General features: G+C 45.1%; 39 protein-coding genes, 1 tRNA gene and 1 pseudogene. 17 read left to right on the plus strand and 24 right to left on the minus strand.

All coding sequences use genetic code 11. The annotated features are described in order from the left end of the window. Positions 1-300: 300 nt before the first annotated feature. Positions 301-391 (plus strand) — tRNA-Ser (locus JMX92_RS00780). An 81-nt stretch (positions 392-472) separates the two neighbouring features. On the opposite strand, the gene JMX92_RS00785 is transcribed toward JMX92_RS00780, so the two are convergent. The 7 genes from JMX92_RS00785 to JMX92_RS00815 form a co-directional block, all read right to left on the minus strand. Beyond that, entirely contained in the window at positions 473-1,702 is a 1,230-nt protein-coding gene (locus JMX92_RS00785; protein WP_227675220.1) for a type I glyceraldehyde-3-phosphate dehydrogenase, read from the minus strand. Positions 1,703-1,808: 106 nt separating this feature from the next. Further along, positions 1,809-3,788 (minus strand): ATP-dependent DNA helicase Pif1, encoded by a 1,980-nt coding sequence (gene pif1 / locus JMX92_RS00790; RefSeq protein ID WP_201543336.1) that lies wholly within the window; start codon positions 3,786-3,788, stop codon positions 1,809-1,811. A gap of 122 nt (positions 3,789-3,910) precedes the next feature. After that, complete coding sequence (locus JMX92_RS00795) at positions 3,911-4,540, minus strand: hypothetical protein (RefSeq protein WP_201543338.1); 630 nt, start codon at positions 4,538-4,540, stop codon at positions 3,911-3,913. A gap of 217 nt (positions 4,541-4,757) precedes the next feature. After that, the gene (locus tag JMX92_RS00800; RefSeq protein ID WP_201543340.1) at positions 4,758-5,516 is read right to left on the minus strand and encodes an MBL fold metallo-hydrolase; all 759 of its coding nucleotides are present in this window, start codon (positions 5,514-5,516) and stop codon (positions 4,758-4,760) included. 253 nt (positions 5,517-5,769) lie between these two features. Next, the gene (locus JMX92_RS00805; protein WP_110816724.1) at positions 5,770-6,459 is read right to left on the minus strand and encodes a 1-pyrroline-5-carboxylate dehydrogenase; all 690 of its coding nucleotides are present in this window, start codon (positions 6,457-6,459) and stop codon (positions 5,770-5,772) included. A 75-nt stretch (positions 6,460-6,534) separates the two neighbouring features. After that, positions 6,535-9,750: a bifunctional proline dehydrogenase/L-glutamate gamma-semialdehyde dehydrogenase PutA gene (putA, locus tag JMX92_RS00810; RefSeq protein WP_201543342.1), complete on the minus strand. Its 3,216-nt coding sequence runs from the start codon at positions 9,748-9,750 to the stop codon at positions 6,535-6,537. A gap of 430 nt (positions 9,751-10,180) precedes the next feature. Beyond that, positions 10,181-11,476: an NCS2 family permease gene (locus JMX92_RS00815; protein WP_011960787.1), complete on the minus strand. Its 1,296-nt coding sequence runs from the start codon at positions 11,474-11,476 to the stop codon at positions 10,181-10,183. 716 nt (positions 11,477-12,192) lie between these two features. Here JMX92_RS00815 and tolQ point away from each other — a divergent pair. The 4 genes from tolQ to JMX92_RS00835 all read left to right on the plus strand — a co-directional run bounded on the left by tolQ (position 12,193) and on the right by JMX92_RS00835 (position 15,813). Next, the gene (gene tolQ, locus JMX92_RS00820) at positions 12,193-12,933 is read left to right on the plus strand and encodes a protein TolQ (RefSeq protein ID WP_041773711.1); all 741 of its coding nucleotides are present in this window, start codon (positions 12,193-12,195) and stop codon (positions 12,931-12,933) included. Between the two features lie 12 nt (positions 12,934-12,945). Beyond that, entirely contained in the window at positions 12,946-13,395 is a 450-nt protein-coding gene (tolR, locus tag JMX92_RS00825; RefSeq protein ID WP_011960789.1) for a protein TolR, read from the plus strand. Between the two features lie 77 nt (positions 13,396-13,472). Continuing rightward, positions 13,473-14,363: a TonB C-terminal domain-containing protein gene (locus tag JMX92_RS00830; protein WP_201543344.1), complete on the plus strand. Its 891-nt coding sequence runs from the start codon at positions 13,473-13,475 to the stop codon at positions 14,361-14,363. 100 nt (positions 14,364-14,463) lie between these two features. After that, complete coding sequence (locus JMX92_RS00835) at positions 14,464-15,813, plus strand: PD40 domain-containing protein (protein ID WP_201543346.1); 1,350 nt, start codon at positions 14,464-14,466, stop codon at positions 15,811-15,813. A 373-nt stretch (positions 15,814-16,186) separates the two neighbouring features. Here JMX92_RS00835 and JMX92_RS00840 read toward each other — a convergent pair whose 3' ends face one another. From JMX92_RS00840 to JMX92_RS00850, 3 genes are all read right to left on the minus strand, one after another. Next, positions 16,187-16,828: a flavodoxin family protein gene (locus JMX92_RS00840; protein WP_110816729.1), complete on the minus strand. Its 642-nt coding sequence runs from the start codon at positions 16,826-16,828 to the stop codon at positions 16,187-16,189. A gap of 94 nt (positions 16,829-16,922) precedes the next feature. Then, entirely contained in the window at positions 16,923-18,014 is a 1,092-nt protein-coding gene (locus tag JMX92_RS00845) for a polyphenol oxidase family protein (RefSeq protein WP_201543348.1), read from the minus strand. Positions 18,015-18,173: 159 nt separating this feature from the next. Then, a complete protein-coding gene (locus JMX92_RS00850; protein WP_201543350.1) occupies positions 18,174-19,436 on the minus strand; it encodes an RluA family pseudouridine synthase in 1,263 nt (420 codons plus the stop codon). A 284-nt stretch (positions 19,437-19,720) separates the two neighbouring features. On the opposite strand from JMX92_RS00850, the gene JMX92_RS00855 reads away from it, so the two are divergent. The 8 genes from JMX92_RS00855 (at position 19,721) to yfaE (ending at position 32,240) form a co-directional block, all read left to right on the plus strand. After that, positions 19,721-20,902: an outer membrane protein assembly factor BamD gene (locus tag JMX92_RS00855; RefSeq protein WP_201543352.1), complete on the plus strand. Its 1,182-nt coding sequence runs from the start codon at positions 19,721-19,723 to the stop codon at positions 20,900-20,902. Between the two features lie 209 nt (positions 20,903-21,111). Beyond that, positions 21,112-23,229, plus strand: a complete 2,118-nt coding sequence (locus JMX92_RS00860; RefSeq protein ID WP_201543353.1) for a DNA primase — start codon at positions 21,112-21,114, stop codon at positions 23,227-23,229. Positions 23,230-23,655: 426 nt separating this feature from the next. After that, a complete protein-coding gene (gene rpoD / locus JMX92_RS00865) occupies positions 23,656-25,527 on the plus strand; it encodes an RNA polymerase sigma factor RpoD (RefSeq protein WP_011960797.1) in 1,872 nt (623 codons plus the stop codon). A gap of 182 nt (positions 25,528-25,709) precedes the next feature. Continuing rightward, on the plus strand, positions 25,710-26,051 hold the full coding sequence (locus JMX92_RS00870) for a DUF493 domain-containing protein (RefSeq protein WP_011960798.1): 342 nt from the start codon (positions 25,710-25,712) through the stop codon (positions 26,049-26,051). 564 nt (positions 26,052-26,615) lie between these two features. Next, on the plus strand, positions 26,616-28,892 hold the full coding sequence (nrdA, locus tag JMX92_RS00875; RefSeq protein ID WP_201543356.1) for a class 1a ribonucleoside-diphosphate reductase subunit alpha: 2,277 nt from the start codon (positions 26,616-26,618) through the stop codon (positions 28,890-28,892). Positions 28,893-29,263: 371 nt separating this feature from the next. Beyond that, complete coding sequence (locus JMX92_RS00880; RefSeq protein ID WP_201543358.1) at positions 29,264-30,328, plus strand: DUF2971 domain-containing protein; 1,065 nt, start codon at positions 29,264-29,266, stop codon at positions 30,326-30,328. Between the two features lie 409 nt (positions 30,329-30,737). Further along, positions 30,738-31,871, plus strand: a complete 1,134-nt coding sequence (nrdB, locus tag JMX92_RS00885; protein WP_110816735.1) for a class Ia ribonucleoside-diphosphate reductase subunit beta — start codon at positions 30,738-30,740, stop codon at positions 31,869-31,871. 111 nt (positions 31,872-31,982) lie between these two features. After that, on the plus strand, positions 31,983-32,240 hold the full coding sequence (gene yfaE, locus JMX92_RS00890; protein ID WP_011960801.1) for a class I ribonucleotide reductase maintenance protein YfaE: 258 nt from the start codon (positions 31,983-31,985) through the stop codon (positions 32,238-32,240). A gap of 119 nt (positions 32,241-32,359) precedes the next feature. Here yfaE and JMX92_RS00895 read toward each other — a convergent pair whose 3' ends face one another. Continuing rightward, positions 32,360-33,691 carry a S1C family serine protease gene (locus JMX92_RS00895; RefSeq protein ID WP_011960802.1) on the minus strand — a complete coding sequence of 444 codons (1,332 nt, stop codon included), beginning with the start codon at positions 33,689-33,691 and terminating at the stop codon, positions 32,360-32,362. A 363-nt stretch (positions 33,692-34,054) separates the two neighbouring features. On the opposite strand from JMX92_RS00895, the gene JMX92_RS00900 reads away from it, so the two are divergent. Together JMX92_RS00900 and JMX92_RS00905 are read left to right on the plus strand one after the other, a co-directional pair. Beyond that, positions 34,055-34,807 (plus strand): Nif3-like dinuclear metal center hexameric protein, encoded by a 753-nt coding sequence (locus tag JMX92_RS00900; RefSeq protein ID WP_201543483.1) that lies wholly within the window; start codon positions 34,055-34,057, stop codon positions 34,805-34,807. A 1,149-nt stretch (positions 34,808-35,956) separates the two neighbouring features. Further along, positions 35,957-37,189 (plus strand): transglycosylase SLT domain-containing protein, encoded by a 1,233-nt coding sequence (locus JMX92_RS00905; protein ID WP_201543368.1) that lies wholly within the window; start codon positions 35,957-35,959, stop codon positions 37,187-37,189. Positions 37,190-37,279: 90 nt separating this feature from the next. Here JMX92_RS00905 and JMX92_RS00910 read toward each other — a convergent pair whose 3' ends face one another. The 11 genes and pseudogenes from JMX92_RS00910 to mdlC all read right to left on the minus strand — a co-directional run. Then, positions 37,280-40,519, minus strand: coding sequence for a lytic transglycosylase (locus JMX92_RS00910; protein ID WP_201543370.1), 3,240 nt, complete (start codon positions 40,517-40,519; stop codon positions 37,280-37,282). Between the two features lie 135 nt (positions 40,520-40,654). Beyond that, positions 40,655-41,146, minus strand: a complete 492-nt coding sequence (locus tag JMX92_RS00915) for a hypothetical protein (RefSeq protein WP_011960806.1) — start codon at positions 41,144-41,146, stop codon at positions 40,655-40,657. A gap of 292 nt (positions 41,147-41,438) precedes the next feature. Continuing rightward, complete coding sequence (locus JMX92_RS00920; protein WP_227675222.1) at positions 41,439-42,656, minus strand: CNNM domain-containing protein; 1,218 nt, start codon at positions 42,654-42,656, stop codon at positions 41,439-41,441. An 81-nt stretch (positions 42,657-42,737) separates the two neighbouring features. Further along, positions 42,738-43,037: an integration host factor subunit beta gene (locus JMX92_RS00925; protein WP_011960808.1), complete on the minus strand. Its 300-nt coding sequence runs from the start codon at positions 43,035-43,037 to the stop codon at positions 42,738-42,740. 383 nt (positions 43,038-43,420) lie between these two features. Continuing rightward, positions 43,421-45,100 (minus strand): 30S ribosomal protein S1, encoded by a 1,680-nt coding sequence (gene rpsA / locus JMX92_RS00930; RefSeq protein WP_011960809.1) that lies wholly within the window; start codon positions 45,098-45,100, stop codon positions 43,421-43,423. A 249-nt stretch (positions 45,101-45,349) separates the two neighbouring features. Continuing rightward, positions 45,350-46,048 (minus strand): (d)CMP kinase, encoded by a 699-nt coding sequence (cmk, locus tag JMX92_RS00935; RefSeq protein WP_201543372.1) that lies wholly within the window; start codon positions 46,046-46,048, stop codon positions 45,350-45,352. A gap of 390 nt (positions 46,049-46,438) precedes the next feature. Beyond that, entirely contained in the window at positions 46,439-46,996 is a 558-nt protein-coding gene (gene tadA / locus JMX92_RS00940; RefSeq protein WP_413786849.1) for a tRNA adenosine(34) deaminase TadA, read from the minus strand. 130 nt (positions 46,997-47,126) lie between these two features. Next, positions 47,127-47,867 carry a uracil-DNA glycosylase gene (locus JMX92_RS00945; RefSeq protein WP_110816741.1) on the minus strand — a complete coding sequence of 247 codons (741 nt, stop codon included), beginning with the start codon at positions 47,865-47,867 and terminating at the stop codon, positions 47,127-47,129. A 240-nt stretch (positions 47,868-48,107) separates the two neighbouring features. Next, a complete protein-coding gene (locus JMX92_RS00950) occupies positions 48,108-50,672 on the minus strand; it encodes an AAA family ATPase (RefSeq protein ID WP_201543376.1) in 2,565 nt (854 codons plus the stop codon). A gap of 421 nt (positions 50,673-51,093) precedes the next feature. Beyond that, positions 51,094-52,038, minus strand: a complete 945-nt coding sequence (locus tag JMX92_RS00955) for an AEC family transporter (protein WP_110816744.1) — start codon at positions 52,036-52,038, stop codon at positions 51,094-51,096. A 21-nt stretch (positions 52,039-52,059) separates the two neighbouring features. Beyond that, a pseudogene (gene mdlC, locus JMX92_RS00960) lies at positions 52,060-53,634 on the minus strand (benzoylformate decarboxylase); the annotation flags it as partial. 520 nt (positions 53,635-54,154) lie between these two features. Here mdlC and JMX92_RS13645 point away from each other — a divergent pair. Both JMX92_RS13645 and JMX92_RS13650 read left to right on the plus strand, forming a co-directional pair. Beyond that, the gene (locus tag JMX92_RS13645; protein WP_201543378.1) at positions 54,155-55,243 is read left to right on the plus strand and encodes a thiamine pyrophosphate-binding protein; all 1,089 of its coding nucleotides are present in this window, start codon (positions 54,155-54,157) and stop codon (positions 55,241-55,243) included. A gap of 78 nt (positions 55,244-55,321) precedes the next feature. Beyond that, positions 55,322-55,966: a thiamine pyrophosphate-dependent enzyme gene (locus JMX92_RS13650; RefSeq protein ID WP_201543379.1), complete on the plus strand. Its 645-nt coding sequence runs from the start codon at positions 55,322-55,324 to the stop codon at positions 55,964-55,966. Between the two features lie 166 nt (positions 55,967-56,132). On the opposite strand, the gene clpS is transcribed toward JMX92_RS13650, so the two are convergent. Then, positions 56,133-56,555 (minus strand): ATP-dependent Clp protease adapter ClpS, encoded by a 423-nt coding sequence (clpS, locus tag JMX92_RS00975; protein WP_011960818.1) that lies wholly within the window; start codon positions 56,553-56,555, stop codon positions 56,133-56,135. A 38-nt stretch (positions 56,556-56,593) separates the two neighbouring features. Further along, positions 56,594-57,400 carry a hypothetical protein gene (locus tag JMX92_RS00980; RefSeq protein WP_110816748.1) on the minus strand — a complete coding sequence of 269 codons (807 nt, stop codon included), beginning with the start codon at positions 57,398-57,400 and terminating at the stop codon, positions 56,594-56,596. Positions 57,401-57,671 lie beyond the last annotated feature (271 nt).

The following is a 57,671-nucleotide window of genomic DNA, read 5'->3' on the forward strand; positions in this document are numbered from 1 at the left end:
GTCTGGAATCCTTTTATGCGTCTCATTAATAGCGTTTTGTAGTCTCATAGTAAAATAGCCCATCTACTTATTAGATGGGCTATTTTATTACTTTTATTGAGTTTTTGCCTTAACTGACTGGCATTACACTTAATTAAGTGGGCTTTTTTTATGGCCATAACTTATACCTAAAATACGATGCCCAAAATAAGAAAGCAAACTGTATAGACGCCCCATACAAAAATAATTGCTCAATAAATCAATAATCTGCCATTACACCCTTGCATTCAAAAAAAAATTCATTATAATAGGCGACCTACTGGAGTCGTGGCAGAGCGGTTGAATGCACCGGTCTTGAAAACCGGCAAGGGTTCATAGCCCTTCGAGAGTTCGAATCTCTCCGACTCCGCCAGATATCAAAAAGCCCACTTAATTAAGTGGGCTTTTTTTATGTGTTGTATCCTCTACTCTTCTTGCTTATGTCATTTATCGTTTACGGGCGTGCTTGCTGCAAATGCAAACACATGTCTAACAAGCGATTGGCATAACCCCACTCATTGTCGTACCAGGCAAAGACCTTGACCTGACTCCCCACTTGCATTAGCTGCTGGCCATCTATGATCAGTGACTCAGCCTGATGTATAAAGTCGCTGGAGACTAAGGGTAGGTCAGTATAGCCCATAATGCCATATAAGCTACTGCCTGGCTCACACGCAGCTTTTAGCACCGCTCTCACCTCCTCTAAGCTGACACTTGTATCAAAGACTAAATTGACATCAATAGCGGCGACATCAATGGTTGGTACCCGTATCGAATGACCATTAATTTTGCCCAACATATGCGGTAAAGTGCGCTCGGTGGCAGCAATGCTGCTTGAGGTAGTAGGAATAATATTGTGCCCTGAAGCGCGCGCCCTACGCTTGTCTCGATGTGGCTGATCTAGTACGTTTTGATCGGCCGTGACCGCATGGATTTCAGTCATCATTACCGACTGCGTACCAAAGGCTTTATCTAGCACATAAATTAGCGGTACCAACGCCTGGGTGGTGCAAGAGACACTGGAGATAATGGGCAAATCACGCGTCAGCTCAGCATCATTGACACCCATCACGATACTGGCATCGACCTTATCAAAAGGTGCAGCGCCCACAATGACCTGCTTGGCGCCAGCAGTTAAATGGCGACTGGCATCTTCATACGAACGAAAATGACCGGTACACTCTAATACCACATCCACACTCAGTGCGCTCCACGGCAAGTGCTCCGGCTGTTCGGTACTTAAGAGGTCAATACAATACGTGGTGTTGTTTTTGGATAAACACAACTGATTGGCTAAATGGGCGCTATTGATATTAGTGGCGTGATGATTGGCCTCAGCGCTCAGCGCCTCACCGCTTACATCAATATTTTTATCAATTGATTTGATACTGGCACTCACCCCCAATCGGCTTAATCGGCCATGGGTGCTGTCAAATTGTAATAAATGCAGCAATGTATCGACATCGGCCACATCATTGATGGCCACAATGTGTACCAATTTGCCCAGTACCTCAAAGCGCTCAAGTAAAGCGCGCAGTACATTACGGCCAATACGACCAAACCCATTAATCGCAACACGCAGCGGCCGATACTCGCCGGTATCATCCTGCGATGGCTGGGTAAGAGGATACAAAGAAGCGCTTGAAGCGGACAGCTCTAAGCTTGGTGCGGCAAAAGAAGACATAACAACCACTTAATATTAAATATACAATAAGGAGGGGATCACGCCAAGCTCAGACCCATCAGAGCAGACAGGACTTGATGAATAAATACGCTGATCCCTCCATGAATCAATCAATAAAGACAAGCGCTAAGCGGATGGTATTATAATCTATTTGCTGTTTTAAATACTCATAGATAGGACGCAGTTTGATACGCTGTTTATCAAAGTCATCCCCGCCCTTCACGCTTTGAGTGCTGTCATCAGCCGCATTAAAATCATTAGGATCGCCAGCAGCAACAATGGCATCCACCGCTTTACTGACTTTATTTAAGAGGGCCTCATCTGGGCGCAAATGCTCACAGTTTAAGCTTGGATCTTGGCGTCGAAGACGCGCCACATGCCCCATAATGGTCGACTGAGCCAGCCCTCGACTTTGAGCAATCTCAGCAATGCTTAAGCTCTCCTCTAGCAAGATACGAGTGGCCATTAAGGTACTCTCAGAGTGATCGCTTAATTGATTGCTTAGCTTGTCTTTTTGAGCCAGCTTTTGCGCCTGCTTTTTTTTGCGGTTTTTATACTCTTTTTCAAAGGCGGCAATATTGGCCTTATTTAACGTGCCGCCCGAGGCAATCACAAATCTTTCATGCGACTCTTGTAGTACCTCACGCTCGATATCTTCAAAGGATTGCTGCGCCTCTAAAGATAGATCCTTAAAGCGTGAATCCGCCCCACGTGCTAAGGGGTCTAAGCGTAAACTTAAATCATTCATACCCAATAGCTTTAGACCCTCAAGCGATTTTAAGCGAGATAAGGCCACATAGCCTTGACCCAGCTCAAAAGTCTTGGATAAATCGATTTCGGCAGCATCTAGTGTCATGCCTTGTGATTTATGAATGGTAATGGCCCAAGCCAGCGTCAGGGGGATCTGAGTATAACTGGCTAAAATCTCGCCGCTCTCATCTTCAACTATCCACTCCTCGCCCTCAGCGATCACCTGCCGGCCACTATTAAGTCGGACAATAGGATAGCGATCAGTAGAGACTAAGGGCTTATCAGATTCATTGTGCGCCAACGCCTCAGCATCCTCTAACGTTTCTAGAGCCTCATCTACGGCTTCTGCCGAGCCATCCTCATCTGCGCTGCCATCATCAATGGTCGCTATGCTCGACTTGAGCGGTTTGATGGTGGTAAATCCAATCAATTCGCCCATGGTGCCGTTTGACACCCCAAGCTCGCTATTATTTTTGATGAACATCACTTTAGCACCCGTCTTTAGGGTCAGCTCATCACTGGTACGCACTGATTTCTTTAGGGTTTCTACCAGTTTATTATCACCATGAGCAATGGCATTGTAGGTGACGGTTTCGCCCTCTAACAATGCCAGCTCATGCTCATTGATTTTATTAACGTTGACGTTATGAGTATATAGCCGAGTACGATTGACATCGACATCTTGGTAAAAGGTGTTTTGCAAGGCTGCAATGGCCGCAGCGGATACCCCGTTTTCACCTCGAATTTGATTGAGAATATTATCCAGTGTGATTTGAGCATCTTCTCCTTCACCGCTTTGTTGACGATGCTGTTCGCTCAGATAACAAATCTTAAAGCCGGCATCCAGCCAAGCTTGCGACATAAATGCAAACTTATCGCGGTTACTCTCACCTCGGCTGCCCACAGGCGGCAGCTGAAAAAAGTCACCGGCCACCACCACCTGAATTCCCCCAAAGGGCTTATCGTTTTGGCGCATGTGCTTTAGGACTTGGTTGACTAAGTTCAACTGCTTGGCATGCAGCATAGAGATTTCATCAATAATCAGTACTGCTGTTTCTTGCAGTCTGTCTTTGAGCACTTTTTTGCGAGATAAATTCACCAAATCACGCTCAGTTAGCTCATCTTTGATGCCAATCCCTGACCAGCTATGGATGGTGATACCGTTCATATGGGTCGCAGCAATGCCGGTACTGGCTGTGGTGGCTACTGGCACACGGCGCGCCCGTAGATAATGGATATACTCATTTAGCGTATAGGTCTTTCCTGAGCCTGCAGAGCCGGTCAAAAATACATTCTTGCCCGTTTTTAAAATATCCAGTGCGGTCGCTTGTTTCATGTATGCTGTCTTTTATGTATCAATTAAATAAGAAAAAATAGTCAAAGGCTAAATATAACAAAGCCACAACAAGGGTGTGTGGCTTTTTATCATAGCATCTGATGACCTAAATAACAGCCCAATTAAGGCCGTAATTGGTGAAAAGTCATAAAGCAGTTGTCGCCGTCTTTGTCGATACACCAACGCATCTTGCTTTGCTCAGGCTGATAATCGACAAACGCAATAATCGCCTCACCTTTTTGATCCACTTGTCTGCCAGAGCAGTCTGGCTCATTGTTGTCATAAGTGGTGGTAATGGCAATAATTGGTAGCCCCTCTTCTTGATGCTGATACACATACTTGCCATATGTCCACTCAGCCCCACTGGTGGTGATTAGAGCACTATCAGCGCCAAAGTTATAGCGCTCTCGGCAGCTGTCTTTAGCCAATAAATCCTGACGGGCTTGTACATCGCCGGCGGCTGCCGCTTGGCTTTGAGCCTTTGCTAAGGCATCATCGGCCGCTTGGCTGGCGCGGCTAGATTCCTTAATGGCAGCAAGTAAGTCTTGCATCTCTTTGCTTTGTCCTGCTTTTGCCGCACTGTCTTTTGTGTCAGCAAAGTCAGGGGTAGCTTGCAAATCAAGCTCCCATAAGCCTGCAATCTCAGGACTGGTATGGGTACTAATTACGGCTTCTTCTACAGTTCCGTTGGTTCCAGTAAATGATGACAAAACCGAAGCCACAGTTAACGGTATGAAAGATAGTGATTCCATATTTGAGTTATATCCTTTTTAATATGTGCCTTCAGATTAAGCAATTTTTAAGCGCATAACAAGGCAACAATCGTTAACTTTGGTTTTTATACGTCAGTTAATGTCGTTTTTGATGTCGAGATGATTGATATTTGAGGGGTTAATTGAGCGGTCAAGGTACTCATTGAATGATTTTGTAAATGTTGCATCAAGCAGCTTTGATTTATTTTTGCTTAGGCTATTTTTTATTAGACCACCAAGATAGCTTATGCTTTATGGTGCGCTTGACAGTGAATGGCTGCTTGGGAGCTTTTACAATTAATTGATCAAACAGCTCCGGCTCGATATATCTTGCACCACCATGGGCCATCATCACTTGCTTTGGTCGAAGTTGTTTAATCATCTCGAGCGACTGCCGGTAACGCTTCGGCCAATAAACGGGCATCGGTGCGACGAATTTATGACGCAGCTTGACAATTAAATCTGCGGTATATACCACTTCAAGCTCAGGATGATAAAGGGATAAGTCGCGGTCGGTATGTCCTGGGGTAGACATCACTTGCCAATCCTCAAAGCCTGGTAGCCTATCGCCCTGTTTTACCTGAATGTCTGGGTTCAAATATGCCGGATACCACAAGTATTTAAGCGGCTTACCTAAGCGTCTGGCCACATAATAAGCCAGGCCGATATCAATCACATGCATCGCACGCCCATGAATACCCTGATACCACTGCGTATTATTGTCTGAGGAGACAATAACGCAGCCGGTCTTTTGCTTAAAGCTTAATGCCCCACCTGCATGATCCACATGCATGTGGGTAACCACCACCATCTTTAAATCAGTAATAGGCCGCTTGAGTTCATTTGTTATATAACTTAATACCAAAGACACATCACAGCGGCAGCCACCATCTAACAGCAGCAACTTGTCCGGATAGACGGCCAAATACAAGGTTTGAATGTGCCCATCTAGCTGAATAATATTCGGCAAACTCATAAAACATCCTTATTCATCATCACATACACGCCATCGCTTATGGCCAGCTTCTCATAGTAACACAAACACTTTTTTGGCTTTACGGCTCAGTTTGACTGCCTTGACCAAATTAGATAATGCCTGACGCGATGCCTTAAAAAAATAAGGCCGTGCAATACTCAAATAGGTATTGCACGGCCTTAGCGTTAAGCTCAATCACAGCGTATTAACGCATAATTTATCGACTTAACCTTGCTAAATCACCACCAGCAAACTAGCCCATACCGAGCTCAATTAAGCTGGCATTACCACCGATGGCGGTGGTGTTTACTGTCTTCACACGCTCACTGCAAAAGCGCTCCAGATAATCTGGCGCAAACATTTGGCTAAGCCCCTCAAGATCAGTGACCGGCACCAACTGGGTTAGTATGCCATCCGTTTCGGCAAGGTTTTGGCCAATTTGCGCCAGCTGTGGTAGCGACCCTGCAGCAGCAATTACCGCCAGACGGCTAATGTGTAGCAACGTGGTCAGCTCTGAGTCATTGGCAATACTCATTACCCCAGGATAGACACCGGCCTCTTGCAAGGCAGCAATTGCTTGCTCGCATACCTGCTGCTGATGAAAACGTAAAATCACCTCGTTACCCGTCAGCAATACAGCCACAAGCTGTCCCAAGACGGCAGTGGCTGAGGCTGATTCGGTGCCAAGCACCATAGATTTGCCACGTGGAGCCAAATACAGATCATTCGACTCACCAGTAGCACCGCTTAAGCGATTTACCGTATCAAGCGATGCCGCTTGCGCTAATAGATGATTAAATAAATAAGTGGCCTTAACACTATCTTCACTAAGCGCGGCTAATTTGTCACAGGCAGCGGCCAGAATTTGACTGCGTTTGACCGCACCAAGCTGTGCCCAAGCTTCACACTGCTTGGCTTGATCTTGTTTAAATACTTTACTCATGAGCGTTCCTTAATATCCTTATTGAGGGAGCGTAAGCTCCCCTGTATTGAGTGAGATTGAGTACAATAATGGCGCTTATAGCGTCTGCCACTGGGTCAATCTGGCCACATAGCGAGGGCCACCAGCTTTGGGACCGGTACCCGACAAGCCACTACCACCAAACGGCTGCTCATCTACCACCGCACCAATCTGGTTGCGGTTAATGTAGGTATTACCCACTTTGGTACGGCGCTCAATGTGATTGGCCACAGTCTCAATACGGCTGTGAATACCCAAGGTTAGGCCATAACCGGTGGCATTAATTTCATCAATCAGCTCATCTAACTTGCCCGCTTTGTAACGTAGCACATGCAAAATAGGACCGAAGTGCTCACCACCAATCACATCAATGCTGGCCACTTCAACGGCTGTCGGCAATACAAAGGTACTGTTACTGAGGTTATGAGCGGCATCTGCACTGATCGGTGTCTGGGCAATAATGCGTGCTCGGTCATCTTTACGCATTTGCTCTATATGGGCACGCAGACCTTTTTGAGCGTCTTGGTCGATAACTGGGCCCACATCAGTCGATACTTGGGTTGGGTTACCCACGATAAGCTGAGCCATATTACCTTTTAGCAGCTCAATGACACTATCGGCCACATCTTCTTGCAAGCACAAGATACGGCATGCCGAGCAGCGCTGGCCGGCAGAACCAAAGGCTGACATTACTGCATCTTTTACCACCTGTTCAGGCAAGGCTGTCGAGTCGACAATCATGGCGTTCTGACCACCAGTTTCTGCAATCAAAATAGGCAGTGGTTTTTTATCACCAAACAGCTCAGCCACTTGCTGCAAGCGCTCCTCAGAGTGTAGCGCACGGTTAATCAGCTGCGCGGTCTGAGTTGATCCGGTAAATACCACCCCATCAATGTGCGCTGATGAGGTCAAGGCACCGCCCACTTCACCGGCACCGGTCACCAATTGTAGCGCATACTCAGGTACGCCGGCTTGATACATCAATTGCGCCGCAAAGTAAGCAATTAAGCTGGTTTGCTCAGCTGGTTTGGCCACCACAGTGTTGCCAGCTGCCAAGGCGCCCATGATCTGACCGGTATAAATGGCCAGTGGGAAGTTCCAAGGACTGATACACACCATGGTGCCGCGAGGCGCTCTTTTTTGGGTGACTTGCTTACCATTGATATCAGTAAAGCTGTGAGTCTGTTGCTCTAAACGCTCAGCTTCTTCGGCATAATAACGACAAAAATCAACCGCCTCTCGCACCTCATCAATGCTGTCTTGTAAGGTCTTGCCAGCCTCTTTGTGACACATGGCCACAAGCTGAGCATAGTTGTCTTCATACAAGTCAGCGGTACGCTTCAATATGGCCGCACGCTCGCTGGCAGAGACTTGCTGCCACTTATCTTGGCCTTGATGCGCCGCTTCAATGGCCTGTGCAGCCAACTCAGCATCAGCAAACACCACCTCACCAACAGCCACTTGATGGTTCCAAGGCGCCACCACGTTATTAAGCGTTAAATGTTGATGGCTGTCTTGAGTGATTTGTTGACCACTGATAATCGGATTGGCTTGCCAAGTCTGCGCTAGGTGCGCATCAACGGCCGCTTTAAAGGGCTGCCACTGCGATTCAACGAAGATATTAGGCCCAAAGCTTGCCAAGCGGCCACCATAGATATCAAGCGGCATCGGAATACGAGGGTTATGCAGGGTTTCATGTGCCGTTAATTTATCGTAAGGATGTACGGTCAGCTTCTCAACAGGATGACTCTTATCGAGTAGCTGATGCACAAATGAGCTGTTGGCACCGTTTTCTAATAAGCGGCGCACCAAATACGGCAGCAAATCTTTGTGGGCACCCACAGGCGCATAGATACGGACCGGAATATTGTACGCTTGCAAAATATGATCATACAGCGCATCGCCCATACCGTGTAGACGCTGAAACTCAAAGTCTCTATGATCACTCATGGTCATCACAGACGATAAAGTGTGGGCATTATGTGTGGCGAACTGTGGCCACAACACACCACGAATTTGCTCTGTTAATAAGAAGCGGGCACACGCCAGATATGCCACGTCGGTACCCTCTTTGCGGGTCCAGACCGGATAGCCGGTAATGCCTTTTTGCTGAGCCAGTTTAATTTCATAATCCCAATATGCGCCTTTTACCAAGCGTACAGGGATACGATCACCCACCTCTTTTGATAAGCTTGCCAGCCACGCCAGCACCGCCAAAGCACGTTTCGAGTAGCCTTGTACCACCAGCCCCAAACCATCCCAGTCTTGAGTCATGTTGTCTCGGTATAAAGACTCAAATAATTTTAACGACACCTCTAAGCGGTCGGCCTCTTCTGCATCAATACTGATATCGACATCTACCTCACGCGCCGCTTCAATCAGTAAGATACAACGCTGACGCAGCAAGCCTAGCACCTGATCAATTTGGGTCGCTTCATAACGTGGATGCAGCGCAGATAACTTAATAGAAACCGAAGGCTTAGGCATACCCTCTTTGACTTGCACATGCGCCGCTGAGCGAATGGCATGCAGATAATCACTGAAGTACTTTTCGGCATCTTTATGAGTAACCGCCGCCTCACCAAGCATATCAAAGGAGTAAGTATATCCTTTATTACGATAAGGCTGACTGTTGCGATTGGCATCCTCAATGGTCTCACCCAGCACAAACTGATGGCCCATAATCTTCATCGCACGCTGCATGGCGCTACGAATCACAGGCTCACCCATCTTCTTGGTCATGCGATCTAAGAAGCCTGCTGCCGTGGTTGAAGAATCCACGCTGACCACACGGCCAGTCATCATCAGCCCCCAAGTTGAGGCATTAACGATAAAGCCATTGTCATCTTTTAAGTGTTTTTTCCAATCGGCAACGCTCATTTTGTCACGGATAAGCGCATCGGCTGTGGCATTGTCTGGCACTCGAATCAAAGCTTCGGCCAAGCTCATGAGCAAAATACCCTCTTGGGTATCTAGGCTGTACTCTAATAACAGCGAGTCCACCATTTTGACCGCTTTGTCATTGCTACGCACATGCTCCACTAAGCTTTTGGTCTGATCGCTAATGGCCAAACGCTCGTCAACGCCTTCTTTAAGCCTAGGCTCAGCTAGGGGTAATAAAGCCCCAAGCCATTGGTCCTCATCGGCACTATATAAGGGCGAGATTAGCTTAAATAGCTCGCTTGGTGGCCTATTAATAAAAGCGGGGTCCAGCACCTGTTCTGGCGAAAAAGAGATGGGGTTTTGCGGATAAAACGGATTGGGGAAATTCATATCAACTCCATTGATACTCAGGTGACACTAAAATGGTCTAAAAATAGGATAAAAGAATAAAAACACAAAAAAATCAAAGTCTAAATTTAAAAGATAAAGCCCATACCACGAGCACCCGCTAGCGCACCTATGAACAGACCATTGGCGAACAGGCAGTCGACGTTAACTTTGGGCAAAGTAAGGCTAACAAAGTAATGAGTTGAAGAATGTTTGGCTTAGTGAACACAAGCTGTATTACTTTTTAGCCACCTAAGTTATAGGCAGTATCGGTAAAACAAACTCACTAATGCCTTCTTCTTTATTGAATCAGGCCATAAGAGGCGCAGAATGCCTACTTATGACCTGATAAAGAAAAACCTCTACGGCGTTGATTGAGGTTATGAGCTTGATGGCTGAATATTATCATACCTATCAAGCCCAATGCTAGAGATTATAAAAAGACGATTTTAGCCAATAAGATAATCGTCAATACCCACACCGCAGGGCCAACTTGTTCAAACTTACCGGTCAACACTTTTACCACAGTGTAAGTGATAAAACCTAACGAAATACCATCGGCAATAGAATAAGTCAGGGGCGTTAATAATAACACCACGGCCACAGGCGCAGCTTCCGTCAAATCTTCCCAATCAATATCTTTTAGAGTGTATAGCATCAATACAGAAACGTAAAAAATAGCACCTGCTGTGGCGTACGCAGGAATCATACCGGCTAAAGGAGCAAAGAAGATACTTAGTAAAAACAGCACACCCACAGTCACAGCCATCAAGCCTGTACGGCCGCCTGCTGCCACACCTGCAGTACTCTCCACGAAGCTTGTGGTCGATGACGTACCCAGTAATGAGCCCGCCACTGTCGCTGTAGAGTCAGCCAGTAGTGCCTTGTCAAGGTTTGGAATTCTGCCATCTTTGTCCACCAAGCCTGCTTTATTGGTTACCCCAATTAATGTGCCTGAGGTGTCAAACAAATCGACAAATAAGAAAGCAAAAATGACACTGATCATACCAATATCAAAGGCACCAGCGATGTCTAACTGTAAAAAGGTTGGCGCGATAGCCGGTGGCAAAGACATGATGCCTTGGAACTCAACTTGACCGCTTAGCAAAGCGATGATAGTCACTGCCAAAATACCAATGGTCACCGCCCCTGGAATGTTGCGATAAGCCAGACCGATAATCAAGAAAAAGCCCAAAGCCGCCATCACAGGAGAGAACTGCTGTAAATCTCCTAAGCTTACAAAGGTCGCTTCATTGGCCACAATAACGCCTGAGCTTTTTAATGCGATAAACGCTAAGAACGCACCGATACCAGCCACAATGCCTTGCTTTAAGCTATTAGGGATGGCATCAATCACCCACTCACGGATTTTAAATAAGCTTAAACAGATAAAAATACAGCCAGATAAAAACACAGCACCTAGCGCCGTTTGCCAGCTATATCCCATGCCTAACACTACGCCATAAGTAAAAAAGGCGTTTAATCCCATACCCGGTGCTAAAGCCACAGGCAGGCGGGCATAAATACCCATGATAAAACAGCCCACCGCAGCGGCCAAACAAGTTGCCACAAACACAGCCCCTCTATCCATTCCTGCATCGGATAAAATATTGGGGTTCACAAAGATAATGTATGCCATCGTTAAAAACGTGGTCAATCCTGCTAGGATTTCTGTTTTTATCGTGGTGTTTTGACCGTCAATGCCAAAATAGCGCTCAATTGCATTCATAAATAATAGCCTGCACAGATAGTAGCCTGAGTTTATTTGGGTTGAAAAACCAAAGGATAGCGCCTGTTTTTCACAGTTTAACTGAAAACAGACAAAGAGAAATAAAGCATTAAGATAAATAAAAAAGGTGGAATTATAAAGGATTCACGCCAAAACTAGTACACCTTTACTAATTTTGCTAAAAAAATACACGCAAATTTGTCAATAATCACTATTTTTAATGAGCTCAGTTCAGCCATAACTGCTTTATAGGTTGTTTTGACTGACGTCATCTTAGCCTTGTGTTGGCTGTAATGATGTTTATCTTGACTGTTTTAGCGAGCATAATGGGCCACTAAAATAAGGAGGCACTGTTAGATTCAGGTATAATAAACCTCAAGTAGCACCCAATTGCACAGCGATTGAGTTTGCTTAATCCTTTAATGAGTCTGTCTATTAGTCTACCTTTTTTAGCCGATGGATGTGCTTTTATAACTTTTAGCAGCTATATCTTATATTTTTTACTTTATATTTAATATCAGTTGTTGTTATCACGCTTTATTTTTAAAGCTTTATTGGTCAATCAAGCTTTGAGCTGCAATTTATGCCGGCACCATAAAATCTATTAACAATACCTTTAAGTATGCGACACTATACTGCATAATCTGCAATATTGGGTTATGTCGATGCTAACCCCCTTTTATCTTGAGTTTTTTATTACAGCGAGTATTTCATTCATGCCAGAGTCTATCAATCTTATTGCCCTCATTACCGAGGCCAGTTTACTGGTTCAAATCGTCATGGCTATTTTGCTGTTGGCGTCCGTTATCTGCTGGGTATTAATTTTTCGCTTAAGTGCCCGATTGGGGACTGCTAAGCGTCAAGACCAGCATTTTGAAAACTGGTTTTGGTCCGGTGAAGACCTCTCTAAGCTGTATCAGGGGATCCAAAATTCACCAGACAGACATGGTTTGGCCAATATCTTTTATGTGGGTTTCTCTGAATTTTTGCGTATGAATAAAAAGCGTCAGCCTAAAGACCACATTATTGACGGTGTTGAGCGTAAGCTACGCGTCGGCTTAGGTCGTCAGCAGCAGTCATTAGAGTCAGGCCTTGCGGTACTTGCCAGCATCGGCTCAGTATCCCCTTATATTGGACTATTTGGTACGGTCTGGGGGATCATGAATGCTTTTTTGGGTCTGGCTCAGGTAGAACAAGTCAGCTTATCGGCTGTCGCACCAGGTATCGCTGAGGCCCTCATTGCCACCGCGATGGGATTATTTGCTGCCATCCCTGCGGTATTGGCTTACAACCATTTTACTGCCAAAGCTGCGGGTATCTATGACAGCCGCGCCTTATTTTGTGATGAGATGACCGGTATGTTACAGCGTGAAACCTATGAGACCGGCGCAGCGCCTGTCGCAAGCTCAAACGACGTACCCACAGCGGCCCAAAATATTCAATCCCCTTTGGTATAAAAGGAGCATTTTATGAAAGCCAGCCCCTTTTCTCGCCATAAAAAAGAGCTCAATGCCAGCATGAACGTCGTGCCTTATATCGATGTGATGCTGGTGCTTTTGGTTATATTTATGGTGACCACGCCCATGCTCACCACCGGCGTCGATGTGGACTTGCCAAAAGCCAGTACTGAGAATATCGCGACTGGCGCTCAAATGCCGGTGATCGTCTCCCTAAAAAGCAATGGGGAGATTTTTATGAGCTTTGAAAACGACATTGATATGCCCGTCTCAGAGCAAGAACTGATTGATACCTTGGTGCGTCTGCAAGCTCAAGCGGGCGGCGATCAAGTAAAAGTAATGATTAATGCCGATCAAAACAATCAATACGGTATGATCATGCAGCTGATGGCCAATTTGCAACAAGCGGGGGTCGAAAAAGTGGGCCTATTAACCGCTCAGCCGCTGCCCTCTAGACCTTAAGGCTCAGATAAAGCCTTTATAAGTTTTAAGCTTGCGAGCCAATAATCCCTATCCGCTTTATTTTTATTTAATTTGAGATGATATCCGTGCTAAATCGTGCGCCCAGTGTTTATATCCCTGTAGAGACTGAAGATAACGGCATCTTATTGCCGGCCATCTTGAGCCTAATCGTGCATGGCTCGATATTGGCCCTTATTATCTTTTTGCACCGCATTCCTCAGCTAGAGACGACACCTAGCATAGAGACCAGTATTGTCACCCCCGAAGAGTTGGCGGCCATGCAAGCAGAAGTGCGCGCCAATCGTGACAACATGATGGCCTCAGGCGTGCCGGTTACCCCCGAGTTTAGCCCCCAGTCAGTGCCAGAGTCTACGCACACCGCAGAGCTAAGCCATGAGTCAACTTTCTCTAAGATGTCCTCATTTTTTCGCAATGAACCACTCCCTGAGCCTGTGCCTCAAAGCAGCGTGAGCTCGGAGACTGAGCTAAGCGAGCCATTAGAGGCGCCTGATATCACGCAGCCTGATGATTTAACCGACTTTGCTGGCGAGCAAAATCCACTAAGCGCTCAGCCTACAAGTAACCCCCCCAAAGTAAAAGCCAATAGCCAAGATTCAGGTCAAGTGGCCGCCACCTTTGCCTCAGGGGCTGAAGGCTCAAGCACTAAGTCAACTGCCGCAAGCGGTTCGGCCACAGGCAGTAGCAATAAAGCCAGCAGTGGCGATATCAGTGGGGCTTTAGTCGGTATGATTAAGCCCTTGTGGAACCCTCCTGTAGGACGTGTGGGTACTCGGGTATCCGTATCAGTGACCGTCGATGCCAATGGCAGCGTTCAGAGCGTTAATGCCAACACCTCAGATGAGGCGCTAAAACAATCACTTGAGTCGGCGATCCGTCAAGCCAGTCCCCTAACCCCTGTGGTCGGCACCAATACCCGTAGAATTAAGCTCAACTTCGTGGTTGAATAGCCTAGCAAGCAGCGCTAGTTACACGGCTGCCCTTTACATCCCAATCACGTCTTAATATGCTTTATTTCATTAAAATAACAAAGATAGGACTTGTGTACTCATGACTTTGACAACCTTACAACAACAGCCTAACCTTTTTGGTCATACCGCCGCTCGCCGCAGCTTTGCGGCAATGACTACCACACTGCTGATATCCTTACTTGGTGCCAGTGCTGCTTTGATGAGCGTGAGTGCTCAGGCAGCTGAAGAAGAGTATGACCTTGAGGCCACCATTACCAAAAAGGGGGAGACCAATCAAAACCAGGTGGCTTTTGTCCCCTTTGCTGGTGACAGTACTGTCTCAAGCTTGATTGAAAACAACTTACAAGCCACTCCTTTAAAGATTACCAGCCAAGGCTTAATCGGTCAGCCACACAGCCGTGATGATCTGGCTGTCACCTTGCCAGCTTGGCAGCAACTGGGCATTCCTTATCTGGTTATTGGCAGCAGCAAGCAACAAGGCGGCAATACCAGCATTACCTTTGAAGTCATTGAGGTGGCCCAAGGCCGCATTATTAAAGGCACTCAAATGGTTCAGGGTATCGATAAAAAAACGGCTGCCAATAAGGCGGCAGGTCGGATCTATGAGCTGCTAACCGGTAAACCAATCGACTTAAACGCTCGACTGGTCTATGTTGAAGAAAAAGGCAGTGGCAAATCAAAAACCTCATCGCTGATATTAAGTGATGCCGATGGCAGTAACAAACGCCTATTGGCACAAGTGATCGATGCGGCTATCTATAGTCCAGCCATCTCTCCTGACGGCCGCTTTGTGGCTTACTCAGTACAGTTAAAAGACAATAGTGCCAACTTGTGGAAGCAGGATTTACAGACTCGCCAATTAACCCGCTTGGTCGACATGAAAGGCAGTAATCTTAGCCCTAGCTTCTCACCAGATGGCAGCAAGATTTTATTCTCAAGCACAGTCAATGGTGACTCTGATATCTACCGAGTCAGTAGCCAAGGCGGTAAAGCAGAACAAATCATCAGTCTGCCTTATGATCAGCTAAGTCCAAGCTACGCTTCAAATGGCAGCTTTGTGTTCGTCTCCGATCATGCCAGCCCCAATCGCCCCAATATTTATCGCTACAGCTTCTCAGGATCGCCGGTACAAATATCACGCGGTGGATATGCTGCAAACCCAAGCATAAGCCCGGACGGTACAAAAATTGGCTATCTAAGTGGTCGTAGTGCCGCCATTATGAGCAGTAATGGCTCAAATGTTGCCAACTACGGTGCCACTGGCATCGATGCTGCCCCTAAGTTCTCACCCACCGGTGAGCGTGTGGTATATTCACAAGGTACCAAAAACAGCAATCTGGTTATTCGCTACGTCGATGGCGGTAAGACCATAACGCTACCCACAGAAGGTGTCGCCAAATTCCCAGTTTGGGTACCCAGCGCCCAGTAATCTGATGGGGGTGCGTCGTTACGCTATAACCCACAAAAAACAAGCATAAAAATACCCCATAAGTTGTGTCCAACTTATGGGGTTCAGTTCAATATACCAAGATATAAACACCGCATATTTGGCCTGTTATCCGCCTGGCTGCCCTTATCAGTTATCGCTACTACCTTGAAGATTGAAGCTATGTTATCTACCCCTATCCTCTTTGTCCGAAAATTTATCCGAAAACTTATCAGCGTAGCAAGCGTCACGGTTATGCTATCGACGCTTAGCGCTTGTCAACACATTCAGATGGCAGGAAGCCCGATACCAGTCACCTCAGGACCTGGCTCATCATCCCCCTTATCGCATCCGCTGCCTAGTCTATCCAAAACGCCTATGCCTGCGGCTCAGACAGCTGCGGTAAATAAGGCGGCTGACTGATTAAAGTCTGCACCAGATGCTCGCCGAACAGCTTAGCTGACTTGATATCGCCCTCGCCTGGGGTCACCTCAGGTGAGGCATCTCCTGACTGCGTCATCAGCCCCAAAAAGCTCGACAGACGGTTAATGTCTTGCTCAGTATGGCCTGTCGGCATAATCGGAAAGCCGGCCCAGTTCATACCATGCTGCATGCTAAAGCCACAAATCTGCTGCAATGCGGCCAGCTTATCCCCACTTAATCCACCTGAGTTGGCAAATCCTGCTGCCCACTTGCCATGCCATTTACGATGGAACCAGCGCTTTGAGGTGCTGTCCATAAAAGTCTTAAACTCGGCGGTAATGCTGCCCATATAAACCGCACTACCAAACACCATCATTTGAGCGGCATCAGCAAACTCCCAATCCATCTCATCCACATCCAGCGCTCTAACTTCCACATGCCGCTTAGCAGTGGACTGCACATAGGCCTGTGCACCCGCCTCGATAGCCTTAGCAACTTTGCGAGTATGGCCATAATTACTATGGTAGATAATGGCCATCTTTAGCGCCGGCTTGGACGCAACATGAGAATCAGTAGGGACATTGGATACGGTCATGAGCTAAAACTATCCTAATTTTATAAAGGGCCTATTTAACCTAACCTAGACCAAATTTGCAAATATTGCTAACAAACTACAACATCTTAGCATGCTAATGCAGACGCACAATAACCAGCGCCATACGCCCAGTATGCGTCTCATTTAAATGGGTCTTGCGCCGATAAGAGTAATACTGACGATTAGCATAACTACACGCATAAGCAATCGGTGTATAGCTTTGCTCGTCCTTAGACATATGTCGCTCAGCTTCAATGACAGGCTTAATGTCTAAATTAGTTTGCTGGTTGGTGGCAGAGGTCAGCGCAATACCCAACTCTGCCAATTGCAATTGGGCAAGCTTTGGTAAGTCCAGCCAAGCTTTGTCCGGATCATCATGCGGCGCCACAATTTGTGCTTTGATAACCTCAAGCTGCTTGGCATCCATACCGCGCTCAGCACAGCCTAAAAGCAATTTGTCCACCACCTCAGAGGAGACTTCATAACAAGACTGACCAATACAAGCACCTATCCAGGCCTCAATGGCCGGTTTTTGAATCGTTAAGCGACCACTTGCTCCACTAACCTGTGTCGCTTCACCCTTATGCTGTAGGGCATGTTGTGATAAAGCGGCATAGGTCTTGGCAATGACGCCATTGGCCAGACCCTGCCAGCCGGCATGAATCGCTGCGATCTGCCCTGTAGTAGGATCATGTAAGACAATGGGTACGCAGTCTGCCGTCATAATCGCCAAGGCTTGCTGCGGCAAATCTGTTACCAAGGCATCGGCTGAAGCCGGTACTAATGATAGCGAGGCGGCACTTGAATCTACATGCTTATCGCCAATGCGGCACACTTTATTGCTGTGGATCTGATTGAGCCAATGGATACTTTTTATTGCCTGTAGGCTCTTATCAACGTCATCTTCTTGCAAGCTATTTTGCTGCAAATAGGCATTGATATACTGTAGCAACTGCGCCCGGTTGTGTAGTACTTGGCGCGGATCATCTTGAACATGCAGGCCTAAATTGAAGTTACCAAAGCTTACTCCCTCTGGATTGGGCGTCAAAATCTCACCGGCATCGGTTTGCAATACCAAAACCGCTTTGGTATGCGCCAATACCTGATAAGGTGCAGCAAGGCTGTGCTCATCACTGAGCTGCACATCAGGCGTCGTCTCACACTTAGGTGTATTCTCAAGGCTCATGACCCATTACCCTTTTGCTTGTATATTTATCCCATCGCAGACCAGCACTTACGCTTTGGCCAGTCACTGACCACACCGCTGTTTAGTGATTATAAGCTGCTATTAATTAGACTCCATTATCGTCTTTAGGCCACACTGTGTCAGGCGGTAAGCCTAGAGCTATATCGTAAAGCTGCCATCACTTAGGGTGTGTGCCAGCTCAACAATATCCTGTGGTAGTGGCGCGGTTAGCTCTATTGACTCACCCGTCTCAGGATGAATAAAGCCCAGCTTGTAAGCATGCAGCGCTTGGCGCGGGAAGCTTTGAATGGCTTGGCGCTGCTCAGGGGTAAGTCCTGCTCTGAGCTGTTGACGATTGCCATAGATATCATCACCGATAATAGGATGGCCGATGTGGCTTAGATGTACCCGAATTTGATGGGTACGTCCCGTTTCGAGGCGCACATCGAGCAGGCTATAAGTGTCACTCAGCGGCGTGATTTTCATAATATGAGTAATGGCGGTTTTGCCGGTGCTGGTCACCGTCATTTTTGTACGCTGGGTGCGATGACGGCCAATGGGCGCATCAATGGTACGCTGACGGGCTAGGCTTGGGGCATCACCAGCCACCACACACTGATAGTGGCGATAGACGCTTTTATCTTTTAGCTGCTCTTGCAGCTCTAGCTGCGCCGCTTTGGTTTTGCCAATAACCAATAAGCCAGAGGTGTTTTTGTCAATACGGTGTACCAGACCAGCTCGGGGCAAATGTGCTTGATTGGGGTAATGATACAGCAAACCATTCACCAAGGTGCCACTCCAGTTGCCCGCACCTGGATGCACCACCATACCGACCGGCTTATTAATCACTATCACGCTGTCATCTTCATAGATGATATCAAGCTTAATATCTTCTGGCTGATCGCTGCCGTGTTGCTCAAGCTTGGTCTCTAGACGAACAATATCTCCGACTTTGACCCGATATTTGGCCTTCTCATTATGGTCATTGACTGTCAAGTTGCCGGATTTTAGCCAGTCTTGTAACTGAGCACGCGAATGCTCAGTAAACATATCAGCGGCCAGCTTATCAATACGCTGTCCTGCTTGCTCTTGAGTGACGGTATGCAGCTCAGACACCTCTAACGCATCACCTTGAGCGCCGCTATGGGCTACAGTGGCGGCTTCATCATCAAAAGCCAACACCTCCTCGTCATCTAGCTCATTGTCATACTCAGTATCGTCATACTCAGCATCATCATATAGGCCCTCATCTTGAGTACTGCTGGTCTGCGTCTCAATTGGCTCATGCTCTAGTGAGGCATCATGGTCCGTATCATCCCTCTGGTTTTGCTGAGTTTTGGGGACATCGGAGGCGTGACAATCTTGGCCTTGTGGGTGATTAGGGTAATTTGGGTTATTTTGCAGATTTGATGCTGAAGACATAATAAGTGTGACCAATTTGAGTTGCTATTTAATGTGCTAAGTGTAGCATGATTTGACCAAATCTCAGCGCTTTACCCGCAGCTGTTGGGACAATATAGTGCTATTATTGTCCTAATTAAGCACAATACCCCTTTAGCTTAGATAGTTTTAGCTTAGATCATTTACAACCGGTGACCACAAAAACATTATCGTTGTAATCACTAACAATCCTATACCAAAATATGATTGTAGCGTGCTACACTAGGGCGACTAAAATTTGACTAAAATATTCTGCGGAGATTTCCATGCAGCGTGCTTCAACTCCTTTTTTTACAGCATCAAATCAAAAACCATCTCACTCACCTGCCAAAAATAAACTGGCTTTTGCCGTGCTGACAGCAGGCCTATTAAGCTTAACTGGCTGTCAGACACTAAAGAATATCACCGGCAAAGACAGTGACACAGTAGCCACCGCAGAGAAGACTGATGCACAGTACTACCAAGAAGCTGTAAAAGCTATGGACAAAGGCCGTTACATTTATGCCTCTGAACAGCTCACTGAACTTCGCACCTTCTATCCGACAGGCGCTTATGCTGAGCAGGCTTTACTTGACTTGATGTACAGCCAATTCCAGACTAAAGATTATGAGCTTGCTGCCACCAGTGCTGAGCAGTTTATCAAACTCTATCCACGCAACCCTCAGGTTGATTATGCTTACTATGTGCGCGGTGTGGCCAACATGCATGCCGGTACCAGCAGCCTCTTGAGCATTGCTCGTATGCAACAAGCGGACCGTGATACCTCTTATTATCGTTTGGCATTTAGCAACTTCCAAGATCTTTTATCGCGCTTTCCAAACAGCAGCTACGCCCCAGACGCCGCTCAGCGCATGACATATATCTACAATCAGTTTGCAGAAAGTGAGCTGAGCGCTGCTCGTTGGTACATCAAACGTGAAGCTTATGTCGCTGCAGCCAACCGTGCCAAATGGGTATTCCAGTACTATCCTTTAAGCCAACAAATCCCTGAGTCTATCGCTATTTTGGCGTACAGTAATGAGCAGTTGGGCTTAACTGACCTTGCCAATCAGTACAAAACCCTATTACAAATTAACTATCCTGAGTGGCTGACCCGTGATGGTGGCGTGCGTATTAACAGCAACCGCACTGCCAGCTTATTAAACAAAATCACTTATGGTAAATTAGGCCGATCTAATAATGGCGATGATAGCCCTGCAGCTACAGGTGAATACACAGGTCCTACTAAGCAGCAGGTTATCCAGCAAGCTGCGCAAATGCAATTGCCTAGCGATAATGCGGCAACTTCGCAAGCTGACTTACCAACCATTAATAGCAATCGCCGCGGTGTCAAATTAGGCCTTGGCCTGCCAGATGATGCAAGTGCACAGCCTGTTCCAAGCCCGCAGCCACAAACTCGCATTACAAGCCCAAGCCAGATGTACCCTGAACAAATGGATCCACAATAAGCCATCGATACCTTTTAGATATCAACCTATAAATGATTATAGTATAAATACTAAAAGGTCGGCGATGTAGAGTTGGCCCTGACCCCTGACCCTATCTAGGCGCCAGGGGTTATTGCGCTTTAATGCTCTATCATGTCACTTGTCTCTTGTGAATTTAAGTGATTGACCTCATCTTCCTCACAACCCACTTTGTCAGATAAAGCGCCGTTATGAGCATCCCTAACCACATTCTTGATCAGCTCAATAGCCAAGCCGACCTGGTAGGGATTATTGGCAAACACACCACGCTTAAGCGCGCGGGAAAAGAGTTTAAGGGCAATTGTCCTTTTCATGGCGAAAAAACGCCCTCTTTTTATGTTAATCCCCAAAAAAATGTCTATAACTGCTTTGGCTGCGGTGTGAGTGGTAATGCCATTAAGTTTTTGCGGGAATACGAAAACCAAACCTTTATGGAGGCAGTACAAGAGCTGTCACGCCAGACGGGTATAGAGATTCCCAAAGAAGACAACAAAGACTTGCGTTATAAACGCAGCGCCAAACCCACGCCCACGGCCCCTGCGCCCTCGTGGACTGGCAATGGCAAACGCTTAAATGACACGCACACTGCGGCGACGACACCGCATTCGGGCCAAACTAATGGCTTAGCCACTAATACGACATCAGTGGCTGACGCGCCCCCTGCTTATTTCGATGAAGACAGCTATTTTAATTTAGATTCAGCGGCGCCCAGTGATTGGGATATGGGCGACACACCTGGTGATAACCTTGGTTATGACAGCGGCTTTACAGATATGTCTTCCTCTAACTTTGGTGGTCAAGCCACCATAGAGCAAGACGGCAACTTATATGAGCTACTGATCCAAATTGGCCAATTCTATCAAAACAATCTGCGTAATAACCTGCATGCCATGGCGTATTTTACAGAGCGGGGATTAACCGATGCCACCATTAATGAATTTGGTCTGGGTTATGCACCCACCGGCTGGCAGCATTTAGAAGAGGCCTTTCCGCAGGATATTGCAGGTCTAAAAGCTTTGGGTCTGGTGCGTCAATCTGAAAAGGGTCGCGACTATGATCTGCTGCGTGATCGGGTTATTTTTCCTATTCGCGACAATCAAGGCCAGATTATTGGCTTTGCCGGTCGGGCATTAGACAACGAAGTTAAGCCCAAATACATCAACTCCAGTGACTCCCCTGTCTTTCATAAGCAGCATGTACTCTACGGCTATTACGAGTCACGCCAACAGCGAGCGAACGATTGGCTGGTGGTTGAAGGCTATATGGATGTCATTGCCTTATATCAAGCGGGTATCTATGGCGCAGTGGCCTCAATGGGTACCTCGATTAACGAAACCCAAATCGCCCGCTTATTGCAAATGAACCCCACCTTAACCTTATGTTTTGATGGTGACAGTGCCGGTCAAAAGGCCGCTTGGCGTACGCTTGAGGTGGCCTTACCTGTGCTAAGCGATGACAAAGAGCTGCGCTTTTTAACCCTACCAGGTGGGCATGACCCAGACACTTACATTGCCATGCAGGGTGTGGAGGCGATGCGAGAGCAGATTAAGCGTGCCATGCCGTTATCGCAATACATTTTTGCTTATCTCAGCGAGCGCTATGACTTAAGCTTAGCCGAAGGTAAAGCCAAGCTGATGTCACAAGTGCGTCAGTTGACCAATAATCTGCCCAAGGGTTCAAGCTTTAAGTATCTGCTTAATAACGATATTTATCAAAAGCTTGGCGGGCGCAAAAATCAAAAAAACTCCGCCCATGATGTCTTATTAGATTTCGACAGCGACATGACGGTGAGCCGACAGCTCGAGTTGTGTTTGCTGTTTGCCCCGCACTTATTGGCAGAAGACCCCATCAAGCGACTGTGGGAGGTGTCTGGTGTGGCAGATATTAAGATACCTGAAAAATCGATAGGCACACAGCAAGCACCCGTAGCGACCCCACCTTTGCCAAGCTGGGAGGATTTTAATAGCCCAAGTCTTACCCAGCTGACTCAGACTATCATTGGTCTTACCCCTTATTTGCCTGAGGACACCAATGCGGCCGCTCACTTTATTTTGGCCAATTTGCCAAGTGGCCTACAACAAAATCTTGCCACCCGCTGGCATCCATTTTGGTCCAATCTCAACCAGCGCGGGATTATTGACGTAGATGACTTGGTAGATGACTTGTTAACTCAGCTGATGCTACAAGCCTTATCAAAACAGATGAGTCAGTCACCAGGGCTGGTGATTACCAGCCATCTGAACCGGCAGCGTCAGACCTTAATGAACTGGCTTAAAAAGCAGCAAGCTGAGCAGTCCTCCAAGATATAATCCTGAGGGTCTAACAATCTTGAGGGTCTAACAGCGCTCCTACACTGATAACTGGTTTTAAATTGTGCTTTAATCTGGCATTTATCAACCTTTTTAGACCAAAAACTAGCCGTGGCTTTAAAAAAAGGGTTATGCCCCCATATCATTAATATCGCCGGGTAGTACCCAAGTAAATACCCCCTAAGTTTAGACTCAGGTTTGGCAAGTTAGTTTTTATAGCTTGCGCTGTATTTGCGGTGCTGTTTTGGATATTATGTTATAATATCGGACTCATTTTTGATTTTTGGCTACAGATTTAGTTGCTCAAATTTACGTAAATAGCTTTGGCAAAAACTAAAACAATAAGACAACCATCTGGCCATCTAAAAACCATGTGCACCCCTCACTCTACCTTTAACCCACATCTTCTATTGCAAGCGAGATATTATGACCGATAAGGCAGCCTCTCAATCTACCTCTCAACTAGCCACACTTATCCAGATGGGTAAAGAGCAAGGCTATTTGACTTATGCTGAGGTTAACGACCAACTTCCCGCCTCAATCACCGAAAGCGACCAAATTGAAGACATCGTTCAAATGCTTACGGATGTTGGTATTAAAATCTTTGAATCAGCGCCAGATGCTGATGATATCTTGATGAACGATGGTGCTAACGATGACGACATGGCCACAGATGAAGCTGCTGCTGTATTGGCTGCGGTAGAAACTGAGCCTGGTCGCACCACCGACCCTGTGCGTATGTATATGCGTGAAATGGGTACGGTTGACTTATTGACGCGTGAAGGTGAAATCGTTATCGCCAAGCGTATCGAAGAGGGTATCCGTGATGTCCAGCATGCCATGGCTTACTGGCCCGGTACTGTGCAGTTTATCCTAGATGAATATGACTTAGTAGAAGCGGGCGAGAAAAAACTCTCTGACGTCATCACTGGTTTTTTAGATCCTGAAGAGATTGAACCGGCAGTTGTGGAAGAAGACGAAGAAAAAATCCCCGTTATCACCACCAAATCTAAAGCTAAAGATGTCGATGACGAAGATGATGAAGAAGAAGCTGAGGAAGAGGAAGAAGCTGAAGAAAGCGGTGGCCTAGATCCTGAGCTGGTTCGTCAACGTGTCGAGGAGATCCGTGAATTATTTGCGGTGGCAAAACAAGCCCTAGAGCAGTATGGTCGTGGCAGTGCGCAAGCTGAAGAAGCCTATGCTCAGCTGGCCGAACGCTTTATGCTATTAAAGCTTAACAACCGCATGGCGGATAATGTTATGGCCATTATGCATGATGTTTATGACGATGTGCGTAAGCAAGAGCGTCAAATCATGCGCTTGGTCATTCGCCGCGGTAAAATGCCTCGTAGCGAGTTCCGTAAGACTTTCCCAAGTAACGAGACCAACGTAGATTGGCTAACTGATCGCCTAAAAGGCAACCCTAAATTTGCAGATAGCTTAGCCAAAGTGGTCGACGATGTGGTGGTGTTACAGCGCCGTATCCGCGACCATGAAGACAAGCTGGACATGCAAATTACCGAAATGAAAGAAGTGGCGCGCCGTATGGCCATCGGTGAGGCAAAAGCCCGCCGTGCCAAAAAAGAGATGGTCGAAGCCAACTTACGTTTGGTAATCTCTATTGCTAAGAAATATACCAACCGTGGCCTACAGTTCTTAGACTTGATTCAAGAAGGCAACATTGGCTTGATGAAAGCGGTAGATAAATTTGAATATCGCCGTGGTTATAAGTTCTCAACTTATGCCACTTGGTGGATTCGTCAGGCCATTACCCGCTCTATTGCTGACCAAGCCCGCACCATTCGTATTCCAGTGCATATGATTGAGACCATCAACAAAATCAACCGTGTGTCTCGTCAATTGTTGCAAGAGATGGGTCGTGAGCCCACACCTGAGGAATTAGGCGAACGTTTAGAGATGGATGAGGTTAAGGTTCGTAAGGTATTAAAAATTGCCAAAGAGCCTATCTCTATGGAGACCCCCATCGGTGATGATGAAGATTCACACCTAGGTGATTTCATTGAGGACCAGACCATCTCAAGCCCTGTAGAAGATGCCACCTCAGCAGGTCTACAAGAAGCGACTCGAGATGTGCTGAGCAACTTAACAGAACGTGAAGCCAAGGTGCTACGCATGCGTTTTGGTATTGATATGCCAACCGATCACACCCTAGAAGAGGTTGGTAAGCAGTTCGATGTGACGCGTGAGCGTATTCGTCAGATTGAAGCCAAAGCGTTACGTAAACTGCGTCACCCTTCTCGCTCTGAGCATTTACGTTCGTTCTTAGAAAACGACTAAGCCAAGGTTGAGTCAACGCCCATAACCTGTTGTAGCAAAAAAGCTGAGAATCTCTCAGCTTTTTTGTGTTTAAAGCCTATAAATACCTCAGGCTAAAGCAGGTGTTAGCGCTCTGCTTTACCCCTTGAAAAACTGAACAATACCTCCATATAGTATTCATACAAAATATAAACGGAGACATTATGTCTAACAAAAACATCGATTTAAGCCGTGAATTAACCTTACATACCGATCCACTGGCCAAAAAAACGGACATCCAAAACCCAGGTCTTTGGGCATTTCCAATGGATTATCCGATGAGCATTATTGGTCATGAAGGTGAGCATGACACCCTTTTAAATGAAGTTAAGCTTATTCTAGGCACTCAGTTTGAGGACTTCGATATGGAAACTTTAGTCGTCAAACAATCCAGCACCGGCCGCTTTACTTCAGTACGTGCCAAATTACACTTTACTGAAGCAGCTCAAGTCAATGACTTATACGCAGCCCTTGATCAGGCAAAAACTGTCCGTACTGTCGTATAAGCAGGCCATCTAAATAGCAGTTGGCCACTGTATCGCCCTTATTTTACCCAAAAAAGCAGTGTTAGCTGCTTTTTTTTATGGGTGAAATTTAACGCGGTACTCACTGTTTTGAGCAAATGGCTGTAATAAAAAGGGCATGTTTTAAGTGTAAGTTACCAGAAGTCAATAGTGACACAATGAATTTAATTTTAGCCGATTTGATTTGGCTGAATAAACTTTGAGCCTGACTTTGTGGTTTACAATTTAATTAAAAAAGTTTTTTTAATCGTTTTTAGCCGTATTTTTTACTTGACACATGCGCTAACCGGCAGCGTTTCAACGGTTGCCAATTTGCAAGTTTTTTTGATGTCTGATTATTCATCATAAATCACCTGCTTGAACTGCTAAGCCGTAGTTTGTCAAGATAGCAAAAATTCTTTTTTTCCTTTATATTGTGCCTATAACATAAAAACCACCCCATATATTGTGTTTAATATTTTAAGACACACACTATATATTGGGGTATTATTTTTCTGATTGTCAGGTTTTTGACCGGCAATCTGGTGACAACGAGCGGAGAGAGCAATGACACATATGGATAATATTAAAGTAATGAAACGAGACGGCCGTCTAGAGCCCATCGATTTAGATAAAATCCATAAGGTCATTACTTGGGCAGCCGAAGGATTAGACAATGTTTCTGTATCTCAGGTTGAGTTAAAGTCGCACATTCAGTTTTATGATGGCATCAAAACCCGTGACATTCACGAGACCATCATTAAGGCTGCTGCTGACCTAATCTCTGAGGATACGCCAGATTATCAATATCTTGCGGCACGTTTGGCAATCTTCCACTTGCGTAAAATTGCCTACAATCAATTTGAGCCACCTCACCTATTTGACCATGTAACCAAATTAACCGAGGCGGGTAAATACGATCAGCACATTTTACAAGACTACTCACGTGAAGAGTTTGATGAGTTAAATGACTACATCGACCACTGGCGCGATATGAATCTTGCTTATGCCGCTGCCGAACAAATGGCCGGTAAATACTTAGTACAAGACCGTGTGACCAAAACCGTTTATGAAAGTCCGCAGTTCTTATATGTACTGGTGGGCATGTGTCTGTTCGCCTCATACGATAAGTCTGAGCGCATGCACTATGTGAAGCGTTTTTATGATGCTGCCTCTACGTTCAAAATCTCATTACCCACCCCCATTATGTCCGGTGTGCGCACCCCTTCACGTCAATTTAGCTCGTGCGTACTGATTGAATGTGGTGATAGCTTAGACTCAATCAACGCCACAACCAGCGCCATTGTACGCTATGTATCGCAGCGTGCTGGTATTGGTATCAATGCCGGTAACATCCGTGCGCTAGGCAGCCCTATCCGAGGCGGTGAAGCTCAGCACACCGGCTGTATCCCTTTTTATAAGCTGTTCCAAACAGCAGTTAAATGCTGCTCGCAAGGTGGCGTACGTGGCGGCGCAGCGACCTTATTCTACCCACTGTGGCACTTAGAAGTAGAGTCGCTATTGGTTCTAAAAAATAACCGCGGCGTAGAAGACAACCGTGTGCGCCACATGGACTATGGCGTACAAATTAACCGCACCTTATATACCCGTTTGATTAAAGGTAAAGACATCGCCTTATTCTCACCCTCAGATGTGCCTGGTCTATATGAAGCCTTCTTCGCTGACCAAGACAAGTTTGAAGCGCTATACACCAAGTACGAAAAAGACGATAACATCCGCAAACGTCATGTGCCTGCAGCCGACCTATTTAGCTTATTGATGCAAGAGCGTGCCAGTACTGGTCGTATCTACATCCAAAACGTGGACCACTGCAACACGCACAGCCCATTTGATCCAACTGTCGCCCCTATCCGTCAATCAAACCTATGTATGGAAATTGCGCTACCAACTAAGCCGCTGGATAACATTAATGACGAAGAAGGCGAAATTGCACTGTGCACCCTATCTGCGGTGAACCTTGGCGAAGTCGATAGCTTAGAGGATATCGAAGAGCCTGCAGAATTAATCGTGCGCGCCTTAGATGCGCTACTTGATTACCAAGACTACCCAGTAAAAGCCGCTGAAAATGGCAGCATGAATCGCCGTACGCTGGGTGTGGGTGTGATTAACTATGCTTATTACTTGGCTAAAAATGGTACCCGCTACTCGGACGGCTCATCGCTTGGTCTGACGCACCAGACTTTTGAGGCATTGCAGTACTATTTACTAAAAGCCTCGAACAAACTGGCCAAAGAAAAAGGCGCTTGCCCCGCCTTTAATGAGACCACTTACTCACAAGGTATTTTGCCGATTGATACTTACAAAGCAGACTTAGATAAGGTGTGCAATGAGCCATTGCGCCTTGATTGGGAAGCGTTACGTCAGGAGATTAAAACCCATGGCCTACGCAACTCTACTTTGTCAGCCTTGATGCCTTCTGAGACCTCAAGCCAGATTGCTAACGCCACCAACGGTATTGAGCCACCTCGTGGTCTGGTATCAGTAAAAGCGTCAAAAGATGGTATCTTAAAGCAAGTGGTGCCCGATATCTTAAACTTAAAAGGCAACTACGAGCTATTGTGGCAAATGCCAAATAATGATGGCTATCTAAAGCTGGTGGCCGTGATGCAAAAGTTCATTGACCAAAGCATCTCCGCCAACACCAACTACGATCCAACCCGCTTCGAGGGCAATCGTGTACCTATGAAGGTATTACTAAAAGACTTGCTAACTGCTTATAAACTGGGCGTTAAGACACTTTACTATCACAACACTCGTGATGGTGCTAATGATGCTCAAGCCGATATCGATGACGGCTGTGCCAGCGGTGCTTGTAAGCTGTAATCTGTAAAGCATCTCCTCTACAAACAAACCGTTATATATATGTTTGCTTTAAAGTCTCCCCTTTTTGAGGGGAGACTTAGAGTGGTGCGTCTTGATTTGCTTAATTTGTAGGTTGGGTGGAGTTTACGACACCCAAACTTAAAAGACTGGCCTTGGCATCGGGGTTCTTTAAAAATGGAGAAATATGCGGGTCATAGGCAGATTATCTTTAAAGACAATAGCCGTGCCTCGTCCCTCGGCGGAGAGCTACAATTTTTGGAATTATCTTTATTGCCATATTCTTGATAACTTATGAGGTGCTAGTTCTTATATTATTAAATAATTATATAGATGTATTACTCAACTCTTTTGTTATTTAGAGAATAATCATTATGTTAGTTAAATACTTAGGTGCTTCATATGATAATAAAAGCAATAGCTTCATCCCTCGTCGTGAATTTTTAGAAAATGGTTTGTTTAGGATGACACAGCCCAAGTTTCTTAATGATAAAAGTGAAGCTAAATTTTACCCATATATAGATAAGTTCTCTACAGCTGATATTGATTATGCACGTAAACGTCATAGTTTATCTGGCATTACATCTAATGTCTCTGAACCTTCAGAAGAGTTTTTAATAAATTTTTATCTAAAGCCACCTGGAATTCGTTATGTTCCAGAAAATTTCCCTACCCTATTAGGCTTTACAGATTATAGTACTCTAGAGGAATATAAGTCAGCTCAGAAAAAACATATTTTAAAAGCTGTGGAAAAGTTCAATACATATATATACGAAGCTTTAAGTAGCCAAATAGGGGTTTTTTCATTATCTGAAAACGCTACCGACAAACGTATGTGGGCACATTATGCTAGTGAAGGAAAAGGATTAGCCATAATATTTAGAGAAAATCATCCTTTTTTCAAGGAGTTTAGACTTTCAAAAGTCAGTTATGATATTAGAGATAGAGCCTCTATATCTTATTACGATGGTACTTTTAGAGTAGATGGTGAGCCTGTTCGTAAATATGAATATGCTGATGATTTAGGTGATTTGAGGTTTAGTGACTTATTATCTAAAGATTTTAGAAAAAATATGGAGCTTAGCCAGAAATTACTATTCACTAAAACTAATGGATGGAGTTATGAGCAAGAGCGAAGACTTATCTGTCCTTTATCTATGTGTGAAGAAAAAAAAGGTAGAAATATAGAGCCTAACTTCCCTGAGCATACGCCAAAATCTATATCAAAATATTTTAAAAGCTACCCAGAAGTTTGCTTAAAAAAAATTCCATTTGAGGCCTTTGACTCAGTAGTTTTTGGTTATGATATGAGTAAGTCACAAATAAATGAAACTATAGAAAAAATTAATACAAACCCGTATTTGAAACACTTAGAACTCAAGCAAGCTGATTTTGATATCTATGGAAAAATCATACTTAAAGAACTTTATTTACCATAGCTATCTCATAGTTATATCAGTACATTTCATGCATCATTTAAACTATATAATTGGTGCGTGAGACATACACTATCTTCTAAAACTCAAAGAACCGCCCCCTTCCTTTGTAAAGGAAGGGCTGGGGATGGATTAAAAAACCCAACACCCCAGCCAAACCAACTAAGCATCGCAAGCCTTACTCGAAGGTGCGGTTTAGCCCTGACAGAAGCGGTATACTACTGGTTTGAGCGAGCTGCGAGAGCTAGGTATTGAGAGGATATCGAGACAACAGGAACCGCTCAAACCGTGCTCTCGCCTCGCTCATGCGAGTAGATACAAGCATATGGCAGGAGTAGCTGCAAAACAGATGACAAAGACAAAAGTTTAACAAACCCAACTGTAAACCAATGATGAATAAAAAGGTAGAATCATGACGTACTCAATCTTTAGCCAAACAAAAAATGACGCGCTTAAAGAGCCGATGTTTTTTGGTCAGCCCGTTAACGTAGCACGCTATGACCAACAAAAGCACCCCATCTTTGAACAACTTATCGAAAAGCAGTTGTCATTTTTCTGGCGTCCAGAAGAGGTTGATGTATCAAAAGACCGTATCGACTACGGTAACTTGTCCACGCATGAGCAGCATATTTTTATCAGTAACCTAAAATACCAAACCTTGCTAGACTCCATTCAAGGTCGTAGCCCAAACGTGGTGCTATTGCCGTTGGTATCTATCCCTGAGCTTGAGACTTGGATTGAAACATGGTCATTCTCCGAGACCATCCACTCACGCAGCTATACCCATATTATTCGTAATATCGTCAACGACCCTGCTGTGGTATTCGATGACATTATGGAAAATGAGCACATTCTACAGCGTGCTTCAGACATTGCTTATTATTATGATGACTTGTACCAACATTCACAGCTATATAGCCTATTTGGCCCAGGTACACACATCGTCAATGGTGAAGAAAAGTATGTCGACTTACGCAAACTAAAAAAACAGCTTTATCTGTGCTTGATGGCCGTTAACGTATTAGAGGCCATTCGCTTCTACGTATCATTCGCCTGCTCGTTTGCCTTTGCTGAGCGCAAACTGATGGAAGGTAACGCCAAGATCATTAAGCTTATCGCCCGTGATGAAGCGCTGCATTTAACCAGTACCCAGCACATGATTAATATCATGGCGTCAGGCAAAGATGATCCTGAAATGGCAGAGATTGCTGCACAATGTCATAACGAGAGTATTGAGATTTTCCGAAAAGCGGCTGAACAAGAAAAAGAATGGGCAGGTTATCTGTTTAAAGACGGCTCTATGATTGGCCTAAACAAAGACATCCTATGCCAGTATGTCGAGTATATTACTAACTTACGTATGGAAGCGGTCGGCTTACCGGGTATCTTCCCTGAATCTAAGAGCAACCCTATTCCTTGGATCAATACTTGGTTGTCATCAGATAACGTACAGGTCGCACCGCAAGAGACTGAAATCAGCTCCTACCTTGTCGGCCAAATTGACTCTGACTTATCAGACAGTGACTTTGATGACTTCGAGTTGTAATACTATATTTGATGACTTCGAGTTGTAATACTATAAGCGTATAAACTTATTAGACACTGGCTTATTTAAACTTACTGACTGTTTTAAACTTACTGACTGTGGTTTTTTGCTATGACTTGGGTATTTACCTCAAAGACACGCTTTTATCTACACGATGATGAGACGTTGCTCGATGGTCTACTACGTACCGGACACGATATTAATTATCAATGCCGTGAAGGGTACTGTGGCAGTTGCCGTGTTAAGCTAACCGCCTCCTCTTTTCCTATCAGCTATGCTAAGCCGCCTTTGGCCATGCTAGAAAAAGGAGAGATACTCGCCTGCTGCTGTCAGGTTAAAGGCATGATCCGTCTCAAAAACGTTAGTTAATTACGCCATAAGTCAGCGCCTATTATCTTTGGATATTCAGCAGTATTTGGATTGTCAGCACAAAAAACCCGCGAGAAACATTGCGGGTTTTTTATCACTTATTATTAGCTATATCGCTACTACTGATGAGGCAGCGGGTCTACTTTGGGTCTTGCGCCATTTTCAAACAGCTCAATGAGCTCCTCTCTTAGCTGAGCACGCTGCTCATCACTTAAAGGATTGGCATTGCCTTCTGGTGACTCTAAATAAAGCTCAGGGTCGTCATTGGACATGGGCATCTGAGGTGGCACAACTTCAGTCTGAGTTGGACGCTCCGCGAGGGTGATATCGATGTTCATATTCTTTGAATTACGCAGCACTTGTACCTTAAGGGTATCATGCGGCATCTTTCTGGCCACATGCTGAATAAGGCGATTAGAGTCAGTCATCTCAACGCCATCGATAGATAAAATTACATCCCCAACTTTTAGGCCACTTTTGGCGGCAGGGCTACCGGCAATGATATTACGCACCACCACCCCTGTGGTATTATCAATTTGTGAAGGATCACGCAGCTGAGATAATACTTCTATACCCAGCCAGCCGCGACTGACCTTACCATCTTTGATAATGGCATTCATCACCTGCTCAACCAAAGCCGTTGGAATAGCAAAGCCAATCCCCATTGAGCCGCCTGAGCGCGAGAAGATAAGGGTGTTAATACCCACCAATTCGCCTCGAGCATCTACCAATGCCCCGCCGGAGTTACCTGGGTTAATAGCAGCATCCGTCTGAATAAAGTCTTCATAAGTATTGACGCCAAGACCGGTACGACCTGTGGCTGAGATAATGCCTTGGGTAACGGTCTGACCCACACCAAAGGGGTTACCAATGGCCAAAGCCACATCGCCCACTTCAATAGGCAGCTCTCTAAACGCTAATGGCTCAAGACCACTCATGTCGACTTTAATCACTGCCAAATCACTGTCAGGATCAGTGCCCACAACCTTGGCCACCGCTTTGCGGCCGTCATTCAATGCCACCACAATCTCATCGGCTTGGGCAATCACGTGGGCATTGGTGACAATATAGCCATCGGTTGAGACGATAACCCCTGAACCTAGATTGGTCTCTTGGCCGGCTTGTGGCGTTTGGCCATGAAACTCGTAAAAACGACGCAATACGGGGTCGTTCATATAAGGATTTTGTACAATTTGGGTCGTATAGATATTCACCACAGAGCGAGAGGCTCTGGCCACAGCATTGTGATAAGAGGTAACCGGCTCCGGTCTATCTGACACGCGGCCATTATTGAGCGGAATAGAGGTGGTCTCGCTACGAGGCGGCTCCCAAGCACTTTGTTGGCGGGTTTTTTGGTCAATATACACCCAAATAAAAGCCGCTAGAACTGCTATTAGTAATAACCAGGGTAGAACTTTCCAAATAATATTTGTTTTTGATGATGCAGACATGTCACTCCTCGATGCTCTCAACTTGGCACAGCCGGCAAACCTGTTTATCCTACCCCCTACTTTAGATGAGCAGTAAAAAATGTCTGAACTCAGTAGGTTTACCGCATATGTTGGCGTTGCTATAGTTTAATTATTTAATTGCATACCAATAAATAGCTATTAGTTTAACATTTGTTAGGCTATTACTGGGAAACCTCTCTGCTATTTTGCAACATATATTGTTCAGTTCCTGTTACTTGCCGGCCATATCTTATACACTGGCCACCTCTTATTGCTATTGCTTATGTATCTTTATTTAGGAGACTTACTATGACTCAATCCTATGACCCTCAAACAGCGGCTAATATCCCTCAAACGGCTACGATGACCCCATCAGCTTTGGCGCAGTGGTGTGATGACTATCTGCAAGTAGATGCCTTTAAAGATTACTGCCCAAATGGACTACAAGTCGATGCGGATGCCCCCATCCATAAGATTGTCACCGGAGTGACCGCCACTCAAAACCTTATCGACGCAGCCATTAGTGAGCAAGCTGATGCCATCTTGGTACATCATGGTTATTTTTGGAAAGGTGAAGATCAGCCGTTAGTGGGCATGAAGGGCAAGCGTATTCGTAGCTTACTACAAAACAATATCTCACTACTTGCCTATCATTTGCCGTTAGATGCGCACCCTGTGATCGGTAATAACACCACTTTAGCCCAGCTCTTATCGCTTGAGATTACCGGTGCACTGTATCCTGAAGATAACTATCCTGTGGGCAATATCGCACAGTGTGAGCCTACCGCTATTGAGGACTTTATAGCGCGAGTCACCACCCAGTTACAGCGTACCCCAACCCACATTGCAGCGGGCAATAAGCTGATTACTAAAGTAGGGCTGTGTACTGGTGGTGCTCAAGATATGATTGAACAAGCAGCGAAGATGGGCTGTCAGCTTTATATATCAGGAGAGATATCAGAGCGTACCACTCATGCTGCCCGTGAACTGGGCATTGATTATCTAGCCTGCGGTCATCATGCTACAGAGCAAGGAGGCATTAAGGCGTTAGGCGAGCTTATTGCACAGACGCACGGTGTACAAGTACGCTTTATCGACGATCCTAATCCTGCATAGTGAAACACTTAAAATTCTTAGTTAAATTGCTGCTTTGATATCATCAAACCTAACCATTCATTTTATAATTCACATCAATAAAATATTTTTTAGTATAATAAGCCAACATAAGCTGGGTTTTTAGTGATTTTGGTTCTGATATGTGGCAGCAATACATGACAGTGGCTGTCAAATATCATTACCTATTGAGTTATGACTAATAGCCCCCATCTATCTGCTTATCCGTTTCACTTACTGTTTTTTTCAAAGAACAGTAGTTGTTTTTAGTTATTTAGCAAACCTCGTTGCCATATGATCTTAGTGGTTTTGGCTCAGCGGCACAAAGACGGGGAATGCTCTGCAGTGAACTGCCAAATTTTACAAATCATCGCAAGTGCGGATTTTGATAAGTGGCACTAAGGGTGCTATTAGCCTCCTTAGTGCCGCTCGTCAGTGGCCAGTATATTTCTAAAAGTAAAGGACTGACTATCAAGGCAGCTATAGCGCTTTGACGCTCAGTCCTGCCCATTTGATTATACTCGGTTAAAAATCAGCTTGAGATAAGTGGCTTAATTACACGACTTAAAACGATCAGGCCTAAAGGTTAAGTTTTTAGGTCCGAATCAGTCCGGCTTGATAGGCATTGAGTCACTATGCCAGATGCGGGACAAGTTGTAATTTGCCACAAGTGGGTTTTTACTATCGCTTGCCCTTATTAGGTAAGCTTTAGGCTAAAGCCGGCTTTGTCATCGTCTAGCCATAATAAGCCTGTACTTGGTAAATTGTACAGGCGGTTTTGTGTTTTGGTCAGGCTATGATATTTATTCTTGCTGTTTTTAATTCGTCTTGCTAGCAGCCTATTTAACCAAGCTTGTTTTGTTGTTTTTTGAATATGGTCTTATGCCATCGCACCAAACAACCGCCCCCTTAGGGCGAAGCGAAGTTAAATCGTTATAGGTCTTATTAAGTGGTTATTTGTGTTTTTGCACCCTTAATCAAACGCTTAATAGACATCAAAGATAGCGCTATTGTGCAGGATATATTGGTACATACAGATGTCTATTGAGTCACTATAACGCTCGCTGCTCATAGCTGTGGCTTTAACGAGACCTTAATACAATGGTGTATTAACCTCTACACAGTATGGATGGTTGGACGAAGGAGACATCCATGCAACGCATCGCCTATAGGTTAAAACGCAAAGACAAATCCCATTCAAATCCAGTTGTATCACACCTACCCTCTCAAAGCTTCAAACGCGTTAACCGCTTTGTACCTACCCTGTTTTATACCGCTTTCGGTACTAAAAAACCCCTTGCGAGCAAGAAGTTTGCAAAGACCAAGATGCTGGTGCAAATCTCCAGTATTGCGCTACTGTCTTTGCCGGCCAAAAGTTTGACCACCTCCTTATTTAGCACAGATTCTGTAGCATACGATAAGGTTATGGCGTCAAATACTCTCACCTTAGCCTCAGTCAAAGGTGATAGCACTTATTTTGCGACAGATGGCTTTCAGCATGGCTTTGGCTATGACATTGCGCGCAGTTATGCCAATCAATTAGGGGTGACGCTGCAGGTGCAAGATTACGCCAATGAAGCACAAGCACTGCAAGCTGTGCGTCAAGGTAAAGCAGATATGGCGCTGACGACAGCCAGTACAAAGCTAACCGAAGATACCGGACTTAGCGCCATTAACATCAGTTGCGGCTTTGACACCACTTTGGCCACTAATGGGCTACATCCTAAGACCAATTGGGCTTTTCGTAGTAGCAACGACCCGCTTGCCATTAAAGCCAGTGATTTTTTGTGCGAAAATGGCCAGTTAATCAACACCGCCAAAATTGCCAATTTTTATGATCAGACGTTATTAAAAGACGATTACAATCGCGAGCACTTTGAGCAAGCGCTCACTGCCAATTTGCCTCATTATAAGTCCTCCTTCCAGCAGCAAGCCGACACTTATGACCATGATTGGCAGCTGCTTGTCGCCATGGGCTATCAAGAGTCGCATCTGGATGCTAATGCCACCTCACCCACAGGGGTACGCGGGCTTATGATGCTGACCAATAACACCGCCAAAGCCATGGGCGTCTCTGACCGCATCGACCCCTATCAAAGCATCGGCGGTGGTGCACGCTACTTAGAACAAATGAAGGCCGAATTTAGAGATGTGCCAAACCCAGATAGACTGTGGTTCGCCCTCGCCTCTTACAACATGGGTCCCAATGCGGTTAAGAGCATCCAAAGCAAAGTGGCTAAGGCCGGACAAGACCCCAAAAGCTGGACCAATGTGTATGCTTATATGTCCGACCATGCCGGAAGCAACTCACGCTATACCCAGTGCATGCACTATGTGACCAACATTCGCAGCTACTTAGAGTCACTAAAAATGCGCACCGCTTAACTGCTTGTCGGCATCACATTAAAAGGTTCACCAAAAAAAAGAGCTCACATTTAGCTCTTTTTTTATTCTGCTTTTATTAACCAAGCCATTTTATTGAACAGGTACTTTTAGAGTCTGGCCCAGCTGTAGCATAGCTGTGCTACTGATACCGTTTAGCTCAGCGAATTTTTCTGGGGTCATGCCATATTTTTTGGCCAGACCAATCAAGCTATCTCCTGACTTCACTTTATACGTGGTGGTGGTCGCCGGAATGGTGATTTTTTGACCGATACGTAACTGTGCATTTGAACTTAAGCCATTGGCGCTGGCCAATTGACTCACACTCAAGCCATTTTGGTTGGCCAAGCCAATTAAAGAATCACCTGATTTAACCGTATAGTTGCCACCTTTACTAGAGACTGCAGCTGCCGAAGTCGCCGAGCTGCTGGCGCTTGAAGCACCGCTTGAGCTTGACGCAGCGCTTGAGTTGTTGGCCTTGGTATTAGGTACTTTGAGCGTTTGGCCTACAAATAAACCTGCGGTGGCGCTGATATTATTAGCCGCAGCTAGATCTGCAGTCGATACCCCGTAGTCACGTGCTAAGTTGATTAAGCCATCACCAGCCTGCACCTTATAGGTACCGGTATAGTTAGGCTTTGATCCCAAGCTCGAACTACTGCTTGAGCTCGAACTGCTGCTTGAACTACTTGCCGATGAGCTTGCACTACTTGATGACGATGAACCTGCTCCACTGCCTGGTATGGTAATAACTTGACCGACAAATAGGTTTGAGGTTACCCCCAAGTTATTGGCTTTGGCCAAATCAGCGATAGACATATTGTATTTATTGGCCAGTGCTGTGAGCGAATCACCAGACTGTACTTTGTATTTGATACTTTGATTATTTAAGCCACGCGCGACTTGTTCTTTGGTCACAGGCAGCTTAATCACTTGACCACGCTGTAGCTGAGTGGTCGCTGAGAAGTTATTTATATCCGCAATTTGAGTATGGGCCACACCAAGCTTATTCGCGATACCAATTAAGCTATCACCAGATTGTACGGTGTAGCGGGTAGTCTCACCCGTATAGCTACTGCTTGAGCTAGAGGTGGCCGGCTTGCTCGATGAGCTTGAGCTGCTACTGCTCGCTGTGCCTGTAGGGACTGTCAGACGCTGACCGACTAGCAACTGCTCTGTTGGACTTAAGTCATTCATTGCCGCTAAGGTTGTGACTGGAATATTAAAGCGAGAAGCAAGACCAATTAAGCCCTCACCACGCTTCACCGTATACGTCTCTGTTTTGCCTTTATAAACGGCATCTGAGCTGCTTGAGGCAGCAGGGCTGGTGTCAGTGGTTTTGACCATGCCAGGGATTAGCCAGAGCTTCTGACCTGCGCGTAGCTGAGCATTGGTCGATAGACCATTATAACTTGCCAGACGGGATACGTTTAAGCCCACACGGTTGGCCGTACCAATTAAAGTGTCGCCTGGGCGCACAATATAAGTGTTAGGCTGCGCGCCACTTTGCGTGGTATCCGGCTTGGCAGAGGCAGAATCTAAAGGCGCAATCGGCTTGGCATTGTATAAATATAAATTGGTGCCCGCAAGTAATGTAGAGTTGGGGTTAATTTGGTTCCAATCAGCAATATCACGCCAATTTAGACCCGCACGTGAGGCGATATTTACCAAGGTATCACCACGTTTTACGGTATAAACGGTTCGAGTTCCGGTTGGCTTTGGTGGTGTTACTTGCTGCTGCGAGGCAGTTGGAGGATCAAAGCTAATTTTCTTCTCTTCACCGCGTGCCTCTAAAATAGACTGCTGAGTCTGAATGGCTTCAAGCTTAATATTACCATCCACTGAGCTTACCACCTCGCCCACATCAGGTGACTGCTGGCGAATTTGCTGCGAGATAAACTTCTTCTCTTCAGCAGATAAAGGCGGCTCTTGAACGATGGTATCGTTACGGGTTAACTGAGCAGAAGTCGTGGGCAGTGTATTTGAACGAGCAAACTCTGACTCAATGCGCTTTTTCTCACTTTCACTAATGGGCGGCTCTTTAAAGGTTGAGCTTGATGAAACGGTAGGGTTTGGCGCAATATAGCTGCTGTTTTGGGTGGGCGCACGTGCTTTATTGGCGAACTCAGCCAAGCCTTCAGGCGATTTGGCCAATACCTGATATTGTGAATCTGGAATACTATAAGGGGAGCTGCTACTGCCGCTGTTACTGGCTAAAATAGTGCCACCATTCCCATTGAGATTACTGATTTTTGAGTCAACCAAGATATTCACTTGGTTTGGAATGATCACTCGGTTTGGGCCTGAGGTATCTACACGGCCGCTGGTCAATGAAGGGTTAAGAGCTTTTAACTCATCATAGCTCACCCCTGTGATTTGTGAGATTTCATTTAGACTGACCCCATAGTTGACCGGCACACTTCTAAAATGCTGACGGTTGGCAATGGCAGGCAAATAAATACTATATTGACCCGTGTCTTTCACGATCTGAGCCACGGCCATAAAACGAGGGACATAGTGCATGGTCTCAGTCGGTAGTGACAACGACCAAAAGTCAGTGGGCAAACCGCGGGCACGGTTGGCATCAATCGCCTTTTGAACCCGGCCTGGGCCCGCATTATAAGAGGCTAAGGCCAGCTCCCAGCTGCCAAATTGGTTATGCAGCGAGGTCAAGAAGTCATACGCAGCTCGGGTGGATTCAATAACGTCACGTCGGCCGTCATAAGTAGGCGTCTGGGTTAGGCCATAGATACGGCCTGTGCTTGGGATAAACTGCCACAAGCCTGCAGCCGCCGCGTTAGAAGTACCGGTTGGATCGTAGGAGCTCTCAATGACCGGAAGTAGCGCCAGCTCAGTTGGGATATTGCGGCGCTCAGCTTCACGTACCGTGTGGTATAAGTAGCGACTGGCGCGGGCGGTTAAACGGTTGATATAGTCTTGACGGGTAATAAACCAGTTCTTTTGTGCATCAATACGCTGCTGTTGGCCATAGCCATATTGGCTTTGATCGATACGGAAACCGGCACGCATACGGTCCCACAAGTTACCATACTGCTGAATGGCCAACTTGTCATCTTCCACCATTTTCATATCGGTGGCTTCTAATAGGTTTTCAAGCTCATCTAAGCTGTCATCGTCCAATAGTGCTGTGCTGTAGCCATCGGTAGCTGGCACATTAGACACCGCTTCGTTTTGTGCCACAGGGATACGAGTTCCCTGTGCCGTACCACTTTGTAGAGGCGCTGTATTATTACACCCTGCCAAAATAACAGAGCCTATCGCCACTACTAACGGCAGCTTACAAAATCGAATGGAGGTTTTTCTAAAGTTCATGACAATAACAACCCAGTGTAAGAAGTGAAATTTTATTAAGACAATTAGGTATATAATATAATGCGAAAAAGCTTGCACAAAATACAAACTTTTTCATTACTGCTATTTCATAGCTATCGAGTATGAATTGAGCAGCTATTCAATAGTCACTTGTGAGACAGCTCTTAACAGTACCGCATTATTAGCACCTGATTTGAGCGTCGCTCTTGAGGTGGTGGTCAATACTCTTTTTTGACCATCTCTGACCCAAGTTTCTATCGTTTTAACATCGGCTTTTGCTTGATCTCCACTGATGACCACATTAGATATATTAATATCATAGGTATAGCTGCTTGATTTTGACCAACTGTCTTGTAACAGCTTTAAATAGGCCGCTTTATCAAGGCTTGTGGTCTTACCACGGCGAGACAATGAAATTAAGGCTTCATCTGCCACTAAACTTGAGACCAAGCTTAGGTTTTCGCTATTGGCCGCTTGCTTCATCTGTGCCGCATAGCTTTGCACGGCTGCCTCAGTTAATGGGGCGGCTTGGGCAGCAGTGGCTACCATACTGACCGCGGTGACCATAGCTGCAGGTGCAAGCACGGCTGACATTGATTTTTTTGAGCTAAATAGACCCTTTAGCATAGAGACTTCCTTATTGTTGTAAACAGTTATCAAAACCTGCTTAACTTTGTGAGTTCATAGCTTCAATTTTTCGGCTAAATGAGCTTAACTGGCTGATATTTATGTATCCATCTGGATGAATTTTATACCTATAAATTGTAATGCACCCTTATGGTACTATACTTAAGTTAACCCCATCCTAGGTAAATATTAACGGCTTGTAATATTTGGTCACAAAAATCAGCTTTGCTTGATGACGTCGATTAATGTTTATTGGGTCAATAAAACATAGGCACTAAGATACCACTTAGCCTTAAGGGTCTATCGGCGTATCATCATCTTCTACCAACATCCCTAACCTCGCTGAACGGCGCTGCATCATCTGACGCGCCAGTACCTGCATGTCCTCAACGCGGTCGACTTCATCGACGATTTCAAGACCCAATAAGGTCTCAAGCACATCTTCTAAAGTAACCAAGCCTTTGACCTCACCATACTCGCCCACAGTCACTGCAATATGAATGCGGCTATTGAGCATTAGATCTAATAAATCAAACAGCTTCATTTTGGAGAATACAAAGGTAATCTCGCGCTTATAGCTCTCTAAAGGCTTATCCATATGATTGTTAGCTTTGGCCAATAAAATATCCGACTTTAAAACAAAGCCGGTCACCTTATCTAAGTCCTCATCATAAATGGGCAATCTTGAGAACATCAGCTTAGGACGATTGGCCAATAGTTCAGCAACCGTAATCGACTGATTAAACGCATGCATGACTGAGCGCGGCGTCATGATATCCTCAACCTTAATCGCACCGAATGCCAACAGGTTACGGATAATTCTTGACTCTAATGGATCAATTTGACCCGACTGTTCACCCACACTAGCAAGCGCAGCAAACTCATTACGACTAAAGGTATTGGCCTTTTTGCCACGGGTCAATAAAGTGGTGATTTTTTCGGAGAACCAAATAAGCGGATACAGCAAGAATATAATGGCTTTAACAAAATACGCCACTGGACCTGAAAGTTGACGCCAATAGACCGTACCAATGGTTTTAGGAATAATCTCAGAACCGACCAATATCAGCAAGGTCATAAAGGCTGAGAACACGCCAAACCACTCACTACCAAAAACGATAGTGGCCTGAGCCCCTGCTCCCAAAGAACCGACCGTATGTGCCACTGTATTTAAGGTCAAAATAGCCGCGATAGACTGATCAATCTTATCGACTTTAACTTCTTTTAACATCGCTGATTTTGTGGGATTTTCTTCTGCAATAGAAGCCACATAAGAGGGTGTCATGGTCAATAAAGCTGCCTCAGAAACCGAGCAGATAAAGGACACAAACACCGACAATACCATAAAGGCAATAAGTAGCACCAAATGCACCCCATAAGCAGAAGTCTGCACGGGTGCATCTATGGCACCACCAGCAGCATAAGCCACTAGTGGTATTGAGGTAATAAGAGCGATTAAAAATACAGTGTTACGGGTAAAGCGTGGTGATGTTCTAAATCGAGCTTTCAAGTCAAACACCTAATGTAGTTGAACCAAATGTCGTTAAACATAAAGAAGAAAAGTAACAGGATATCACTAAACTTAACTAGTTTACATCCATTTATGATTAACCCCTTCACGTAACGCCTTACCGGGTTTAAAGTGAGGAATGGCTTTTTGAGGAACCAAGACCATCTCGCCGGTCTTAGGATTACGACCTTGACGCGCCTCTCTGTGATGCAAACAGAAGGTACCAAAGCCGCGCACTTCTATTCTATTATTTGAGATGAGCTTCTCTGAGAGCAGTTCTAATATCTCACGGACGGCATTGTCTACATCTGAATCTGCCATATAGTCGCATCGAGCGGCAACATCTTGTATTAAATCTGATTTATTTATAACTTCTGTCATATCCATGTGACCTTAATAAATAATAGTATGAAAAACAATTGTATTAAACTGCTTTAAATCGCTAGTCCTTTAACAAATTTTAAGCAAATGCCTTACGCGCAGTAAAGGCTATTTTACTCACCAAATATCATATGCCTTAAATAGACTTATGATTTAACTATGAATATTGTAACTTTCATAGTCTATATTGATATTAAATCATAAGTTTTGGCTGCTGTGGAACTAATATTAGACTTTTTAACGATTTAGGCCAAATATTGAGGCAATCTATTAAGTTTTTGCATTAAAAAAGGAGCAGCCTTTTGGCCACTCCTTTTCTTTAGACTTTTACGTTATCAATAACGTGTACCTTAGAAGCTATTTAGCTAAATAGCACTCTAATATTAGTCTTGCATTTGCTCTTTGATCAAGTCACCAATTGTTTTTGGCTGTGCTTCAGGAGCAGCTTGAGTGCTACCAAGCTCTTTAATCGCTTGACGCTCTTCAGCTTCATCTTTCGCTTTGATTGATAAGCTGATGCCACGTGATTTACGATCAACGCTGATGATTTTCGCTTCAACGCTATCGCCTACGTTTAGATGCTTAGTTGCATCTTCAACTTTGTCACGCTGGATTTCTGATGCGCGTAAGTAACCTTCAACTTCGTCTGCTAAAGTAATTGTAGCGCCTTTAGCGTCAACGTCTTTAACGGTACCAGTTACGATTGAACCACGGTCGTTACCTACTAGGTACTCGTTGAATGGATCAGAGCTTAACTGCTTGATGCCTAGGCTGATGCGGTTGGCTTCAGCGTCAACTGATAGAACCATAGCTTCAACAGTGTCGCCTTTGTTGTAGTTACGGATAGCTTCTTCGCCAGCTTCGTTCCAAGAGATATCAGATAGGTGAACTAGACCATCGATACCACCGTCAAGACCGATGAAGATACCAAAGTCAGTGATTGACTTGATAGTACCAGTTAGCTTATCGCCACGGTCATATTTCTTGTCAAACTCTTCCCATGGGTTTGGTAGAGTTTGTTTGATACCTAGGCTGATACGACGACGCTCTTCATCGATATCTAGGATCATAACGTCAACTTCGTCACCAATCTGAACAACTTTAGATGGGTGGATGTTTTTGTTGGTGTGATCCATTTCTGATACGTGTACCAGACCTTCGATACCGTCAGAGATCTCAGCGAAACAACCATAATCAGTTAGGTTAGTTACGCGAGCTTTAACGATGCTACCTACTGGGTAAGTACCGCCAACGTTATCCCAAGGATCAGTACCTAGCTGCTTAAGACCTAGGCTTACGCGGTTGCGCTCACGGTCAAACTTAAGTACTTTAACTTTAAGGTCTTGACCCACTTCAACCACTTCTGATGGGTGCTTGATGCGGCGCCATGCCATATCAGTGATGTGTAGTAGACCGTCGATACCACCTAAGTCTACGAATGCACCGTAGTCAGTTAGGTTCTTAACGATACCTTCAACTTCGATACCTTCTTCAAGCTTATTAAGTAGCTCTTCACGCTCAGCTGAGTTTTCAGCTTCCATAACCGCTTTACGGCTAACAACAACGTTGTTACGTTTTTGATCTAGTTTAATAATTTTGAATTCTAGCTCTTTGCCTTCAAGGTGCGTTGTGTCACGGATAGGACGAACGTCAACTAATGAACCTGGTAAGAAAGCGCGTACTGAACCTACATCAACAGTAAAACCGCCTTTAACTTTGCTTGAGATGATACCTTTTACAATTTCATCGCCTTCAAATAGTTTCTCAAGCGCGTTCCAAGTTTCTACACGTTTTGCTTTTTCACGTGACAGTAGGGTTTGACCCATACCGTTGTCAACAGCTTCAACAACAACATCAACGCTATCGCCCACTGCTACTTCAAGCTCGCCATTGTCGTCTAAGAACTCTTCACGAGCAACAACACCCTCAGACTTCAAACCAGTGTCAACTGTAATCCAATCGCTATCGATTGCTACAACAGCACCGCTGATTACTGAGCCACGCTCAATATCAAGACCTTGCTCTTCTAGACTCGCTTCAAATAGTTCAGCAAATGATTCCATTATGATTACCTTAATATAGCCGTATCCTGTCCAGCACAGTACGGTTCAAGTTAATGAGGATAAAAGATTGACGCTGGTTTTGCTCTTTTTATCTTCATTTAAAAAAAATGTTATTTTAAGCGCCTTAAGCCAAACACGGTATGTATTAAGCCAAAGCCTTAAAAGCTAATGGGTACTGCAAATAACCTATAAGTGACTGCTTATAAGTCAATTGTACTGCAAAAAATCGCTTATAGAGCAATTTTTATCTTAAAAGCTTATGCCTTTTTGCTGACAAAACTTTTTAATCTGGGCAAACACATCGTCTGCATTCATGCTTGAGCTGTCCAATACCAAAGCATCTTTAGCGGGCTTGGACGGAGCAACACTGCGATTCTCATCGCGCTCATCTCTTTCTTGGATGCTTGTTAATATGGCGGAATAATCTGCACGTTCACCCGCTTGTTGTAACTGAGCCACTCGGCGATCAGCTCGGGCTTCGGCGCTGGCTGTCAAATACACCTTAGCATCTGCATTTGGAAAAACCACAGTTCCCATATCACGACCGTCGGCAATTAAGCCGGACTCATTGGCCATGTTCTTTTGCAAGGCCAGTAGCGCTTCTCGCACGCTAGGCAAAGCGGCAACTTTTGAGGCATAGCCTCCGACCGTTTCATTGCGGATTTCACCGGCGACATTAACGCCATCGACCACAATATCTACGTCACCTGTGTCACGTGGCAAAAACTGAATATCCAAGCTTTGAGTAAGCTCAGTAATATCGGCCACCACTTGCTCAGTCAAGGATAACTCATTTAATAGACCTGCCTCAAATGCCTTGAGACCGACAATACGGTATAGGGCGCCTGAGTCTAATAGTCGATATCCTAAAGCTTGTGCCAGTCTTAGACAAACTGTGCCCTTTCCTGCGCCGCTTGGGCCATCAATGGTAATAACAGGAAAGCTCATGAGGTATCACCTACTACTTTTTATTTTATCAAATGAATGGCTTGGGCTTAAATTATTTTTTAAGCAAGTCCGCAAAATAAGCTCTTTTCTTGCGCTTATTTGCCGCCATCTACCCGCTTTATTCAGTAGCCAAACGCAAATAGTGCAAGATTATAACAAAATATAGTAAACATCACTAGTTAATTTTTAGAATTTTTTGCGCATTTAACTTAGTATGGGCAAGAGTTTGGTCAAAAGTCTGGTCAAGAGTATGGATCAGAGCATGAGTAAAGTATAGGCAAGCAGCCTGAGTTCATTTATGTGCAATGAACAATACCTTAAACTAACAGATGCATCCCTACTGTTAATGCGCTAAGGCTTTTTATCATTGCAATTTTTATCATTGCGCTTTTAATCGGGCTGCTTTTGAGGCTTTTTTTTGCCACGTCTGGCCCGAAAAAATGAGCGCAGCTGGGTTTGGCTCTGCTGCTGCAGTAGCCCTGAATACGACTGCATTTTATGATTGTAAAAGTCCATTTCAGTTAAATTCAGTTGACTGCCTACCATACCTGCCCGCGGCTCAAAAGTTGCAAAGACCAACCTTGCTAGCCGAGCATGTATCAGCGCCCCAAGGCACATGGTGCATGGCTCTAAGGTGACATACAAGGTGGTGTTGGGCGGCAATCTATAATTTTGCAGCGTCTGACAGGCACAGCGCAAAGCCACCACCTCTGCATGAGCTGTTGGGTCGCTTGTGGTAATGGGCTGATTAAACCCCTCGCCTATAATCTTATTGTCACACACCAAAACCGCGCCCACCGGCACCTCTTCTTGACTTGCGCCTTGCTGCGCCAAGGCTAAAGCTCGGCGCATAAAGCCCACATCAGAGAGTAGCCAATAGTTAGCAGCGGTTAGATCACCAGGGTAGGCCTCACTTAGTAAAGCACTATGAGGCGTCAATAAATTCACAGCAGTCACCGTCATAAGTTACAAATAAAATAAATAGTCAATAGATAAGACTTAGACCAATCAAAGCACAAAGATAGCCACGCGCATTGAGCCTTATATTAGCCATTAAATGCTTAGGCTATTTTTAAACTTATTGCGGTAATTGCCAATCAATGGGAGTCTTGCCATGCTGCTGCAAATAATCATTGGTTTTTGAAAAAGGCTTGCTGCCAAAAAAACCACCTCTATTGGCCGCTAAAGGTGAAGGGTGCACCGCAGAGAGCACCAAATGCTTATCAGTGTCAACGAACTTTCCTTTAAGTTTGGCTTTGCTGCCCCACAAGATAAAGACCGTATTATTGGTCTGCTGATTGACCACATCAATGACCGCATCGGTAAACTGCTCCCAACCTTTACCCTGATGACTGCCTGCCATGCCCTCTTCTACGGTCAACGAGGCATTTAGTAGTAAAACGCCCTGCTCAGCCCATGAGGTTAAATCCCCATGCTTGGGCGGGACTGTACCAATATCATCGGCCATTTCTTTTACAATATTACGTAAGGAGGGCGGCATCGGAATCATCTTCGGCACCGAAAACGACAGGCCCATTGCCTGACCTGGGCCATGGTAAGGATCTTGACCTAATATCACTACCTTAACTTGCGATAGCGGGGTTAAATTAAAGGCATTAAACATTTGGCTGGCTTTGGGATATATACTTTTGCCAGAGCCATACTCTTGACGTAAAAAGTCACGCAGATTGTCCATATTATCCGAGGTCAACTCATCTGCTAAGGCCTGTTTCCAGTCCTCTGGCATCTTAACTTTGGCTAAAATGGCCTGCTTCTCGGCTGCACTTTTTTGGCCTTTGGGCTCATTCACTAATGACATAGTAGACTCTTTTTTAATTTGTTTTAGGTATGGGCAATCAAATGTATCATAGCGCCCATTGTATAACATCGCCTGTCACACTGCGAAGCCACTTTCTATTGAAAATAAAAACGTGTGCTTGAGAGGTTTTTGGGCTCAAAGTAACACACATAAAAATATAAATAAAAAAGGGGCTAACTCAGTGGTTAGCCCCTTTTTTGCGATTTATAACAATGACAACGCTTTTAGGCTATTTGAAATTTAGCCTTCTTCGTATTCAACGCCGCGCTGACCATACTTCTCGACCACTGTAAGTAAGATACGACTGCCTTCTGCAGCGGCCTTACTGCCATCATCTAGAGCACTGTCAAAAACGTCCTCGCTTAAGGTCACATGCACCGCACCACCTTCTGCTAAATCTCCGAACAGTACCATATTGGCCAGTGGCTTTTTAATCTCATTTTGGATCAAGCGCTGCATTGGACGCGCTCCCATTAAGCGATCATAGCCTTTTTCAGCCAAGTATTCACGTACCTCATCATCAATCTCTAGCATCACTTGCTTATCATCTAGCTGAGCTTGCAATTCAACTAAGAACTTATCTACTACCGATACTACGATAGAGGGATCTAGAGGGTTGAACTGAATAATGGCATCGAGACGGTTACGGAACTCTGGCGTAAACACACGATTCATCGCCTCAGTGTTGTCTTTACTGTGATCTTGCTTAGTAAAGCCCATCGATGAACGGCTGATGTTCTCGGCGCCCACGTTGGTAGTCATAATCAAGATGACTTGCTTAAAGCTTGCAACGCGGCCATTATTATCCGTAAGCGAGCCATGATCCATCACTTGCAGTAGCAAGTTGAACACATCGGGATGCGCTTTTTCAATCTCATCGAGTAGCAAGACACAATGCGGATGCTGATTGATTTTTTCAGTCAGCAAGCCACCTTGATCAAAGCCCACATAGCCTGGAGGCGCACCAATTAAACGAGAGGCGGTATGCGCTTCCATATACTCAGACATATCAAAGCGTATCAGCTCGATGCCCATCAGATTCGCCAGCTGCTTAGACACCTCGGTTTTACCCACACCGGTAGGGCCAGCAAACATAAACGAGCCAATCGGCTTATCTGCAGATTTTAGACCCGCACGAGACAATTTAATCGCATCTGATAAGGTTTTTATAGCTTCATCTTGGCCAAATACCAAGCGATTTAAATCACGCTCTAGATGCTGTAACAACGACTTGTCATCATTAGACACTGATTTTGGCGGAATACGAGCAAGCTTGGAGATAATCGCTTCGATATCCTCTACATCAATAACTGTAGGTGCCGCTTGCGTCTCATCATCCAATGCCTCATCCGTATCTTCAAAGTCAGACTCTACCGACTCTAAATCGTCATCGTCATTATCATCATTAGATTCGGCGTCTAAACCGCTCTCATCAGCATCAATTTGGGCATCATAATCGGTCTTGTTACCCAAAACGTCATCGCTTAAGTCTACCGCATTGACATCTGTGCTGTTGAGCTCATCAATTAACTGATTTTCCTCTTCAACCTGAGCGGCATCTGGCGTCACGCCCAAACGCTTATAAGCACCTGCTTCATCAATCACGTCAATGGCTTTATCTGGCAAAAAGCGCTCATGAATGTGTTTGGCTGATAGCTGAACTGCGCTCACTAAAGCGGCATCTGTGTACTTCACATTATGAAACTCTTCATAACGTGATTTTAGGCCACGCAAGATTTCAATGCTGTCATCCACACTCGGCTCATTGACATCGATTTTTTGGAAGCGACGTGATAACGCATGATCTTTTTCAAACACCTGACGATACTCTGTAAAGGTGGTTGATCCGATACATCTAAGCTCACCATTGGCCAATGCAGGCTTGATTAAGTTAGACACATCCATATTACTGCTCATGGATGAGCCAGCACCAATAATCATGTGCACTTCATCAATAAACAAAATGGCATTGGGCTTTTTCTTAAGCTCATCAAGCAAAGCTTTCATGCGCTTTTCAAAGTCACCCCGATATTTGGTACCAGCAATTAATGAGCCAATATCTAGGCTATAAATCACGCAGCCCTGTAAAGGTTTGGGTGCTTTATTGTTAATAATTAACCAAGCCAAACCTTCTGCAATAGAGGTTTTACCCACACCAGGATCACCGACTAACAGCGGGTTATTTTTGCGGCGACGACAAAGTACCTGTGCGGTACGCTCGATTTCACTTGAGCGGCCAATAAGTGGATCCGTTTTGCCTTCTGCGGCCCGTTTATTTAAGTTAACCGCAAATTCAGTCAGTGGGTCTTTTTTGGCACGAGCGGCTTTAGGGTCTGCGCCTTCATTGTCTGACGGACCTTCACGAGTCTCATCACCCTCATTGCCATGTGACAAATATTGAGTCAGCTCAAGACGGCTCACACCTTGTTTTTTAAGCAAATATACCGCGTAGGTATCATGCTCTGAGAACATAGAGACTAAGATATCCGAGCCTTGTACTAGGCGGCCTGAGCCAATAGATTGCACATGGAAAATAGCGCGCTGCAAAATACGATCAAAGCTTTGGGTTGCTTGCGGTGTTTGCTCAAGATCAGCATCAAGCTTTGGTGTATGTTTGTCGATATAGGCTTCTAAATCCGAGCGCAAGCTGCTGATATCAGCGCCGCAAGATTTAAGGGTGGTAACTGCATTATTGTTTTCTAATAAAGCCAGCAACAAATGTTCAACGGTTAAATACTCATGTGACTTTTGTCGGGCCAGCGTCATGGCTAGACGCAAGGAAACTTCGAGGTGACGACTTAACATAGAGGTATCCTGATAATTGTTATTTTTTAATAGGTAAGATCATTACAAATATACGTTTGATAGACAGTTAACTAACTATAGCAAGTTAACACCAAGTTGGGGTTATTTAATGACCATTAATATGGATCACACCATGAACTGCGACACAATGATCTTACGCACATACTCATTAGGTAGGGTTGTTGAGTATAAAAATCAAGCCTATCGCCAAACTTTGTACTTATCAGATACGCAAAACATACGTAATTTTTGGCTATCATTTCAGACAGTTATAGGGCGCTTTTTTATTATGATTAAAAATAATGCTGACAGCAAAAATAAAAAAATCTCTTAGCGCCCACGTGAGTACTAAGAGATTTTTTTAGCTTAAGCTGTCTGCTTAGTGCCTACTTTTTTAAGGTTTTAAGCAGCGTGTTAGCCCTTAAGGTACCAGCCAGCCCAAAAATACTGATATGGTGATAATACCAATCAGTGACGATACCAATAACGTCGCCCCTGAAACTGCTGGGCGTACATTAACGGTTGCACCAAACACCAACCCAAAGAACGCAGATGGAATGGCCATTAGGATAACCGCTTGTACCACTGCTTCATGGTTAATACCAATTAATACCGCAATACCAAATGTCAATAAGGGCTGAATGACGTTACTCAATAAGGTACTGACTGAGACGTTGGTATTTATTTTAATTTTTTGAGCAGATAGTAATAAGCCTGTTAAGAATAAGCCAACGCCACCCGTTGCCATTGTAATGGGCTGGAAGGCTGTTGCAGCAAGTTTAGGCATAGGAATACCGATAATTGCCCATATCAAACCAATAACCGGTAAGAAAAATACAGGCGTTTTCACCGCTCCGATTAAGCCTTTAATAAACTCTTTTTTGACCGACACTTCTTCATCAGGAGCAGAGGTGCCCATTGCTAACTGTGCCAAGGCTATGGGGGTCACAAAGATAGAACCTGCCGCAATAGCTATCGCTACCAATAACGCTGCTTGATCACCAAATAGCGGAAGTGTTAGCGGTATACCAATTGACGCATAGTTCGGGAACGCAATAGTTAACGACTGCACAACCCCTTCAGCTAAGCTTAGTTTAAATACTTTTTGCTGAATCCATAACGATGCCAAATATAAAATAAGCATCGACACCCCAATCACTAAGATCAGTGTGAGGTTCGGGATGATGACATCCCGAGGGGTTCGTGCAATAGCAATAAACATGGTCAACGGTACCATAAAGGTCATTAGCATGACATTGATGGTTTTGACGTTTTGATTGTCGACCATACCCCGCTTACCGGCAACGTAACCAATTAGTAAGCCGACATAGATGGGCAATAAGGCGCCAACGATGATATTAAACATGTGGCTTCTTCGGTTTTAGGGTTAGTAAACGTTACCTTGATTAGGATCAACAATGACATCAATCACATGAGGGCGTGGGTCATTTAATGCTGCGCTTAGCGCCTCATCTAACTCATCCACATTGTCCACCTTAGAGGCATGACAACCATAACCGAGAGCAATTTGGGTAATATCAATTTCTGGCAAGTCCATACCTGGTGTATTAGAAGTACCCATGATGTCTGAGAACGCTTTTAGTGCACCATAACCACTGTTATTAAGCACGATGATGGTTAACGGTAAGCCATGCTGAGCTGCGGTCCACAACGCTTGAATTGAGTACTGCATTGAGCCATCACCAATCACTGCGACCACTTTGCGCTCATCTTGCGCAAGCCCGATACCCACTGATGCGGGTAAGCCATAACCCAGACCGCCACTTGACATGGTATAAAAACCGCCTTTTTGAGTCACTGGCAAGTTCTTTTGCAGTGCAGGACGGTGAGACGGTGCTTCCTCTACCAAAATCGCATCTTTTGGCATAAGCTCGCTGAGTCTAGATAGCACATAAGCAGCTGAAGGTTTACCGTCCCCTTTTTCTGGCGTGCTGCGCTCAATGGCGAAAGGCTTAGCCACATCAGCGGCAGGTTTTTCTGGTAATAGCTCAATCAGTTTTTCAAGGGATTCGTTAAGCTCACCCACCAAGCTTAGATCTGCTTTTGCACGGGCAGCCGCATTTGGATCTGAGGTTAGCTGCATCACCTTAATATCTGGATTGGTTAATACGGCGGCCTCTCCTTCAACGTGGAAGGTAAATACTGGTGCACCAGCCACGACAACCAAGTCGTGACGCTCAAGCATTTTTGATAGATTTTCTGGAATAGCCGGTAAGAAGCCACCAAATTGTGGATGATCTTCAGGGAAAGCTGCTGCTGCTACTACTGGTGCAACATATGCGGTTGCGCCTGTGCGCTCGGCAAGCGTCACTGCATTATCATACGCATCAAAAATATCGATTTCAGTACCCACGACTAACGCCGGACGTTTTGCTTTAGAGAGTGCCTCTGCAACGCGTTCAAGACCATTTTGACGTGCTGGACCAAAGCCAATGGCATCGACGACTTTAACAGGGTCACAAGGCTTGTCCCAATCATCATTAGGTACAGAGATAAAGGTGGGACCATAGGGAGGCTGCATCGCAATCTCAAAGCAGCGTGCCAATGCTGCTGGTACATCTTGTGCAGTGGCCGGCTCTACGGACCACTTAACATAAGGCTTAGGGAAGCTTGCTGCATCGTCTGCAGCAAGATACGCCTCTGATGATAGTAATGAGCGGCCTTGTTGCCCTGCCATCACCACCATAGGCACTTGGTTTTTATAGGCGGTAAATAAGTTACCTAAGCTGTTACCAAGACCTGCGGCTGGATGCACGTTAACGAATGTCGGACGACCTGTGGCACGAGCCATGCCATCAGCCATACCAACGGCGGACGCTTCTTGCAGACCCAGCACATATTCAAAATCTTCTGGCCAATCGCCCAAAAAGGCAAGTTCTGTTGATCCAGGGTTACCAAATACCGTCTTAACCCCTAAATCACGTAATACCTGAATAACAACATCTCGAACTGTTAATTAATTAGATGACATAAATTTAACCTATTAGTTATTTTAACTTTATGTTTAGATTTTATTAAAAAAATAAATGGTGGGATCTGAAAACTCTTATGCGTCACTTCAGGTGCGTCAGTTTCTTACTAAATCAATATAAAACCGCTGTTGATAGGCATTACCGCATCTTAGTGATGAAAACTATACAACAATCTGTAAAAAACTGGATGACATTTTTTGTAATGAAAAAGTAATTTTCGTTACCGACTATTTTATTTTTTAATGAAATATTTACTTAACAATAATCAATAAACAGCAATAAGCTAAAATAAGCAGATGGTCTACACAGACAGCTTTTTTTAAAGCATTGATGACGAAGAGCAATGTCAGAAACTCTGATAGCCCTCAACCCTCACCTTGGTTACAATTTTTTAAAGTATGTCTATATGGTTAGTAACAGTGAGATGCTACTTTTATCCCTAAGATAACCAAAGACCATAATCAATAACCATAAAATAAGGAGATAATCATGAATAAAATACTAAGTGCGGATGCCATGATGAAGGTATTGAACGATTGGGGAGTTAAGCGGGTATATGGCTTACCTGGCGGCTCTCTTGACTCAACCATGAATGCCATTTATAACTGGCGAGATAAGATTAAATATATCGGTGTTCGTCACGAAGAGGTCGGTGGTCTGGCCGCGGTGGCTGAGGCAAAGTGGACCGGTAAAATTGCGGTTATGCTAGGCTCTGCAGGCCCAGGTGCTGCCCACTTATTAAATCCGCTGCATGATGCCGCTTTGGATCATATTCCAGTATTGGCCATTGTCGGTCAGGTACCAAGTGATAAGATGAATACCGACTACTTCCAAGAAATGCCTGAAAACCCAATGTTTGCAAGTTCTGCTGCCTATAACCGCACGGTAATGACACCTGAGCAGCTACCAGAAGTCATCGACACTGCCATTCGCAAAGCTTATGAGCTCAAAGGTCCGGCAGTAATTGTGATTCCTAAAGATTTTGGCTGGGTGGAGATTGAGGATAATTACGTCTCTTCTGCCCAAAAATACAGCACGCCGCAGTGGCAACTGCCTGCCAATGAGGAGGATGTCGAAAAGGTACTGGATTTACTTGAGCAGTCAAGTCGCCCTATTGTCTATTTTGGTCGCGGCGCGCAGGGCGCCGCCGATGAGCTGCGTGAGCTTGCTGCTTTATTGAAACTACCGATGGTATCTAGTTATTTAGCCAAAGGCATCTTAGAGGGTGACGAAGAGTTTTATATGCTCTCTACTGGACGCGTGGCGACTAAGCCTGGCGTCGATGTCGCCCGTGCTGCAGACTTTGTGCTCTTTACTGGTACCAATTTTGAATTCCCGATGTTCTCAGAAGAGGCAACCTTTGTGGATGTCAACCTCAACCCTTCTGTCATTGGCGCCAGACACCAGACTAAGCTTGGTATCTTAGCCGATGTACCGACATTTTTGCGTCAATTGCTTAACGCCGCAAAAAAACGTTATGGCGAAGACGGCGCAAACTATGCGTCTGCCCGAGCCCGTCAGCAAGATAGTGATTATCAGGCTTGGTATGCCGCGGCAGTAGAAGACAAAAAACAATAGGATGCATGGCTTGCAAAACGTGCTGAGCACAACACCAATCCTGTTGGCTTTGAAAGCGTATACAAAGTCATTAACAAAATGGCGGCGAAAGATGCACTGTTTGGTGTGGATGTGGGTAATGTTAATATTGCCGTTGCTCGTCTACTCAGCTTAGGTGGCGGACGTCGTCAGGTGACTTCCCCGCTGTATGCCACCATGGGCTTTGGTATGCCAGCCGCCATTGCCGCAGCGTTAGAGTACCCTGATCGTGAGGTCTGGAGCTTATCAGGAGATGGCGGCTTGGCGATGGTGGTACCTGATCTAATCACCCAAGCAGAGCATGAGCTACCCATTATGAACTTGGTATTTACCAATGAGTCTTTAGGATATATCGAGGCAGAACAAGATGATACCCATCAGCCGCATTCGGGTATTAAACTACAAAATGTTGACTTTGCAAAAGTCGCAGAAGGCTTCCAAGTGACTGGCTTTACCGTACACAAAGCTGGAGAGCTTGACTCTGTATTACAACAGGCTCAGCAAGTCACCCGCAGCGGCAAACCGGTACTGGTAGATATAAAAATCACCAATGAGCGATTATTGCCTGTCGAACAGTTCCCGCACCGCCGCTCTGGTGAGCCAGATGTGATTGCTGATTTTGATAAATTTGTTAAGCATTTTGAAGCAGAAGCACTTGAGCCCTTTGGTGAGATATTAGATCGTCATGGCGTAACAAGCTTTTAGAAGCACCGCTCATCACATCTTGAAAATCACAGCTGAAGCTGAAAATGCCCTACTCAACATCAGCTGCTATAGAAGATACAACCTGTAAAACATGGAGCAAAATAGACAACATAGTTGGCCACAATAGAAATAGGCCAGAACACGCACAAAAAAAAGCAGCTAATTATTAGCTGCTTTGATGTGGTTCAATCTGAGTTAACAAAGGGTAGCCTTCTTTTCGGGCTGTCTGGTTGACCTTTTTGGCTTTAGTCTCTGCAATATCTTTTGGATAAATACCGGCAATACCACGGCCTTGATTGTGGATATTGAGCATAATCTCAACCGCTTTGTCCATATTATGGCGAAATTCAGACTGCAACACATACACCACAAATTCCATAGGCGTATAGTCATCGTTATACATGACTACCGCATACATGGGCGGCTCAGTAATCTCAGGTTCTGCTACCAAAACCTCAACTTCACCCTCTTCTTCTGTATGCTCATCGATAAGCTTCAAAGGACGAGCAATTGGCAGCGTTGCTGGGTGATGCCAGTCTGCTGACCCACCCTTATGACTTACGACCATAAACGTCTTATTTTGTTTCATAGTGGCTTGATAATCTTTGAGTTTGCGGCAAATAAAACCTATTTACTTGCCTGGGTGTTGCCTTTGCCTTCATTAACAGGGCGTTGGTCGGTTTCTGGCACTTCAGATAACGACATAGGCATTTTTTCTACCGGGGCTGACAACTGCCAGTTGTAGATTTGTTCTACTTTTTGACCGTTGGATTCTAGATTTAACTTGGCTTGCTTAGGTTTAAAGCCACTTGGCATCACAAAACGACCTCTGATACGCGAAATGCCTTTAATATCATAGGTACTAGGCTCTAGTGGTACTTCCACCAAACTGTCTTCGTCTAACAAGGTTAAAGTGGGCTTTAAGCGGTGCTGCAGGCCGTCTTTGGCCAACATAGCAACATCAAAGCGGTATTCAAAGGCATTCTCAGGTAACGGCTCCATCTTGGCGCCAACTACTTGTAGCGGCAAGCCACCTTGCTGAACCAAGCTTTGAGCATAGACATCGTTTACTTGGATAAGCTGCATATTTTTGACTTCCAAATCTTGGATGTCTTGGCGCATCTGACCTAAGTTATTTAGGCTGATGTCACGCTCTTGCTTGGCGGTATTGACCTGTTTGGTTAAAGACTCTACATTCAGCTTAAGTTTTTTAATATCCTCAGCGGTCAGCTGCTGAGCATCACCTTTAAGCTTGGCTTCATTTTGCGAAGCCTGATAACCTCGGTAATAACCAAATTTATGGCCAAAAGCAGTGGCAATCACGCCTGTTAACAAGACTGCACTCGCAAATAAGACCAATATCAGCGGACTCATCACACCAGAGGATGATCGCTTCACAATTTTTGGAGTGGATTTGCTGATTTCGGTGGGCATGTGTTCTAGGCTCGTATCTTATGAATCGGCAATTAGTTAAGCAGCCAAAGTTAAAGGCCATTTTAAGGCAAGGTATTATACCTAACTCTTAAAGCAATAACTAACATCAGATTAGCTTCAATAACATATTTCTATCATCAATCTGTTATAAAGCATAAACTATTCGGCAAATATATCGCTATCAAATCTGTACCAAATGGGTTTAGTTTATACATAACTGACGACTAATCAAGAGATTATCGTAAGCGGTCTGACTCAAAAAACCCTAAGT

Origin of the sequence: Psychrobacter sp. H7-1, assembly GCF_904846585.1 — a bacterium.
GTDB classification, from domain to species: Bacteria; Pseudomonadota; Gammaproteobacteria; order Pseudomonadales; family Moraxellaceae; genus Psychrobacter; species Psychrobacter raelei.

What these genes read in the sequence shown, in the direction of transcription:
- JMX92_RS00785 (WP_227675220.1), bottom strand. Translation starts at nt 1,702, where the DNA reads ATGTCTTCTTTTGCCGCACCAAGCTTAGAGCTGTCCGCTTCAAGCGCT.
- pif1 (WP_201543336.1), bottom strand. Translation starts at nt 3,788, where the DNA reads ATGAAACAAGCGACCGCACTGGATATTTTAAAAACGGGCAAGAATGTA.
- JMX92_RS00795 (WP_201543338.1), bottom strand. Translation starts at nt 4,540, where the DNA reads ATGGAATCACTATCTTTCATACCGTTAACTGTGGCTTCGGTTTTGTCA.
- JMX92_RS00800 (WP_201543340.1), bottom strand. Translation starts at nt 5,516, where the DNA reads ATGAGTTTGCCGAATATTATTCAGCTAGATGGGCACATTCAAACCTTG.
- JMX92_RS00805 (WP_110816724.1), bottom strand. Translation starts at nt 6,459, where the DNA reads ATGAGTAAAGTATTTAAACAAGATCAAGCCAAGCAGTGTGAAGCTTGG.
- putA (WP_201543342.1), bottom strand. Translation starts at nt 9,750, where the DNA reads ATGAATTTCCCCAATCCGTTTTATCCGCAAAACCCCATCTCTTTTTCG.
- JMX92_RS00815 (WP_011960787.1), bottom strand. Translation starts at nt 11,476, where the DNA reads ATGAATGCAATTGAGCGCTATTTTGGCATTGACGGTCAAAACACCACG.
- tolQ (WP_041773711.1), top strand. Translation starts at nt 12,193, where the DNA reads ATGCCAGAGTCTATCAATCTTATTGCCCTCATTACCGAGGCCAGTTTA.
- tolR (WP_011960789.1), top strand. Translation starts at nt 12,946, where the DNA reads ATGAAAGCCAGCCCCTTTTCTCGCCATAAAAAAGAGCTCAATGCCAGC.
- JMX92_RS00830 (WP_201543344.1), top strand. Translation starts at nt 13,473, where the DNA reads ATGATATCCGTGCTAAATCGTGCGCCCAGTGTTTATATCCCTGTAGAG.
- JMX92_RS00835 (WP_201543346.1), top strand. Translation starts at nt 14,464, where the DNA reads ATGACTTTGACAACCTTACAACAACAGCCTAACCTTTTTGGTCATACC.
- JMX92_RS00840 (WP_110816729.1), bottom strand. Translation starts at nt 16,828, where the DNA reads ATGACCGTATCCAATGTCCCTACTGATTCTCATGTTGCGTCCAAGCCG.
- JMX92_RS00845 (WP_201543348.1), bottom strand. Translation starts at nt 18,014, where the DNA reads ATGAGCCTTGAGAATACACCTAAGTGTGAGACGACGCCTGATGTGCAG.
- JMX92_RS00850 (WP_201543350.1), bottom strand. Translation starts at nt 19,436, where the DNA reads ATGTCTTCAGCATCAAATCTGCAAAATAACCCAAATTACCCTAATCAC.
- JMX92_RS00855 (WP_201543352.1), top strand. Translation starts at nt 19,721, where the DNA reads ATGCAGCGTGCTTCAACTCCTTTTTTTACAGCATCAAATCAAAAACCA.
- JMX92_RS00860 (WP_201543353.1), top strand. Translation starts at nt 21,112, where the DNA reads ATGAGCATCCCTAACCACATTCTTGATCAGCTCAATAGCCAAGCCGAC.
- rpoD (WP_011960797.1), top strand. Translation starts at nt 23,656, where the DNA reads ATGACCGATAAGGCAGCCTCTCAATCTACCTCTCAACTAGCCACACTT.
- JMX92_RS00870 (WP_011960798.1), top strand. Translation starts at nt 25,710, where the DNA reads ATGTCTAACAAAAACATCGATTTAAGCCGTGAATTAACCTTACATACC.
- nrdA (WP_201543356.1), top strand. Translation starts at nt 26,616, where the DNA reads ATGACACATATGGATAATATTAAAGTAATGAAACGAGACGGCCGTCTA.
- JMX92_RS00880 (WP_201543358.1), top strand. Translation starts at nt 29,264, where the DNA reads ATGTTAGTTAAATACTTAGGTGCTTCATATGATAATAAAAGCAATAGC.
- nrdB (WP_110816735.1), top strand. Translation starts at nt 30,738, where the DNA reads ATGACGTACTCAATCTTTAGCCAAACAAAAAATGACGCGCTTAAAGAG.
- yfaE (WP_011960801.1), top strand. Translation starts at nt 31,983, where the DNA reads ATGACTTGGGTATTTACCTCAAAGACACGCTTTTATCTACACGATGAT.
- JMX92_RS00895 (WP_011960802.1), bottom strand. Translation starts at nt 33,691, where the DNA reads ATGTCTGCATCATCAAAAACAAATATTATTTGGAAAGTTCTACCCTGG.
- JMX92_RS00900 (WP_201543483.1), top strand. Translation starts at nt 34,055, where the DNA reads ATGACCCCATCAGCTTTGGCGCAGTGGTGTGATGACTATCTGCAAGTA.
- JMX92_RS00905 (WP_201543368.1), top strand. Translation starts at nt 35,957, where the DNA reads ATGCAACGCATCGCCTATAGGTTAAAACGCAAAGACAAATCCCATTCA.
- JMX92_RS00910 (WP_201543370.1), bottom strand. Translation starts at nt 40,519, where the DNA reads ATGAACTTTAGAAAAACCTCCATTCGATTTTGTAAGCTGCCGTTAGTA.
- JMX92_RS00915 (WP_011960806.1), bottom strand. Translation starts at nt 41,146, where the DNA reads ATGCTAAAGGGTCTATTTAGCTCAAAAAAATCAATGTCAGCCGTGCTT.
- JMX92_RS00925 (WP_011960808.1), bottom strand. Translation starts at nt 43,037, where the DNA reads ATGACAGAAGTTATAAATAAATCAGATTTAATACAAGATGTTGCCGCT.
- rpsA (WP_011960809.1), bottom strand. Translation starts at nt 45,100, where the DNA reads ATGGAATCATTTGCTGAACTATTTGAAGCGAGTCTAGAAGAGCAAGGT.
- cmk (WP_201543372.1), bottom strand. Translation starts at nt 46,048, where the DNA reads ATGAGCTTTCCTGTTATTACCATTGATGGCCCAAGCGGCGCAGGAAAG.
- JMX92_RS00945 (WP_110816741.1), bottom strand. Translation starts at nt 47,867, where the DNA reads ATGTCATTAGTGAATGAGCCCAAAGGCCAAAAAAGTGCAGCCGAGAAG.
- JMX92_RS00950 (WP_201543376.1), bottom strand. Translation starts at nt 50,672, where the DNA reads ATGTTAAGTCGTCACCTCGAAGTTTCCTTGCGTCTAGCCATGACGCTG.
- JMX92_RS00955 (WP_110816744.1), bottom strand. Translation starts at nt 52,038, where the DNA reads ATGTTTAATATCATCGTTGGCGCCTTATTGCCCATCTATGTCGGCTTA.
- JMX92_RS13645 (WP_201543378.1), top strand. Translation starts at nt 54,155, where the DNA reads ATGAATAAAATACTAAGTGCGGATGCCATGATGAAGGTATTGAACGAT.
- JMX92_RS13650 (WP_201543379.1), top strand. Translation starts at nt 55,322, where the DNA reads ATGGCGGCGAAAGATGCACTGTTTGGTGTGGATGTGGGTAATGTTAAT.
- clpS (WP_011960818.1), bottom strand. Translation starts at nt 56,555, where the DNA reads ATGAAACAAAATAAGACGTTTATGGTCGTAAGTCATAAGGGTGGGTCA.
- JMX92_RS00980 (WP_110816748.1), bottom strand. Translation starts at nt 57,400, where the DNA reads ATGCCCACCGAAATCAGCAAATCCACTCCAAAAATTGTGAAGCGATCA.